This window comes from Phytohabitans maris (assembly GCF_031085175.1).
Taxonomy (GTDB): Bacteria; Actinomycetota; Actinomycetes; order Mycobacteriales; family Micromonosporaceae; genus Phytohabitans; species Phytohabitans maris.
Window position 1 is genome coordinate 1 of the sequence record NZ_JAVHUY010000059.1, and the last position, 56,844, is coordinate 56,844.

Annotated in this window: 54 protein-coding genes and 2 pseudogenes (1 of these 56 only partly in view); 30 read left to right on the forward strand and 26 right to left on the reverse strand. The window is 72.9% G+C overall.

Annotated features, from left to right (window positions below):
* On the reverse strand, window positions 1-533 hold a 533-nt coding region (locus RB614_RS39390; RefSeq protein WP_308717712.1), incomplete at its 3' end, for a hypothetical protein.
* 367 nt (window positions 534-900) lie between these two features.
* Between RB614_RS39390 and RB614_RS39395 the strand changes: the two genes are divergently transcribed.
* Complete coding sequence (locus RB614_RS39395) at window positions 901-3,888, forward strand: 3-keto-alpha-glucoside-1,2-lyase-like domain-containing protein (protein WP_308717825.1); 2,988 nt, start codon at window positions 901-903, stop codon at window positions 3,886-3,888.
* 47 nt (window positions 3,889-3,935) lie between these two features.
* Here RB614_RS39395 and RB614_RS39400 read toward each other — a convergent pair whose 3' ends face one another.
* On the reverse strand, window positions 3,936-4,523 hold the full coding sequence (locus tag RB614_RS39400; RefSeq protein WP_308717826.1) for a TMEM165/GDT1 family protein: 588 nt from the start codon (window positions 4,521-4,523) through the stop codon (window positions 3,936-3,938).
* A 328-nt stretch (window positions 4,524-4,851) separates the two neighbouring features.
* On the opposite strand from RB614_RS39400, the gene RB614_RS39405 reads away from it, so the two are divergent.
* A complete protein-coding gene (locus RB614_RS39405; protein WP_308717827.1) occupies window positions 4,852-5,097 on the forward strand; it encodes a monooxygenase in 246 nt (81 codons plus the stop codon).
* Between the two features lie 182 nt (window positions 5,098-5,279).
* A pseudogene (locus tag RB614_RS39410) lies at window positions 5,280-5,755 on the forward strand (nucleotidyl transferase AbiEii/AbiGii toxin family protein).
* Between the two features lie 203 nt (window positions 5,756-5,958).
* Here RB614_RS39410 and RB614_RS39415 read toward each other — a convergent pair.
* The 5 genes from RB614_RS39415 to RB614_RS39435 all read right to left on the reverse strand — a co-directional run bounded on the left by RB614_RS39415 (window position 5,959) and on the right by RB614_RS39435 (window position 12,064).
* Complete coding sequence (locus RB614_RS39415; RefSeq protein WP_308717828.1) at window positions 5,959-8,577, reverse strand: sensor histidine kinase; 2,619 nt, start codon at window positions 8,575-8,577, stop codon at window positions 5,959-5,961.
* Window positions 8,578-8,753: 176 nt separating this feature from the next.
* On the reverse strand, window positions 8,754-9,209 hold the full coding sequence (locus RB614_RS39420) for an iron chaperone (protein ID WP_308717829.1): 456 nt from the start codon (window positions 9,207-9,209) through the stop codon (window positions 8,754-8,756).
* 102 nt (window positions 9,210-9,311) lie between these two features.
* Window positions 9,312-10,448, reverse strand: coding sequence for a low temperature requirement protein A (locus RB614_RS39425; RefSeq protein ID WP_308717830.1), 1,137 nt, complete (start codon window positions 10,446-10,448; stop codon window positions 9,312-9,314).
* A gap of 158 nt (window positions 10,449-10,606) precedes the next feature.
* Entirely contained in the window at window positions 10,607-11,590 is a 984-nt protein-coding gene (locus RB614_RS39430) for a hypothetical protein (RefSeq protein ID WP_308717831.1), read from the reverse strand.
* Between the two features lie 192 nt (window positions 11,591-11,782).
* Window positions 11,783-12,064 (reverse strand): hypothetical protein, encoded by a 282-nt coding sequence (locus tag RB614_RS39435; protein ID WP_308717832.1) that lies wholly within the window; start codon window positions 12,062-12,064, stop codon window positions 11,783-11,785.
* A gap of 271 nt (window positions 12,065-12,335) precedes the next feature.
* Between RB614_RS39435 and RB614_RS39440 the strand changes: the two genes are divergently transcribed.
* From RB614_RS39440 to RB614_RS39455, 4 genes are all read left to right on the forward strand, one after another.
* Complete coding sequence (locus tag RB614_RS39440) at window positions 12,336-13,673, forward strand: cellulase family glycosylhydrolase (protein ID WP_308717833.1); 1,338 nt, start codon at window positions 12,336-12,338, stop codon at window positions 13,671-13,673.
* 160 nt (window positions 13,674-13,833) lie between these two features.
* On the forward strand, window positions 13,834-14,388 hold the full coding sequence (locus RB614_RS39445; protein ID WP_308717834.1) for a protein-tyrosine phosphatase family protein: 555 nt from the start codon (window positions 13,834-13,836) through the stop codon (window positions 14,386-14,388).
* Window positions 14,389-14,694: 306 nt separating this feature from the next.
* The gene (locus RB614_RS39450) at window positions 14,695-15,903 is read left to right on the forward strand and encodes an MFS transporter (protein WP_308717835.1); all 1,209 of its coding nucleotides are present in this window, start codon (window positions 14,695-14,697) and stop codon (window positions 15,901-15,903) included.
* Window positions 15,904-15,912: 9 nt separating this feature from the next.
* A complete protein-coding gene (locus RB614_RS39455) occupies window positions 15,913-16,284 on the forward strand; it encodes a VOC family protein (RefSeq protein WP_308717836.1) in 372 nt (123 codons plus the stop codon).
* 135 nt (window positions 16,285-16,419) lie between these two features.
* On the opposite strand, the gene RB614_RS39460 is transcribed toward RB614_RS39455, so the two are convergent.
* The 5 genes from RB614_RS39460 to RB614_RS39480 all read right to left on the reverse strand — a co-directional run bounded on the left by RB614_RS39460 (window position 16,420) and on the right by RB614_RS39480 (window position 20,382).
* Window positions 16,420-17,193, reverse strand: coding sequence for an alpha/beta fold hydrolase (locus RB614_RS39460; RefSeq protein ID WP_308717837.1), 774 nt, complete (start codon window positions 17,191-17,193; stop codon window positions 16,420-16,422).
* Between the two features lie 79 nt (window positions 17,194-17,272).
* On the reverse strand, window positions 17,273-18,343 hold the full coding sequence (locus tag RB614_RS39465; RefSeq protein ID WP_308717838.1) for an ABC transporter ATP-binding protein: 1,071 nt from the start codon (window positions 18,341-18,343) through the stop codon (window positions 17,273-17,275).
* On the reverse strand, window positions 18,340-19,152 hold the full coding sequence (locus RB614_RS39470; protein WP_308717839.1) for an ABC transporter permease: 813 nt from the start codon (window positions 19,150-19,152) through the stop codon (window positions 18,340-18,342). The genes RB614_RS39465 and RB614_RS39470 overlap by 4 nt, the downstream gene beginning before the upstream one ends.
* A 4-nt stretch (window positions 19,153-19,156) precedes the next feature.
* Window positions 19,157-19,960, reverse strand: a complete 804-nt coding sequence (gene modA, locus RB614_RS39475; RefSeq protein WP_308717840.1) for a molybdate ABC transporter substrate-binding protein — start codon at window positions 19,958-19,960, stop codon at window positions 19,157-19,159.
* Window positions 19,957-20,382, reverse strand: a complete 426-nt coding sequence (locus RB614_RS39480) for a TOBE domain-containing protein (RefSeq protein WP_308717841.1) — start codon at window positions 20,380-20,382, stop codon at window positions 19,957-19,959. Before RB614_RS39480 ends, modA begins: the two co-directional genes overlap by 4 nt.
* A gap of 103 nt (window positions 20,383-20,485) precedes the next feature.
* Between RB614_RS39480 and RB614_RS39485 the strand changes: the two genes are divergently transcribed.
* Window positions 20,486-21,508 carry a class I SAM-dependent methyltransferase gene (locus RB614_RS39485; RefSeq protein ID WP_308717842.1) on the forward strand — a complete coding sequence of 341 codons (1,023 nt, stop codon included), beginning with the start codon at window positions 20,486-20,488 and terminating at the stop codon, window positions 21,506-21,508.
* Between the two features lie 111 nt (window positions 21,509-21,619).
* On the forward strand, window positions 21,620-22,426 hold the full coding sequence (locus RB614_RS39490; protein WP_308717843.1) for an RNA polymerase sigma factor SigF: 807 nt from the start codon (window positions 21,620-21,622) through the stop codon (window positions 22,424-22,426).
* A gap of 4 nt (window positions 22,427-22,430) precedes the next feature.
* On the opposite strand, the gene RB614_RS39495 is transcribed toward RB614_RS39490, so the two are convergent.
* Together RB614_RS39495 and RB614_RS39500 are read right to left on the reverse strand one after the other, a co-directional pair.
* Window positions 22,431-23,087, reverse strand: a complete 657-nt coding sequence (locus RB614_RS39495; protein WP_308717844.1) for a response regulator — start codon at window positions 23,085-23,087, stop codon at window positions 22,431-22,433.
* Entirely contained in the window at window positions 23,084-24,043 is a 960-nt protein-coding gene (locus tag RB614_RS39500) for a sensor histidine kinase (protein ID WP_308717845.1), read from the reverse strand. The genes RB614_RS39495 and RB614_RS39500 overlap by 4 nt, the downstream gene beginning before the upstream one ends.
* Window positions 24,044-24,248: 205 nt before the next feature.
* Between RB614_RS39500 and RB614_RS39505 the strand changes: the two genes are divergently transcribed.
* The 5 genes from RB614_RS39505 (at window position 24,249) to RB614_RS39525 (ending at window position 27,690) form a co-directional block, all read left to right on the forward strand.
* Window positions 24,249-24,497 carry a DUF2637 domain-containing protein gene (locus RB614_RS39505; protein ID WP_308717846.1) on the forward strand — a complete coding sequence of 83 codons (249 nt, stop codon included), beginning with the start codon at window positions 24,249-24,251 and terminating at the stop codon, window positions 24,495-24,497.
* 114 nt (window positions 24,498-24,611) lie between these two features.
* Window positions 24,612-24,935: a hypothetical protein gene (locus RB614_RS39510; RefSeq protein ID WP_308717847.1), complete on the forward strand. Its 324-nt coding sequence runs from the start codon at window positions 24,612-24,614 to the stop codon at window positions 24,933-24,935.
* Window positions 24,936-25,178: 243 nt separating this feature from the next.
* Complete coding sequence (locus tag RB614_RS39515; RefSeq protein WP_308717848.1) at window positions 25,179-26,471, forward strand: ArsB/NhaD family transporter; 1,293 nt, start codon at window positions 25,179-25,181, stop codon at window positions 26,469-26,471.
* Between the two features lie 22 nt (window positions 26,472-26,493).
* A complete protein-coding gene (locus tag RB614_RS39520; RefSeq protein WP_308717849.1) occupies window positions 26,494-26,961 on the forward strand; it encodes a cation:proton antiporter regulatory subunit in 468 nt (155 codons plus the stop codon).
* A gap of 210 nt (window positions 26,962-27,171) precedes the next feature.
* The gene (locus tag RB614_RS39525; protein ID WP_308717850.1) at window positions 27,172-27,690 is read left to right on the forward strand and encodes a GMC family oxidoreductase; all 519 of its coding nucleotides are present in this window, start codon (window positions 27,172-27,174) and stop codon (window positions 27,688-27,690) included.
* 172 nt (window positions 27,691-27,862) lie between these two features.
* On the opposite strand, the gene RB614_RS39530 is transcribed toward RB614_RS39525, so the two are convergent.
* The gene (locus tag RB614_RS39530; RefSeq protein ID WP_308717851.1) at window positions 27,863-28,510 is read right to left on the reverse strand and encodes a TetR/AcrR family transcriptional regulator; all 648 of its coding nucleotides are present in this window, start codon (window positions 28,508-28,510) and stop codon (window positions 27,863-27,865) included.
* A 229-nt stretch (window positions 28,511-28,739) separates the two neighbouring features.
* Between RB614_RS39530 and RB614_RS39535 the strand changes: the two genes are divergently transcribed.
* The 3 genes from RB614_RS39535 to RB614_RS39545 all read left to right on the forward strand — a co-directional run bounded on the left by RB614_RS39535 (window position 28,740) and on the right by RB614_RS39545 (window position 31,528).
* On the forward strand, window positions 28,740-29,369 hold the full coding sequence (locus RB614_RS39535) for a DsbA family oxidoreductase (protein ID WP_308717852.1): 630 nt from the start codon (window positions 28,740-28,742) through the stop codon (window positions 29,367-29,369).
* A 157-nt stretch (window positions 29,370-29,526) separates the two neighbouring features.
* A complete protein-coding gene (locus RB614_RS39540) occupies window positions 29,527-29,790 on the forward strand; it encodes an amphi-Trp domain-containing protein (protein WP_308717853.1) in 264 nt (87 codons plus the stop codon).
* A gap of 256 nt (window positions 29,791-30,046) precedes the next feature.
* Complete coding sequence (locus RB614_RS39545; RefSeq protein WP_308717854.1) at window positions 30,047-31,528, forward strand: FAD-dependent monooxygenase; 1,482 nt, start codon at window positions 30,047-30,049, stop codon at window positions 31,526-31,528.
* Window positions 31,529-31,668: 140 nt separating this feature from the next.
* On the opposite strand, the gene RB614_RS39550 is transcribed toward RB614_RS39545, so the two are convergent.
* From RB614_RS39550 to RB614_RS39560, 3 genes are all read right to left on the reverse strand, one after another.
* The gene (locus tag RB614_RS39550) at window positions 31,669-31,956 is read right to left on the reverse strand and encodes a hypothetical protein (RefSeq protein WP_308717855.1); all 288 of its coding nucleotides are present in this window, start codon (window positions 31,954-31,956) and stop codon (window positions 31,669-31,671) included.
* A 101-nt stretch (window positions 31,957-32,057) separates the two neighbouring features.
* Window positions 32,058-32,183 (reverse strand): hypothetical protein, encoded by a 126-nt coding sequence (locus RB614_RS39555; RefSeq protein ID WP_308717856.1) that lies wholly within the window; start codon window positions 32,181-32,183, stop codon window positions 32,058-32,060.
* Window positions 32,184-32,598: 415 nt separating this feature from the next.
* On the reverse strand, window positions 32,599-33,363 hold the full coding sequence (locus RB614_RS39560) for a hypothetical protein (RefSeq protein WP_308717857.1): 765 nt from the start codon (window positions 33,361-33,363) through the stop codon (window positions 32,599-32,601).
* Window positions 33,364-33,720: 357 nt separating this feature from the next.
* Between RB614_RS39560 and RB614_RS39565 the strand changes: the two are divergent.
* A pseudogene (locus RB614_RS39565) lies at window positions 33,721-34,185 on the forward strand (SigE family RNA polymerase sigma factor); the annotation flags it as partial.
* A gap of 397 nt (window positions 34,186-34,582) precedes the next feature.
* Window positions 34,583-35,455, forward strand: coding sequence for a hypothetical protein (locus tag RB614_RS39570; protein ID WP_308717858.1), 873 nt, complete (start codon window positions 34,583-34,585; stop codon window positions 35,453-35,455).
* A 196-nt stretch (window positions 35,456-35,651) separates the two neighbouring features.
* On the opposite strand, the gene RB614_RS39575 is transcribed toward RB614_RS39570, so the two are convergent.
* Both RB614_RS39575 and RB614_RS39580 read right to left on the reverse strand, forming a co-directional pair.
* A complete protein-coding gene (locus RB614_RS39575; protein ID WP_308717859.1) occupies window positions 35,652-36,923 on the reverse strand; it encodes an aminotransferase class I/II-fold pyridoxal phosphate-dependent enzyme in 1,272 nt (423 codons plus the stop codon).
* The gene (locus tag RB614_RS39580; protein WP_308717860.1) at window positions 36,923-39,970 is read right to left on the reverse strand and encodes an EAL domain-containing protein; all 3,048 of its coding nucleotides are present in this window, start codon (window positions 39,968-39,970) and stop codon (window positions 36,923-36,925) included. Before RB614_RS39580 ends, RB614_RS39575 begins: the two co-directional genes overlap by 1 nt.
* 145 nt (window positions 39,971-40,115) lie before the next feature.
* Between RB614_RS39580 and RB614_RS39585 the strand changes: the two genes are divergently transcribed.
* Window positions 40,116-40,859, forward strand: coding sequence for an N-acetyltransferase (locus tag RB614_RS39585; protein WP_308717861.1), 744 nt, complete (start codon window positions 40,116-40,118; stop codon window positions 40,857-40,859).
* Here RB614_RS39585 and RB614_RS39590 read toward each other — a convergent pair.
* A complete protein-coding gene (locus RB614_RS39590; RefSeq protein ID WP_308717862.1) occupies window positions 40,856-41,596 on the reverse strand; it encodes a class I SAM-dependent methyltransferase in 741 nt (246 codons plus the stop codon). The two genes, RB614_RS39585 and RB614_RS39590, sit on opposite strands and share 4 nt — an antisense overlap.
* Window positions 41,597-41,739: 143 nt before the next feature.
* The gene (locus RB614_RS39595; RefSeq protein WP_308717863.1) at window positions 41,740-43,374 is read right to left on the reverse strand and encodes an aminotransferase class V-fold PLP-dependent enzyme; all 1,635 of its coding nucleotides are present in this window, start codon (window positions 43,372-43,374) and stop codon (window positions 41,740-41,742) included.
* Window positions 43,375-43,423: 49 nt separating this feature from the next.
* Here RB614_RS39595 and RB614_RS39600 point away from each other — a divergent pair, with 49 nt between their 5' ends.
* From RB614_RS39600 to rpmG, 4 genes are all read left to right on the forward strand, one after another.
* The gene (locus RB614_RS39600) at window positions 43,424-43,666 is read left to right on the forward strand and encodes a hypothetical protein (RefSeq protein WP_308717864.1); all 243 of its coding nucleotides are present in this window, start codon (window positions 43,424-43,426) and stop codon (window positions 43,664-43,666) included.
* Window positions 43,667-44,118: 452 nt separating this feature from the next.
* On the forward strand, window positions 44,119-44,325 hold the full coding sequence (locus RB614_RS39605) for a hypothetical protein (RefSeq protein WP_308717865.1): 207 nt from the start codon (window positions 44,119-44,121) through the stop codon (window positions 44,323-44,325).
* Window positions 44,322-45,842, forward strand: a complete 1,521-nt coding sequence (locus RB614_RS39610) for an amidase (protein WP_308717866.1) — start codon at window positions 44,322-44,324, stop codon at window positions 45,840-45,842. Before RB614_RS39605 ends, RB614_RS39610 begins: the two co-directional genes overlap by 4 nt.
* A gap of 211 nt (window positions 45,843-46,053) precedes the next feature.
* The gene (gene rpmG, locus RB614_RS39615) at window positions 46,054-46,221 is read left to right on the forward strand and encodes a 50S ribosomal protein L33 (RefSeq protein WP_308717867.1); all 168 of its coding nucleotides are present in this window, start codon (window positions 46,054-46,056) and stop codon (window positions 46,219-46,221) included.
* A gap of 137 nt (window positions 46,222-46,358) precedes the next feature.
* Here the strand turns inward: rpmG and RB614_RS39620 are convergent, their stop codons facing one another.
* Both RB614_RS39620 and RB614_RS39625 read right to left on the reverse strand, forming a co-directional pair.
* The gene (locus RB614_RS39620; protein WP_308717868.1) at window positions 46,359-46,643 is read right to left on the reverse strand and encodes a hypothetical protein; all 285 of its coding nucleotides are present in this window, start codon (window positions 46,641-46,643) and stop codon (window positions 46,359-46,361) included.
* 25 nt (window positions 46,644-46,668) lie between these two features.
* Window positions 46,669-47,847: an NAD(P)-dependent oxidoreductase gene (locus RB614_RS39625; RefSeq protein WP_308717869.1), complete on the reverse strand. Its 1,179-nt coding sequence runs from the start codon at window positions 47,845-47,847 to the stop codon at window positions 46,669-46,671.
* Between the two features lie 61 nt (window positions 47,848-47,908).
* Here RB614_RS39625 and RB614_RS39630 point away from each other — a divergent pair, with 61 nt between their 5' ends.
* The 6 genes from RB614_RS39630 (at window position 47,909) to yicI (ending at window position 54,956) form a co-directional block, all read left to right on the forward strand.
* Entirely contained in the window at window positions 47,909-48,277 is a 369-nt protein-coding gene (locus RB614_RS39630) for a winged helix-turn-helix transcriptional regulator (RefSeq protein ID WP_308717870.1), read from the forward strand.
* A complete protein-coding gene (locus RB614_RS39635) occupies window positions 48,274-48,816 on the forward strand; it encodes a GNAT family N-acetyltransferase (RefSeq protein WP_308717871.1) in 543 nt (180 codons plus the stop codon). The genes RB614_RS39630 and RB614_RS39635 overlap by 4 nt, the downstream gene beginning before the upstream one ends.
* Window positions 48,817-49,305: 489 nt before the next feature.
* Window positions 49,306-50,940: an ABC transporter substrate-binding protein gene (locus RB614_RS39640; RefSeq protein ID WP_308717872.1), complete on the forward strand. Its 1,635-nt coding sequence runs from the start codon at window positions 49,306-49,308 to the stop codon at window positions 50,938-50,940.
* A complete protein-coding gene (locus tag RB614_RS39645) occupies window positions 50,937-51,830 on the forward strand; it encodes a carbohydrate ABC transporter permease (protein WP_308717873.1) in 894 nt (297 codons plus the stop codon). The genes RB614_RS39640 and RB614_RS39645 overlap by 4 nt, the downstream gene beginning before the upstream one ends.
* Entirely contained in the window at window positions 51,827-52,648 is an 822-nt protein-coding gene (locus tag RB614_RS39650; protein ID WP_308717874.1) for a carbohydrate ABC transporter permease, read from the forward strand. Before RB614_RS39645 ends, RB614_RS39650 begins: the two co-directional genes overlap by 4 nt.
* A 76-nt stretch (window positions 52,649-52,724) precedes the next feature.
* Window positions 52,725-54,956, forward strand: coding sequence for an alpha-xylosidase (gene yicI, locus RB614_RS39655; RefSeq protein ID WP_308717875.1), 2,232 nt, complete (start codon window positions 52,725-52,727; stop codon window positions 54,954-54,956).
* Between the two features lie 76 nt (window positions 54,957-55,032).
* Here the strand turns inward: yicI and RB614_RS39660 are convergent, their stop codons facing one another.
* On the reverse strand, window positions 55,033-56,292 hold the full coding sequence (locus RB614_RS39660; RefSeq protein ID WP_308717876.1) for an exo-beta-N-acetylmuramidase NamZ family protein: 1,260 nt from the start codon (window positions 56,290-56,292) through the stop codon (window positions 55,033-55,035).
* 10 nt (window positions 56,293-56,302) lie between these two features.
* Window positions 56,303-56,844, reverse strand: the end of a protein-coding gene (locus RB614_RS39665; protein ID WP_308717877.1) for a glycoside hydrolase family 3 protein. 1,174 nt of this gene lie beyond the right edge of the window; 542 of the gene's 1,716 nt are visible here — the last part of the coding sequence; its start codon lies off the right edge, out of view; its stop codon occupies window positions 56,303-56,305.

The window sequence follows — 56,844 nt, forward strand, 5'->3', positions numbered from 1 at the left end:
GCGAGCACGACCAGCACGATGGCGTAGACCAGGTGGTAGTCCATGAACGGGTTGGTCGACCCGGACGCCTCACCAGCGGCGGTGTACCGGTCCGGGGGAAACTCCGCGGCCCACATCATCAACATGATCAGACCACCGGCGGCGGCCGAGACCCGCAGACCGATCCCCGCGATCAACGCCAACCCGACCGCGGCCATCCCGACCATGAACAGGGCATCCACCCACCACAGCCCGGCCAGATCATGCGAGACCGACTGGAACGGCCCCACCTGCACGTGGGACAGGAACCCGTTGGTCGGCGAGCCACCGTTGATCCAGGCCCGCTCACCCGGGGTGGAAAACCCCAGACCAAACGTCTTGTCCAAGAACGCCCACAGGAACACAAACCCGGTACCCACCCGCAACACCGCCAAAGCACGGGCAGCGGTCGTGGTGAGCATGTGCCCAGGAGCCTCAGCAGTCTCAAGAGCATGGGCCGGCACCTTCACCGGACCACTGTTGGTGGTGGTCATCGCCGCCTCCGGAAGCCTCATCGCGCCTTCGTTTCGTTGACACCCACAGCCTCACCCGAACCGAAGATCAGCACCTGAGCCGGAACTCCCCACCTCCACAGGACCAAAGTCCCCAGGTCGGAGGGACCTCCCACCCGGCGATCTCCAGGGCGGCGGCGGGCTCGGCGAGGATGGCGCGCCAGCTGGCGCACGCTGCCGTGGCATGCGTTTTGCTCACGAAGATAAAAGTTTGAAGATTTGCATCGAAAGATCTGGCGGCTCTGACGAATGTGGTCGATGATGTCCCCTGTCGCCATGATCGAGGTTCAGCTCTCCGCCACCGGGCAGGCACCCTCGGCGCGGTTCTCGACGGCGATCGCCACCCGAGCACCGTCGAAGGAGGACAGACATGCCCCCTCGCCCCCCACGAGCACGACGTCTCGTGGCGCTTCTCGGCGCCGCGCTGCTCGGCCCGCCGCTGGTCGCCGCCGCGCCGGCCGCCGCCCGGGCCGCCGACCTGCCCCCGCAGGAGCCCGGCGTCACGCTGCGCACGTACGACGTGCGGGTACCCCTCGAACAGATCTGCACCCTCAAGCCCGGGCAGACCCCGAACGTCGACAAGCTGATGCCGGTCGTCGACTGGACCAGCGCGGCCGACTTCGGCTTCGAGGACAACTTCCTCACCCACGTCACCGCGAACCTCGACGTGCCGTCGGCGGGCGCGTACACGTTCCGGCTGACCAGCGACGACGGCTCCCGCCTCAGCGTCGACGACGCGGTCGTGGTCGACCACGACGGGCTGCACGGGGCCACCTCGAAGGACGGCACCGTCGAGCTGACCGAGGGCTACCACGCGCTGCGGATCGAGCACTTCGAGGCCGGCGGCGGCCAGCAGCTCACCCTGTCGTGGCGGCCGCCGGGCGCGGAGGCGTTCACCGTCGTGCCCAACTCGGTGCTGAGCACGGACGCCGGCGTCGTCCGGGTGACCGCACCGGGGTACAAGGCGTGCCAGGGCGTCAGCGACTCGCCGGGAGACGGCCTCCCGCTGGACTCGACGAACCCCGGCTACACGCTGACCGACCTGCGCCCGGCCGGATTCGAGCCGCAGGTCACCGGGATGGCCTGGACCGCCGACGGCCGGCTGGTCGTGAGCACCTGGGGCGGCAGCGACCAGCTCCTCGGCGAGGTGTACATATTGGACGGTGTCACCGGCGCGACCGGCCCCGACCAGGTCACCTACAAGAAGGTCGCCGGCGGCCTCAAGGAGCCGCAGGGCGTCGCGGTCGTCGACGGCACCATCTACGTCTCGCAAAAGCACGAGCTCACCGAGCTGCGCGACACGAACGGTGACGACGTCGCCGACGAGCGCCGCACGGTGGCCACCTGGCCGTTCGGCGGCAACTTCCACGAGTTCGCGTTCGGCCTGCTCTACAAAGGCGGCAACTTCTACCTCAACCTCTCGGTCGCGATCGACCTGGGCGGCGCCACCACCAACCCGCAGCCCGCGCCGAGCCGGGGCACGAGCATCGTGGTCAACCGCCGCACCGGCAAGGTCAGCTTCGTCGCCGGCGGCCTGCGCACCCCGAACGGCATCGGCTGGGGCCCGGACGGCGACCTGCTCGTCACCGACAACCAGGGCGGCTGGCTGCCCGCCTCCAAGCTGGTGAAGATCGAGCAGGACGCGTTCTTCAACCACTACACCAACCCGGCCGGACCGTTCGACGCCAACCCGGTGAGCCGGCCGGTGCTGTGGCTGCCGCAGAACGACATCGCCAACTCCCCCAGCACCCCCGTGCTGCTCAAGAAGGGGCCGTACCGCGGCCAGCTGCTGATCGGCGACGTCACCTACGGCGGGCTGCAGCGCGCGTACCTGGAGAAGGTGCACGGCGTCGACCAGGGCGCGGTCTTCCGGCACACCCAGGGCCTGGAGGCCGGTGTCAACGAGGTCAGCCTCGGCCCGGACGGCGACGTCTACATCGGAGGGTTGGGCGCCGGCGGCAACTGGGGCCAGACCGGCAAGCTCACCTACGGGCTGCAGAAGCTGACCCCGAACGGCACCAACGTCTTCGACATGAAGTCGATGAGCGCCACCCGGAACGGCTTCACGATCGAGTACACCCGGCCGCTCTCCACCGACACGATCCAGAACATCACCGAGCGGTACGAGCTCGAGCAGTGGCGGTACGCGCCGACCCCGGCGTACGGCGGCCCGAAGGTCGACGAGGAGGCGCTCACCGTCACCGGCGCGAAGGTCTCCGCCGACCGCAAGAGCGTCACGCTGAGCGTGGACGGCCTCGAGCGCGACCGGGTCGTGCACCTGCGCTCGCCGCGCCCGTTCACCGCACAGAACGGCGAGGAGCTGTGGAGCACCGAGGCCTGGTACACGCTCAACGAGATCCCCGGCCCCCGGGCCGACCGGGTCTTCTACGAGGCCGAGGAGGGGCACCGCGAGGGCGGGGCCGCGCTCGCCACCGACCACCGCGGCTTCTCCGGCGTCGGCTTCGTCGCCGGGTACGGCGCGCTGAACGCCTCCACCACCATCCACGCCGAGGTGACCAAGGCCGGCGAGTACGAGGTCGGGCTCCGCTACAGCAACGGCCCCAACCCGTTCCAGGGCGACAAGACCGTCAGCGTGTACGTCAACGGCCGCAAGGTGAGGCAGACCGTCCTGCCCAGCACGGTCACCTGGGAGGAGTGGGCCACCAAGACCGAACGGCTGACCCTGCGCCGGGGCGTCAACGCCATCCAGTACCGGGTGGACGCCACCGACACCGGCCACGTCAACCTGGACCTGATCTCGGTGCGCGCGCCCGGCGAGCGGATCGTGCTGTTCGACGGCGGTGACCTGTCGCAGTGGCAGCACACCGACGGCCGGACGGCCTCGTGGCCGCGCCTGCCGGACGGCGTCATGCAGGTCCGCGGCGGCGACCTGCGCACCAAGCAGGCGTTCGGCGACTTCCGGCTGCACGTGGAGTTCAAGGTGCCGCTGCTGCCGCCGGAGGTCACCGGGCAGGACCGCGGCAACAGCGGCGTCTACCTGCAGGAGCGGTACGAGATCCAGGTCCTCGACTCGTACGGCGACCCGACGCTGGACAACAACGAGGCCGGCGCGATCTACCTGCAGAAACCGCCGGACGTCAACGCGGCGACCCCGCCGGAGACGTGGCAGACCTACGACATCGAGTACCGCGCCGCCCGGTACGGCAGCGACGGCACCAAGACCGAGAACGCCCGGGTGACCGTGGTCTGGAACGGCGTGGTGGTCCACGACGACGTCGCGATCACCGGACCGACCGGCGGCAGCATCCCGGAGGGTCCGGCGACCGGGTCGATCCGGCTGCAGGACCACGGAAACGCCGTGCAGTACCGCGACATCTGGATCGAACCGCTCACCTGACCCGGCGCGGCGGTGCGTGCCGGGTCGGGCGACCGGCCCGGCACGCGTCAGGTGAGCTGCCCGACGGCGCCGGCGACCAGCCACACCCCGAAGACCGCGAACAGGGCGGCGGCGCCGTACCTGACGGCCCGCTCCGGCAGGCGGCGGCCCAGCATCCGGCCGGCCAGGATGGCGAGGGCGTCCGCGGCCACCATGCCGACCGTCGAGCCGATCCAGGTACCCAGCCAGCCGTGCTGGGTGGCCAGCGTGATCGTCGCCAGCATCGTCTTGTCGCCCAGCTCGGCCAGGAAGAACGCCACCGACACCGCCACGATCGCCGACCGCTTGGTCCGTTCGGCCCGGCTCCGCTCCTCGTCGGTCAGGCTGTCGCCGCGCAGCGTCCAGGCGCCGAAGCCGAGGAACGCCACGCCGGCCGCGAGTGAGATCCACCCGGTCGGCAGGGCCGCGCCCAGCCCGTACCCGACGCCGACCGACACCGCGTGCACCACGGCCGTGGCGGCCGTGATCCCGACCAGCACCGGCCACGGCCGGAACCGGGTGGCGAAGGTCAACGCCATCAGCTGCGACTTGTCGCCCAGCTCCGCGACGAAAATGACCCCGAAACTCACCGCCAGCGCGGCCAGGAAACCTTCCACGACACCCTTCCCGGAACGGAGCCGGGACCAGGACACGGGCGACCTCGACCCGGCTTTTCAGCCAAGTCGAAGGTCTCGCCCGCCCCACGCGTGGATGGTGGGGCCGCGTGGCCGGGCACACGAGAACGCGCGCCAGCATGTCGACCACGACGTTGGGAGCTACTCCCCTTCGCGACGCCCACCCTATCCGCCCGCCGCGGTCCCGCGCACGCCGCCGCGACGAGGATCACCGCGGGTCGATCTTCCCTTCAGGGTTGATCCAGGGGCGAACCCGGATGTTTCCCGCACGAAGCCGGCACCGGGGGTCACCCAGCACTGCGACCACCCGATGGAGGGGCCGGCCACCGTGTACGCCACGGCCGGGCACATGCACCTGCTGGGACGGTCCATCAAGATCGAGCTCAACCCGGGTACCGCCGGCGCCAAGGTGCTGCTGGACGTCCCGGCGTACAACTTCGACGACCAGGCCATCCGGCCGCTGGACACGCCGGTCCAGGTCGAGAGGGGCGACGTCGTACGGGTCACCTGCACCCACGACGCCCAGCTGCGCCGGATGCTCCCCCAGCTCCAGTAGCTCCCGCCGCGCTACGTCGTGTGGGGCGACGGTACCGCCGACGAGATGTGCCTGGGCCTGCTCGTCGGCACCCGCTCGTAGGCTCGCTCCGGGTTCCGCCGCGCCGGCACGCCTCCCCGCCGGCGCGGCGCCCGCCGCCGCCAGGCCCGGGAGGCCCGCCACGCGCGACTACGTGCGGCGGCATGACATCCGGACAGCCCGACCCTTTCCACCTCGATGTCGCGCGCATCGCACTGGCCGCAGCCGGTAGCCACGGCTTCGTCCTCGGCGGCGGGCTCGCCTGGGTACTTCGGGGCCTGGTGCAGCGGCCCACCGAAGACGTCGACCTGTTCAGTACGTTCGGGGGGCTGCTGCCGCGGCGACCGGCGAGGTGCGCCGCGCGTTGCGCGGCGCTGGGTACACGGTCGAGGACGAGGACGCTGACGGCGATCTTGGCGACCTGTTCGCCGGCTTCGACGCCGACCAGAAGGAGTTTCTCGTCAGCGACGGGCAACGCATGATGGCCCGCCGCCAGGATCCCGGGCTCGATCCCGGCGACGTCCTGGACGTGGGCACCTACCTGGACCGGCTCAACGACGGACGGTTCGCCTACTACGGGCTTACCGCAGACGACGTCGCGGCCCTGCGGGTGCGGCTTGCCCATTGGCCCCGCCGGTAGGGTCCGACAGCTTCGGAGTCGGGCCCCCGATCCGGCGGGCCGTTGGGGTTGGCTGGAGGAGCGCGGAGGGTGAGGCCGCGGGAAAGCACCCCAAGAAAACGCTCCGCTGCGCTCCACGTTTCCCGGGGACCCCGCGCAACGGTCCGGACCACCGCGGACGTCGCGGCAGCTCGCATCTTCTCCCTTGGTTTCGAACGGATCCGTCAGGTGCTGCCGGCGTCGCGGGGGCGGCGCTGCATGCGTTCGACGATGGCCTTGTCGGCCAGGGCGGTCGCCTCCTCCTCGGTGGCGGCGACCGGCGGCTCGGCTGACGGGAGGCGCAGGATCATGGTGAGGCCGCCGCCGGGGGTGGTGTCCGGGGTGAGGGTGCCGCCCATCGCCTCGGCGAGGCCGCGGGACAGGGCCAGGCCGAGGCCGACGCCGCTGTGGTTGTCGCGGCGCTGGAACGGCAGGAACATCCCGCCCCGCTGCCCCTCCGGTATCCCCGGGCCGTGGTCGACCACCCGGAGCTCGACCTGGCCGTCCAGGTCGGCGGCGGTGACGGTGGGCGGGCGGTCCGGCGGGCTGTAGCGGAGCGCGTTGCCGATGACGTTGACCAGGACGCGTTCCAGGAGGGCGGGGTCGGCGCGGACGGCGGGCAGGTCGTCCGGGTACCGCATGCGGACCGCGCGCCCCTGGTCGCCGAGCTCGTCCAGGGCGCGCGGGACCGCGTCCTCGACGCCGACCTCGGTGAGCGTGAGACCGAGCGCGCCGGCCTGGAGGCGGCTCATGTCGAGCAGGTTGGCGACCAGGCGGCCGAGCCGGTCCAGCGACTCGTCGGCGGTGGCCAGCAGCTCCTCCCGGTCTTCGTCGGAGAAGGCGACGTCGTGGCCGCGGAGGCTGGTGACCGCGGCCTTGGCGGAGGCGAGCGGGGTACGCAGGTCGTGGCTGACCGCGGCGAGCAGCGCGGTGCGCATCCGGTCCGCCTCGGCGAGCGGCTCGGCCTCGGCGGCCTGGGCGGCGAGGCGTTCCTGGCGCAGCGCGAGCGCGGCCTGCGCGGCGAACGCCTCGACCACCCGCCGGTCCTCGGCGGCGAGCGGCCGGCCGCGGAGCACGAGGGCGAGGCCGCCGTCGACCGGTACGTCCGCGTCGCCCTCGCCCGGCGCCCCGCACGGTTCGCCGCCGACCCACGCCGCGACCTGCCAGGCGGCCGGGTCGTGCTGGCGGTCGGGGGCCTCGGGCGCGCCGGGGCGGCGTTCCAGGAGGGTCACGGAGTCGAGGCCGAAGAGCTCGCGGAGGCGTTCGAGCAGGGCCGGCAGCGGGCGGGTGCCGCGCAGCACGCTGCCGGCGACGGTGGCGAGGGTGGAGGCGTCCGCGCTGGCCGCGGCGGCTTCCCGGGTACGGCGGGCCGCCGTGTCGACCACGGCCGCGACCGGCACCGCGACGACGAGGAAGACCAGCAGCGCGAGCACGTTCTCCCGGTCGGCGATGTCGAGGGTGTGGTAGGGCTCGGTGAAGAAGAAGTTGAGCAGCAGGAACCCGGTCAGCGCGGCGGCCACCGCCGGCCACATGCCGCCGACCAGCGCGACGGCCACGACCGCGGCGAGTACCAGCAGCACGTCGCTGGCGAGGGAGAGCTCGTCGCGCAGTACGCGCAGGCCGAGCGTGAGCAGCGGCAGCCCGAGCAGGGCGAGCCCGAACCCGGTCAGCCGGCGGCCGCGCGAGAGCGGGTTCGCCCCGGCGGTGAGGTGGCGCCGGCCCCGGCCGATCTCCTCGTGGGTGACCAGGTGCACGTCGATCGGTCCGGACCGGGCCGTCGTGGTGACCCCGACGCCGGCGGAGAAGATCTGCGCGAGGCGACCGCGGCGGCTCGCACCGAGTACGAGCTGGGTGGCGTTGACGCCGCGGGCGAAGTCGAGCAGCGCCGTGGGAATGTCGCCGCCGGTGACCTGGTGGTAGGTGCCGCCGAGGCTCTCGATCAGCAGCCGCTGCTTGGCCAGCAGTGCCGGGTCGGCGCCGGCCAGCCCGTCCGAGCGGGCCACGTGTACGGCCATGAGGTCGGCGCCTTTGGTGCGGGCGGCGATCCGGGCGGCCCGGCGGATCAACGTGTCACCCTCCGGCCCGCCGGTCAACGCCACCACCACCCGCTCCCGGGTCTCCCAGGTACCCCCGATGTGATGCTGAGCCCGATACCGATCCAACTGCTCATCGACCTTGTCGGCCAACCACAACAACGCCAACTCCCGCAACGCGGTGAGATTGCCGACCCGAAAGTAGTTACCCAACGCCGCATCGATCCTGTCCGGCCGATAGATGTTGCCATGCGCCATCCGCCGCCGCAGCGCCTCCGGCGTCATGTCGACCAGCTCCACCTGCTCGGCCCGCCGGGCAATCTCGTCCGGCACCGTCTCCTGCTGCACCACACCGGTAATCTGCTGCACCACGTCGTTCAGCGACTCCAGATGCTGAATATTCACCGTCGACAGCACCGTAATACCGGCCTCCAGCAACTCCTGGATGTCCTGCCACCGCTTGGCATTGCGCGAGCCGGGCACATTCGTGTGCGCCAACTCGTCCACCACCGCCACCTGCGGACGCCGGGCCAGGATCGCCTCGACATCCATCTCCTCGAACGTGGTGCCGCGATACGAAACCCGCTTACGCGGCACCACCTCGAGATCACCGACCAGCGCCGCGGTGTGCTTACGGCCATGCGTCTCCACGAACCCGACCACCACGTCAGTGCCCCGCTCCTTACGCCGGTGCGCCTCCTGCAACATGGTGAACGTCTTACCCACCCCGGGCGCCGCACCGAGGTAGATACGCAGTTGACCGCGTGCCATGGCTAGATCTTCCCGCGCCACGGGCGGTGCCGGCGGATTGCTGTGCCGGTGCGCCTTACTTTGCCGGCCGCCTTACTTTTGCCGGCTTCACCGGGCGGCTTGCTTGGCCGCCCGGGGGTGGCCGCCGGATTCGCGGCACGGCACCTTGGTCGGTCCGCTCCGGCGCGAGCGCCCGGTCAGCTCACCGCTTTCCGGACGAGCGCGCCGATCCGCTCCTCCACGGCGGGGGTCAGCGCGGTCAGCGCGAAGGCGGTCGGCCACATGTCGCCGTCGTCGAGGTGGGCGTCCTCGTTGAAGCCGAACGTCGCGTACCTCGACTTGAACTTCGCCGCGTTCTGGAAGAAGCAGACGACCTTGCCGTCCCTGGCGTACGCCGGCATCCCGTACCAGAGCTTCGGCGAGAGGTCCGGCGCGTTGGCCTTGACGACGGCGTGGAGCCGCGCCGCCATGCTGCGGTCCGGCTCCGCCATCTCGGCGATCTTCGCGAGCACGTCGCTCTCCGCGTCCGTCTTGCCCCTACGCGCCGACTTCACCTCCTTGGCCCGCTCCTTCATGGCGGCCCGTTCCTCGGCGGTGAACCCCTCGGTCGTGCCGTCAGCGGCGGCGCGCTTGGCGGTCCTGGTCTCCTTCATCGCGGTTCCCTTCAGCCGTCGGTCCCAACGGGTTGATCCTGATGCTAGGAAGGGGCGGAGGGCGGCGGCTTCTTGAAACCTGACCGGGTGGAGATCGGCCAGTCACTCTTCTTCGAGTACCGGCTCGTGGATCCATCGGGCAAATCGCTTGCTGATCCTGGGCAACTGGACGACCGCGAGGACCGCCGTCGCCGCCACGCCGGTGAGGATCGGCGGGAGTACTCCAGCCAGTGGAGTAATCGCCAGCAGTCCGATCAGCGCGATCTCCCGGGATGGCGACAGTCGGCTCAGGACGAGCCGGCCGAACAGGATCCGGCCGAGCATGAACAGCGCGGGGCCAACGACGATGACCGCCGTCCAGAACCCGTGCGTGCGTTCGAGGGGGTGCCGGATGATCAGATCTATGCCGACCGAGGTGATCACGATGCCCAGCAACATGAGCAGGTGGAAATCGACCGCCAGCCGGGCGACGCGTACCTTGTTGCCGCTCTCGGCGATCATTTCGGCCAGTCGCTGACCGGCGACCCGAAAGTAGCTCTGGAACAGCAGCGTCGTATACAGAAAGGTCAGTACGATCGTCGCGCCGCGCAGCGGCGTCGAGGGCGTGTCGAGCCACGCGGCGCCCATGGTGAGGAACGCGTCGCCCAGACCCATGAGCAGGAGCTGGCGGTACCGTTCGGCGAGGTGTTCACCGCCAACCTGCCACAGTCCCCGGCGCCCGCCCAGCAGTGGCACAGGCCGGCGGGCCCCGATGCTCTCGTAGTCGACGACGATCCCGACGGTCCACAGCCACAACTGCCACCCGCCGTGCAACGCGGCGCCGACGAACCACAGGGGCGCGCTGACCAGCGGCCACAGCAGCATCCGCAGCGACGGGAGGTTCAGCGCCTTGCCGCGCCCGACGACCAGCACCGCGATATTGCGGATGAGGTGTACTCCCACGTAAGCGGCGGCGAATATCATCCCGTGCCCGTCGAACGCGCCCTGGATCGCGACCGCCATAACGATCACACCGAAGGTGAGGACGGTAACCAGCAGCTGGAGAGCCGGATCTTCGGAGTCGTACATGTCGGTGACCCACGTGACCACCGTCCATATCCACCAGAGGGCCGCGGTCGTCACCACCGTCTCGAACAGGCCCCGCCAGGACAGATGGTTCGCCAAGTGGTGCGACAACTGGGACAGGACCAACACGAACGCGAGGTCGAAGAACAGTTCCAATACCGTGGCGCGGTTCAACCCGGCTCCGCCGCGCGGCCACGGCTGGGTGTCTCCTCCCGCCATCCGCCGGTAGTACCACCAGGCAATCCGGTCAAACGCCACCAAGCCCGACGAACGCGGCCGTCGGTGCGCGCGTCAGGTATGCGGCTTTCGGCGCCGCCACCGCGGTGGCCCCGTTACTGCATCGCGGTCTGGACCGGATGCCCGAACGAGCGCGGACAGTAGAAGATCCACAGTGAGTAGCCGCGGCCGATCTCCACGGCCGTCGGGTCGCGCGGGCCGTGCAGCGCCATGAACTCCGGCTCCTCGGCGTCCTCGACCGGGCGCCAGCTGCCGGTGCCGCCGTCCCACTCGCCGCTCGCCGCGGTCAGCAGGAGCTCCATCGGGGCGCCGCACTCCTCGCAGTCCACCGGGTACGGGTCGGTGAGGTGCCAGGAGGCGAAGCCGCCGAGCTTCCAGCCGGGCGCGATCGACAGGTCGTACTGGTAGGCGCCGGAGAAGCGTTCCTCGACCTCGTCGGCGAGGGCCTCCGGGAGCAGGTCGCCGTACCGGTACTCGACCACCCGCTCGGGGTGCACCACGCACGGCTCGGGCAGGTAGTTGCCGTCGACGGCCACCGGTTCGGGCGGGGTGTCGAGCGTGGTCGTGACGTCGGCCGCGCGGCGCCAGCGGGCGGTGACGCGCGGGCAGTACTCGCGGTCGGCGTGGTCGAGCGGGCACCACAGCGCCTGGAGCAGGTCGGCGCCGTCCGGGCCGATGAATCCGGGCGTGTCCCGCCGGTACAGCTGGGCGACCGGCACCATCGCGACCGGTTTCCCGTCCAGGCCGGCCGCCGGCTCCAGGGCCTCGACCTCGGCCCGCTCCGCCTCGGTGATCCGCAGCCGTTCGCCACGGGGCGTGCGCGCCCAGGCCGCGCCGAGGACGGCACGGCGCCGCCGTACCGCCGCCGGGGGCGACAGCTCGCCCAGGTCGTCGTGCGGGTCGTCGCAGTGCGGCCACGGCTCGCCCGCCGGCCAGCGCAGCGGCCCGCCGATCGAGCTCTCCGCAGCGGTCGGCGCGCCCGGGCGCGGGTGCAGGCGGGTGGTCGGGCGGGCGTGCGCGGCCAGCGCGGGAACGAGCGACGCCACGTCGACCGGGCGGGGTGGGGTTGTCCGGACCACGGACCAGATCAAACCACGGCTCCGGCGGGTGGACGGCTGGGGGCGTCGGGCAAAACTCTCCGCCATTGAGGTGGAAACCGGACGGCGGACGCTTGGTCGCGGTCCGGAGCCAGGCCACCCCGAGGGCGGCCAGGGTGGTCGCGGCCCGGAAAGCAGTTCGGAAAGCAGTTCGGAAGCCGTTAGGAAACCTGCCTATTCCGGGGGCAGGAAAGGGTGCGCCGCGACCGCGCCGGAAAGGGCGCGGCGCAGGAGGCTGGCCGAGCCGTCGGTGAGGTGCCCGTAGGTGACCACGCCCCGCTCGCCGTCACGCTCGACGGCGATTCTCCGCTCCGCCAGCGCGACCGGGCCGCCCACGATCGCGGCGATGGTGGACTGGAATTCCTGCCAGGTCAGGAGGCCGTCGATGGCGGCCAGCGGGCCATCGGTCTGGACCCGCACGCCGAGCCTCTCGACGAACAATATGCCCTGCGACATCGCCGCCCCGCGATCGCGCCGACTGTTCCTTCACCGAACGTGAACCAAGAGCATTCGAACGTGAAACCAAGTGCATTCGAGTGCCGACAGCCGAAATCTATCGATCTTCCGGGCGGCGGGCAACGAGCAAATCCGTTGGCCGCCGGGGGGCCGTTGCGCGCCGCGAGCGCATTGACCTACGCTGATTGCCGCTGTGAGCCGGGCAGAGATCAGCGGGTCCTTCGCGGATCCTTCCTGCCCCGGGCTCCGGGGCCTTCCCCTGAGGTAGGTCATGAAAAGACAGCTCACCGTCCTCGGCGTCGCCCTGGTGGCCGCCGCGGCATCCGTCCTGATGTTCGTGCGGCCGGCGGACGCGGCCGTGGGCCTGCACGTCAGCGGCACGAACATCGTCGAGGCGAACGGACAGCGGTTCGTGATGCGGGGGGTCAACCACCCGCACGTCTGGTTCACCGGCCAGACGAGCTCGTTCGCGAACATCAAGGCGCTCGGCGCCAACACGGTGCGCGTTGTGCTGGGCAGCGGCAAGCGTTGGGGTCCCTCCACCGATGTCGCCAACGTGATCAGCCTGTGCAAGCAGAACCGGATGATCTGCGTCCTGGAGGTGCACGACACCACCGGGTACGGCGAGGAGGGCGCGGCCGCCAGCCTCGACGAGGCGGTCGACTACTGGATCAGCCAGAAGAGCGCGCTGGCCGGCCAGGAGAACTACGTCGTGATCAACATCGGCAACGAGCCGATCGGCAACACGAACGCGGCACAGTGGACGGCCGCCACCACGGCCGCGATCCAGAAGATGCGCGCCAACGGCTTCGAGCACCTGCTGATGGTCGACGCCCCGAACTGGGGCCAGGACTGGCAGTACGTCATGCGGGACAACGCGCAGACGATCCTGGACGCCGATTCCCAGCACAACACCGTGCTCTCCATCCACATGTACGCGGTGTTCAACACGGCCGCGAGCATCACCGACTACCTCGACCGGTTCCAGGCGAACGGGTGGCCGCTGGTCGTCGGCGAGTTCGGCTGGCGGTTCAACTCCGGCGAGGTGGACCACGACACGATCCTGGCCGAGGCGCAGGCCCGCGGCATCGGGTACCTCGGCTGGTCGTGGAGCGGCAACAGCGACCCGATCCTCGACATGGCCACCAACTTCGACCCCGGCCAGCTCACCACGTGGGGGCAGCGGATCTTCAACGGCGCCGACGGCATCAAGGCGACCGCGAAGCAGGCGACGATCTTCGGGGACGCCCCGCCCACCACCACACCACCGGTGACCACGCCGCCGGTCACCACCCCGCCGCCCGGGGCGAAGGCCTGCACGGCCGTGTACTCCCTGGCGGGTCAGTGGCCGGGCGGCTTCCAGGGTGACGTGCGGGTCACCGCCGGCGGCAGCGCGATCAGCGGCTGGACCGTCACCCTCACCTTCCCGAACGGGCAGGGCGTCACCCAGGCCTGGAACGCGACCGTGACCACCAGCGGCGCCACCGCGACCGCCCGCAACGTCGGCTACAACGGCGCCCTCGGCGCGGGAGCCAGCACCACCTTCGGCTTCCTCGGCTCGTGGAACGGCGGCAACGGCGCGCCCACCCTCACCTGCGCGGCCACCTAGCGCCGCGACGGGCTGTGATCGAAGCTCCCGTCAAGCCGTTGGAAGGACTTGACGGGAGCTTCGACCACGGACGTTGGCGGGCATCACGGACGGGCCGGCGCCCGCCGCGTGCCTGCTCAACCCGGCCTCGCCCGGTGCGCGGCCCGCCTAGTCTGGATCCATGGCGGAATGGCGGGAGCGGTACTACCACTACAGCACCCGGTTCTACCGGCCGGACCGGCTCGCCCCGCCGCTGAGCTGGATCGGCGACGAGCGCGTGGCGGTCGGCGGCCTGCCGCTCGCCACCGCCCTCCCCGGCCTGCCCGCGCAGGGCGTCACCCACGTGGTCAACTGCCGGTCCCGGGCGCAGATCCTGCTGTCGCAGGAACTCGCGGCCGAGCGGGCGGTCTTCGGGCCGGGCCGGGTGGTGCACGTGCCGCTGCTCGACTTCGGCCAGCGCCAGCGGCCGCGGCTCTGGTCGGCCGCCGCCCACTTCGCCGCCGGCGTGCTCGACCGCGACCCCGACGCGCGCGTGCTCATCCACTGCCACCAGGGGCGCCGCCGCTCGGTGATGCTGGCCTACGCGGTACTGCGCCTGCGCGGCCACTCCGCCACCGGCGCCGCCGACCTGATCACCGGCCACCGCGCCGAGGCGGTGATGGTCGAGGCGTACGCGCGTAGCGTCGAGGGCTGGCTCGCCGCCGGCGGCCTCCCGCTCGGATCACTGCGCGTCTAGAGACCTCGCACGGCCGTGATCGAAGCTCCCCTCATGTCGCTAGAACGACGTGAGGGGAGCTTCGATCACAGACCATCGCCCGGGCCAGCGGGCGAGATCCGGAAACGCGGACGCCGGCGGCGGCCGGCCGCCGCGGCACGGTACGGTGACGCGGTGATCTCGCGCAGCGCCTACCGCCAGTGGATCACGCCTGACCTCCCGCTCTACGGCCTCGACCACGAGCGCGGCGACTTCGCTCCCTGAGCGGCCCGGCCGTCTCCGGCCCTCCGCCGCCGTCCAGTCGCCAGAAACGCGGGAGCGTTCGTCATGTCCGACTCAGGGGTCCTCGCCGTGCTGCGCGCCGCCCAGGTGGCCCGCGTGCTCGCCGCCAGCACCGTCGGCCGTATCCCCCTCGCCTCCGCACCGGTCGCGCTGCTGCTCTTCGCCCGGGAACGCTGGTCGATCGGGGTCGCCGGGCTGCTCGTCGCCGCGTACACGATCGGGCTGGCCGGCGGTGGTCCGATGCTCGCCCGGGTCGCCGACCGGTGGCGCCAGCCGCCGGTGATGCTGGCCGGGGTGGCGGTCTCGACCTCGGCGTTCCTCGCGCTCGCCGCGGGCGGCCCGCCGCTCGGCGTGGCGGTGCCGGCGGCGCTGCTGGCCGGGGCGGGCGCCCCACCGTTCGAGTCCGGGCTTCGGGTGCTCTGGCGGGACCTGCTGCCGCGGTCCCGGGTGCACACCGCGTACTCGCTGGACATCGCCGTCCAGGAGCTGATCTTCATCGTCGGCCCGCTGGTGTCGGTCGCGGCGATCGGGGCGGGTGGCCCGGCCGCCGGCCTGTATGCGACCGCGGCGCTGCAGCTGGCCGGTACCGCCTGGTTCGTCTCCGCGCCCGCGGTGCGGGCGTGGCGCGGCGTGGCCGCCGAACGGCACTGGGCCGGCCCGCTCCGCTCCACCCCGCTGCGCCTGCTGCTGGTCGCGACCGTGCTGGTCGGCGCCGGCGTCGGCTCGCTGCCGGTCGCGGTGACCCGGCTGGCGGAGGAGGCCGGCGACCGCTCGTGGGCCGGCTGGCTGCTCGCCGCCCAGGCGACCGGCGCGCTGGCCGGCGGGCTCGCCAACACCAGGCTCAAGCTCCCGGAACGGCACGCGCCGTGGATCGCCGCCGGGCTGGCCGCCGGGTACCTGCCGCTGCTGCTCGCCGCCGCTCCCCCGGTGATGCTGCCGCTCGCGGTGCTCAGCGGGCTGGCGCTGCCGGCGCTGCTGACCGCCACGTTCGTCGCGGTGGACCGGATCGCGCCGAGCGGCACGGCGGCGGAGGCGTTCGCCTGGGTGGCGACCGCGTTCACCAGCGGGGCGGCCCTCGGCGCCGCGCTCGACGGCGCCATCCTGGAGCGGACCGCGAGCGTCGCCGCCGGCTTCGCGCTGGCCCCGGTGGTGATCGCGGCGAGCGCCGCCCTCTACCGGCCGCTGGCCCGCCGCCTCCCCGCCCCGGAGCCCGGCCCGGCCCGGTCCGCGCCGGGTGTCACACCCTCGCCCTAGGGTGAGGTCATGGACTGGAAGATCGAGCTCATCCCGGTCCCGGTCACCGACGTCGACCGGGCGAAGGACTTCTACGTCAAGGTGGGCTTCCACGCCGACCACGACCACAAGGTGCGCGAGGGCCTGCGTTTCGTGCAGCTCACGCCGCCCGGTTCGGCCTGCTCCATCGTGCTCGGCGAGGGCATCACCGACAAGACGCCCGGCACCCAGGAGATCCAGGTCGTGGTCGCCGACGCCGCGGCGGCCCGCGAGCGGCTGCTGGAGGTGGGCGTGGCGGCGAGCGACGTCGACCCGCAGCCGTGGGGCGACTTCGTCTACTTCCGCGACCCCGACGGCAACAGCTGGGCGCTGCAGGCGATCGCCTCCCGCCCGAACGGCTGATCCTCCCCCGCGACGGCGGCCCGCTCCTCCGCGCGCGGCAGCGGCATCGCCACCGGGTCGGCGAAGCGGCCGGGCACGATCCGCCCGTGCGCGACCGCCCGTCCCTGCCACACCAGCACCGCCGTGCGGCTCGCCTCAGGCATCGCGGCCCGGCGGGAAGTCGGCGTGGAGGAAGTCGAGCAGCAGCGGGTTGAACGCCTCGGGCCGTTCCAGGCTGGGCAGGTGCCCGGCCCAGTCGAGCGCGATGTGGCGGGCGCGGGGCAGGCGGCCGGCGAGCGTGGCCGCGATCCGGGTGAAGTCGGGCAGGTCGTGCGCGCCGGAGACCAGCAGCGTCGGCGCGGTGATCGCGGAGGCGTCGAACTCCACCCGGATCGGCTCGGCCCCGGCGTCGCCGGCGAGCTGCGTCTCGAACGCGTGGCGCTGCATCTCCCGCACCTCGGCTCGGGCCGGCTCGCCGGCGTACGGGCCGAGCCAGGTGGTCACGTTGAGCTCGGTGGCCCCGCCGACGTCGCCCGCCGCGAGCAGTGCCTCCTCCCGCTCGCCGAACGCGCGCAGCTCGGCCCCCGGCTCGTGCCCGCCCAGCGCGGTGCTGACCAGCATCAGCGCGCCCACCCGTCCGGGCCAGCGGGCCGCGACCTCCTGCCCGACCCGGCCGCCACCGGACGCGGCGACCACCGCCACCCGCTCGGCGCCGAGGAGGTCGAGCAGGTCGAGCACGTCCCGCGCGTCGCTGTACGGCCCGTCCGGCACCGGGGTCTCGCCGAAGCCCCGGAAGTCGGCGCGGACCGCCCGGTATCCGGCGTCGACCAGGGCCGGCACCTGGGGATCCCACATCCGCCGGTCGCAGACGGTGGAGTGCAGCAGGACGACGGTGGGGCCGTCGCCGGCCACGTCATGCGCGATAGTCATCGGCCTAGACACTAGGCCAGCTACATCTCCGGCGCGGTCACCGGCGGCAAGCCGATCCTCTGACCGCCGGCCGCCCGGGTCACGGGCCGGCGGGGTACGCGCGGGTCTCGGCCGCCTTGACCGCGGCCCAGACCGGCTGCCCGGGGATGAGCCGCAGGTGGGCGGCGGCGGCCGGGGTGACGTCGGCGGCGACCCGGATCGGGCCGTCGAGCTGGACCCGCAGGTTGTCGCCGTGCCGCTGGATGCCGCTGATGGTGGCCGCCCAGACGTTGCGCGGGCTGCCGTCGGGGCGCCGGGGGTGCAGCGCGACCGCGGCGGGTGGGAACGCGACGAACGCGTCGCCGTCGAGCCGGTCGGCGCTGGTGAGGGCAAACCCGTCGGCGACCCGTACGGTGTGCCCGTCGGCGGTGCCGCGGTAGAGGTTGAGGCCGACGAGGCGGGCCACGTAGTCGGTGCGCGGCTGGGCGGTGATGGTGGCGGCGTCGCCTTCCTGCACGACCCGGCCGTGCTCGACGATGACCAGCCGGTCGGCCAGGACGAGGGCGTCGAGCGGGTCGTGGGTGACCAGGAGCGTGGCGCCGGGGTGCTCGGCGAGGTGCCGGTGCAGCTCGGCGCGGGTGTCGAGGCGGGTACGGGCGTCGAGGGCGGCGAGCGGCTCGTCGAGCAGCAGCAGGGCGGGGTCGACGGCGAGCGCCCGGGCCAGCGCGACCCGCTGCGCCTGCCCGCCGGAGAGGTGGCGCGGCTTGCGGGCGGCGTGGTCGGCCAGCCCCACCCGGTCCAGCCAGGTGGCGGCGCGGGCGCGGGCGGCCTCCCGGCGTACCCCGTGGCGGCGCGGCCCGAACGCCACGTTGTCCAATGCGGACAGATGCGGGAAGAGCAGGTAGTCCTGGAATACCACGCCGATCGGCCGGTGCTCGGTGGGTGTCCACACCCGACGGTCGGGGCGGTCGAGGTCTCGCCCGTCGAGCGTCACGTACCCGGCGGTGAGCGGCCGCAGGCCGGCGAGGGCGCGCAGGGCGGTGGTCTTGCCGGCGCCGTTGGGGCCGAGCAGCGCGACGACCTCGCCCTTGTCGATGGTCAGGCGCAGGTCCAGGCGGAAGTCGCCGTGCTCGACGACGAGCCGCGCGTCCAGCAGGGGGGCCGCGGTCATGGGCTGGCGATCCACTTGTCGCGCAGGCTGGCCAGGATGGTCACGGAGACGGCGAGCAGGATGAGGCTGAGCACGATGGCCGCCTGCAGGTCGGTCTCCAGCGCGAGGTAGACGGCCAGGGGCATGGTCTGGGTGCGGCCGGGGAAGTTGCCGGCGAACGTAATGGTGGCGCCGAACTCCCCCAGCGCCCGCGCCCAGCACAGCACCGCCCCGGCGGCGATGCCGGGGGCGACCAGCGGGAGCGTGACGTGGGTGAACGTCGTCCACCGGCCGGCGCCGAGCGTGGCGGCCGCCTCCTCGTAGCGGGTGTCGGCGCCGCGCAGCGCCCCCTCGACGGCGATGACCAGAAACGGCATCGCCACGAACGCCTCGGCGAGGACCACCCCGGTCGTGGTGAACGGCAGCGTGATCCCGAACGCCGAGTCGAGCCAGCCGCCGACGATGCCGCGGCGGCCGAAGACCAGCAACAGCGCCACGCCGCCGACCACCGGCGGCAGCACCAGCGGCACGGTGACCAGCGCCCGGACCACCCGCCGCCCCGGAAACGGGACCCGGGCCAGCAGCCACGCGAGGGGTACGCCGAGGATCAGGCAGAGCAGCGTGGCGAGGGTGGCGGTCTGCAGCGACAGCCGCAGGGCGGTGAGCACGCCGGGCTCGGTCAGCCGCTGCGGCAGCGTGGTCCAGGGCGCCCGGACCAGCAGCCCGGCCAGCGGCAGCACCAGAAACAGCAGGCCGAGGGCGGCCGGCACGACGAGCGGCAGTGGGACGCTGCCCCCGCGGCGCCGGACCGTCGTGCCCCTGGTGCCCATCCGCCTACGGGGCCTGGAACCCGGCCGCGGTCAGCACGGCGATGCCCTTGTCGGAGCGCACGTAGGTGGCGAACGCCTGCGCGGCGGCCTTGTTCGGGGCGTCCTTCAGCACGACGAGCGGGTAGTCGTTGACCGCGCCGGCCGACTCGGGAAACTCGACACCGTCCACATCGGAGGGCGCGGCCTTGGCGTCGGTGCGGTAGACCAGTGCGGCGTCCACCTCGCCGAGCTTCACTTTGGACAGTGCCGCCTTCACGTCCTGCTCCAGGGTCACCGGCGTGAGCTTCACCCCGGCGGCGTCGAGCGCCTTCGCGGCGGCGGCGCCGCAGGGCACCTGCTCCGCGCAGAGCGCGACCTTCACCCCCGGCTTGGCAAGGTCCGCGAGACCGGTCACCCCTTTCGGGTTCCCCTTTGGTACGGCGATGACGAGCTGGTTCCGCACGAAGGTGACCGGGGTGCCGTCGCCATTGCCGGCGTCGGTGACCGTCTTCATGGTGGCCGGGGAGGCGGCGGCGAAGACGTCGGCCGGGGCGCCCTGGTTGATCTGGGTGGCGAGCTGTGAGCTGCCGGCGAAGTTGAACGTCACCGTCGTCCCCGGGTTGGCCGCCTCGAAGTCCTCGCCGATCCGGGTGAACGACTCGGTCAGCGACGCCGCCGCGAAGACCGTCACCTGCCCGGTCACGCCCGAGCCGGCGGCGCTGGCCCCGGGCGCGGCGGCGCCGTCGCCGTCGTCGCCGCAACCGGCCAGGCCGACGAGCGCCACCGCGAGGAGCGCGGCGAAGCGTACCCGGATCCCACCTGTGCTCACGGACTGGTCCTCCCTCTACTGAGGACGGTCGGGGCGGCGCGCTCCACCACGACCGTGGTCGACTTGATCACCGCCACGGCCACCGAACCGACCTCGAGGTCGAGGGCGTCGACCGCCTCGCGGCTCATGAGCGACACCACCCGGAACGGCCCGGCCTGGATGTCCACCTGCGCCATCACCGTGTCCTTGACCACGGCGGTGACGATGCCGCGCAGCCGGTTGCGCGCCGAGGAGGCGTCCGAGCGCTCGTCCGCCTCACCCGCCTGGGAGCGCGCGAAGGCGGCGAGGTCGGCGCCGTCGATGACCCGGTGGCCGTGCTCGTCCCGGCCCGCGGCGAGCCGGCCGGCGTCCACCCACCGGCGCACCGTGTCCGCGCTCACCCCGAGAAGCTCGGCGGCCTCACCGATCCGGAACACCGTCACACCGAGCACCCTAGCCGCCAGCACGTGCGATGCAAAGAGGCGGTTGAGGCTCGCATCCTCCCAGAGACTGGCCTTCCCGATGCCGCAACTGCATGATGGTTCCATGCCCGGTCCGCCGCCGCCACCGGCCGAGGAGCAGGCCCGCCGCTGGTCCGAGGTCCTGGCCAATCTCGCCGCCGCCATCCCGGACGGCACCCCGTCGGTCGTCGTGGACGGCCGCGGGTACACCGGGATGGTCGCCGACCGCCTCGCCGCCGCCTTGCGCGCGGCCGGACGTCCCTGCGCCCGCCTCAGCCCGGACGACGGCCGGGCGGCCGGGCACGAGATCGCGCTCGCCGACGGGCCGGGATGGCGCGGCCGCCCGCCGGCCGGACGGTGGGACGTGGTGATCTGGCTGCGCACCCCGCCCGCCGGCGCCACCGACCGGCACCAGGACGCCGACATCGTGGTCGACCTGCACGACCCGGGCTGGCCGGTGATCCGGCACCTGACCGCCCGGCTCGCCCGGCACGGCCGCTGGTACATCACCGAGTCCCGGGCGTTCTTCGCCACCCGGGCGCACACCTGGGACACCAAGTTCGGCGACGACCTGCCGGCGTACGCGGCCGCGGTCAGCGAGGCCGGCATCGCCACCGGCGGCGTGGTCGTCGACGTCGGCTGCGGCACCGGCCGGGCGCTGCCCGCGCTGCGCGCCGCCACCGGTCCCGGCGGTACGGTCGTCGGCGTCGACCTGACCCCGCAGATGCTGGCCGTCGCCCGGCCGCGGGCCGAGGCGGCCGGCGCCACCCTGCTGCTCGGCGACGCCCACCACCTGCCGATCGCCGGCGGGGCCGCCGACGCCGTCTTCGCCGCCGGGCTGATCACCCACCTGGCCGACCCGCGGGTCGGGCTGGCCGAGCTCGCCCGGATCACCCGTCCCGGCGGCCGGCTCGTGCTCTTCCACCCCTCCGGCCGGATCGCGCTCGCCGCCCGCCACGGTCACGCCCCGCGCCCCGACGACCCGCTCGCCGAGGGGCCGCTGCGGGCGGCCACCGGGCGCACCGGGTGGCGGCTGCGGGTGTACGACGACCCGCCGCATCGCTTCTTCGCCGTCGCCGACCGCCAGGAGCCCGGAGTCGATACGTAGGCAAGTTACTCATACAAACGGCTAGCGCTTTCATGACCGATCGACTATGGTCTGTCTAGCTGTTCGTCTGACTGCGCGCCCTCGCGGCGACCGACTCGGGGAGGGGTCACCATGACGGTCACATCGACACACCAGCCATCGTCCGCGCCGGCGCCGTCCGCCCGGATGGACGACGTCGCCACCGACCTGCTCGCCGCGCTCGCCCGGCTGCCGCGGGACCATCCGCGCCGGGCGGCCCTCCGCGAGCGCGCGATCGAGCGGCTGCTGCCGCTGGCTCAACATCTGGCCCGCCGGTTCCGCGACCGCGGCGAGCCCTTCGACGACCTGGTGCAGACGGCGACCCTCGGGCTGATCAAGGCGGTGGACCGGTTCGATCCCGGCCGCGGCACCGACTTCGTCGGCTTCGCGGTCCCCACGGTCATCGGCGAGATCAAGCGGCACTTCCGGGACCGCACCTGGGCCGTCCGGGTGCCGCGCCGCCTGCAGGAGCTCCGCCTGATGATCAACGACGCGAACGCCACGCTCACCCAGCGGCTGGGCCGCTCGCCGACGGTCGCCCAGGTCGCCGGCCACCTGGGAGTCAGCGAGGAGGACGTGCTGGAGGGCATGGAGGGCGCCCGCGCCTACAACGCCACCTCGCTGTCCGCCCCGGTCGCGGGCGACCCCGCCGGCACCGCCCTGGGCGACCTGCTCGGCGCCGACGACCCCGGCTACACGACCGTGGAGGCCCGGACCACCCTGGCCAAGGCGCTGCGCACGCTGCCGGAGCGCGAGCGCCAGATCATCCTGATGCGCTTCTGCGGCGGCCTGACCCAGCAGCAGATCGCCGACCGGATCGGCATCTCCCAGATGCACGTGTCCCGCCTGCTCTCCAGGACGCTCACCCGCTTGCGAGACGAGCTCTCCACCGCCATCTGAGAGCTCAGGGCTCGATGAGGCCGGCGCGGATGGCGTAGCGGGTCAGCTCCAGCCGGTCCTTCAGGCCGAGCTTCTGCAGCATGTTGGCGCGGTGCCGCTCCACCGTCTTGACGCTGATCACCAGGATTTCGGCGATCTGCTTCGAGGAGTGGCCCTCGGCGACGAGCTTGAGCACCTCCTCCTCGCGGTCGGTGATGGCCTTGGCGGGCACGGGCTCGCCGTGGCGGGCGCGGTCGAGGTAGTTGCGGATGAGCGCGTTGACCGCTCCCGGGTAGAGGAACGGCTCGTCGCGCATCGCGGCCCGGCAGGCCTGGAGCAGGTCGCGGTCGGCGACGGACTTCAGCACGTACCCGCTGGCGCCGGCGCGCAGGGCCTCGAAGAAGAACTGCTCGTTGTCGTACATGGTCAGGATCAGGATGCGCAGCTCGGGCTGGAGCCGGGTCAGCTCGCGGGCGGCCTGCAGCCCGGTCAGGCGGGGCATGGCGATGTCGAGGATGGCGAGGTCGGGGCGGGTGGCGCGGGCCTTCTCGACGGCTTCGGCGCCGTCGCCCGCCTCGGCCACCACGGCGAGGTCCGGCTCGCCGTCGAGGATGAGGCGCACACCCCGGCGTACCAGGGCGTGGTCGTCGGCGAGCAGGATCCGGGTCGGCGTCGGTGTCATGGTCGCCGGCTCCCGTCCGCGGCCGGCAGGCAAAGCCGTACCTCGGTGCCGCCCTCCCGGCTCGGCCCGAGCGTGAGCGTGGCGCCGACGAGCAGCGCCCGCTCGCGCATACCCCGGATGCCGGCGCCCTCGGGGGCGGCGCCCAGCCCCTTGCCGTTGTCGGCGACGCGCAGCTCGGTCCCGCCCGCGGTGCGGCGCAGCGTGATGTCGAGGCGGGTGGCGCCGGCGTGCCGGGCGGTGTTGGTCATCGCCTCCTGGGCGACCCGGTACACGACCAGCTCGACCTGGTCGTCGAGGCCGGTCAGGTCGCCCTCGAAGTGCTGCCGTACCGCCGCGCCGCTGTGCTGGGAGATCTCGGTGGCCAGCGAGCGCAGCGCGCTGACCAGGCCGAGCTCCTCCAGTACGCCGGGGCGGAGCCGGCGGGCGATGCGGCGGATCTCGTCCAGGCCGTCGCGGGTCGTCTCCTGTACCTGGTGCAGCTCGCCGCGAAGCGGCTCGGGCGCCCGGTCGGCGACCCGCTTGAGCTCCAGGATCACCGCGGTGAGCGTCTGGCCGACCTCGTCGTGCAGCTCCTGGGCGATGCGCCGCCGCTCCCCCTCCTGCGCGGAGAGGGCCCGCGCGGTGCTGGCGGCGCGCTCGGCCTCCAGGCGGTCGAGCATCGCGTTGAACGTGCGGATCAGGTCGGCGATCCCGGCGTGTCCGGTGACGGCCGGGCGCGGGCCGGGGCGGAGCAGGTCGATCGTGGCCATCGCCCGGGTCAGGCGCTGCAGGGGGGCCAGGCCGATGCGCAGCAGCACCGCGTTGGCCAGCAGCATCGCGGCCAGGCCGGCGGTGAGGATCACCACCTCCGTGAACAGCACCGGCGTGGAGACCGTGACCGGCCCGAACAGCAGGAGGGTCACCGCGACGGTCAGCACGGCGGCGTTGAGCAGGAAGATCCGCCAGAACAGGGACATCGCGGTACTCCTTCCTCGGCGGCCCTCCCTACTATGCCGGGTTTGCCCGCTTTTTTCGTGCCGGGGGAACGGGCAGTCGCCAGAGCCAGCCTGCCCGGGGCAGCCGGCGGCCGTCCATCCGTGGCGGCACCCATACCGGCGGCGGGCGCGGTTTGCCGGCCGGAGCGGATGGTCCCGCGGCCCGGTCGCGCCGACGCTGGGACCGATGGACGACCACCTCCGCCGCGCCGCCGGTTGGCTGCTCATGGCGGCCGGGCTCGCCGGCGCCGGCGCCGGGATCGCCACCGGCCGGGGCCTGCCGCTCGCCGCCGGGCTGGTCCTGGCCGCGGTCGCCGCGCACCTGCTCGCCCCGGCCGAGGCGCGGCGTGGAGAGCGCCGGCGCCGCGGCGACGGTCGGGCCGATACCCGTCCCGACGAGCCCCGCCGGCCGCGGAGCCCGGGAGACGACCGGTGACGTCCACTGTGGATGCCCGCGGGAAAGATGGGTGCCGGCACCGATTGCCGGGCGGCGGGCCGCGGCGCGACGGTCGGGCTGTCGCTGCCCCCTGCACACCCCGAGGAGCCGTCGATGACCTTCCCCCACGATCTGGTCGGTCGCGCTCTGCACGCCCGTGACGGCCGGCCGGTCGGCCGCGTCGCAGCCGTCTACCAGTACCCGGACGACCTGCGTGCCCCGGCCGGAGCCGCCGCGATCGGTGGCGGGCTGCTGCGCCGCGCTCACCTGGTCGACCTGCAGGACGCGGCGGTGGTCGAGGGCGTCCTGACCGTGCCGCACGACCGGCACACCATCAACAGCGCCCCGCACTTCGCCCCGCTGATCGGCGACACGCTGTCGGAGCGGGACGCGGTGAAGGTGCGCGAGCACTACTGGGGCGCCGCCCAGCCCGCCTGAACAGGGTGGCGGGCCGCGCGGTTGGAGGATCCGACGCCACCCGACGTGGGAATCCCAGGGGACTCGGCGTCATAGGGACCGGTACCGCGCGGCCTCCCCTACAGCCCATCGCATCCGGCGGGACGCCGGCTATCCGTGCTGGCACCCATCTTCGGCGGGTGCGTCACCGTGCATGGCGCGGCCGCGCGGATATGGGTGGCGGCACCGATGGTTGGTGCCACCCGGCCCGGGCGAGCATGGCGCATGAACGGAGTCGGCGCCATCCTGGCGGTCGTCATCTTCTCGGTGGCGTTCTTCCTCATCGCCACCGAGCGGGTGCACCGCGTGGCGGTGGTGCTCGGCGCGGCCGGCCTGATGGTCGCGCTCCGACTGGTACCGGGCGACGACGTCTTCTACAACGAGCACGCCGGCATCGACTGGGGCGTCGTCTTCCTCCTGCTCGGCATGATGATCATCGTCGGCGTGATCAAGCAGACCGGGGTCTTCGAGTTCCTCGGCATCTGGGCGGGCAAGCGGTCGCGCGGCCGGCCGTACCGGCTGCTCGTGCTCCTGATGGTCATCACCGCCGTGGCGTCGCCCTTCCTGGACAACGTCACCACGGTGATGCTGGTCGCCCCGGTGACCATCGCGGTCTGCCAGAAGCTCGACCTGCCCGCCGCCCCGTACCTGATCGCGGAGGCGCTCGCCTCGAACATCGGTGGCGCCGCCACGCTCATCGGTGACCCGCCGAACATCATCATCGGTGCTCGCGCAGGCCTGTCGTTCAACGACTTCGTCGTCCACATGACGCCGATCGTGGTGGTGCTCTTCGTGCTCTTCGTGCTGATGGCGCGGGTGATGTTCCGCAAGGCGTTCGTCCACAGGCCGGAGCGGGTCGAGGCGGTCATGCGCCTGGACGGCCGCGACGCCATCACCGACAAGCCGCTGCTGGCCCGCTGCCTGGCCGTGCTCGCGCTGGTGATGGTCGGCTTCGCGCTGCACCACGCGCTGCACCTCGAACCGTCGGTCATCGCGCTGCTCGGCGCCGGCCTGATGGTCCTCGTCTCCGGCGTGCGGGCGGCGGAGTACCTGGCCGAGGTCGAGTGGGGCACGCTGGTGTTCTTCATGGGGCTGTTCGTGATGGTGGGCGGCCTGGTGGAGACCGGCGTGATCGACCGGCTCGGCGAGTGGGCGGTCGGCGCGGTCGGCGACGACTACTTCCTGGCCGCCTCCGCCCTGCTGTTCGGCTCGGCCGTGCTCGGCGCGTTCTTCGACAACATCCCGTACGTGGCAACGATGGCGCCGGTCGTCGAGGAGCTCGTCGGCCAGGCGCCGGACCCGCGGACCGGGCAGGCGCTGTGGTGGGCGTTCTCGCTCGGCGCCGACCTGGGCGGCAACGGTACGGCGGTCGCCGCCAGCGCCAACGTGGTGGTGCTCGGCATCGCCGCGCAGCACGGGGAGCCGATCTCGTTCTGGCAGTTCACGAAGTACGGCGCCGTCACCACGCTGGTGACGGTGACGGTCGCGTGGGGCTACGTGTGGCTGCGCTACTTCTGACCGTCCACAGGGGAGGTACGACATGCGGATCGACCGGCAGGAGGTTCCGGGCATCGGGACGCTGCACGCCTTCACCACCCGCGCCGGGCAGCGGGTGGGCGTGATCCAGCGTCGCGACGGGTTGCGCACGCTCGCGCTGTACCGGGACGACGACCCGCAGGCGGTGCAGCGGGCCGCGACGTTCGACGCGGACGAGGCGCACCACCTGGTCGACCTGCTCCACCCGGCGATGACGGTGGAGCACGTCGACCCGGTGCCGGACGGCCCGTGCCTGGCCCGGCTGGCGGTGGTCACCGGCTCGCCCGCCGCCGGCCGGCCGCTCGGCAGGCTGGACGCCCGCGCCGCACGGGTACTCGCCCTGGTCCGCGACGGCCGCCTGGTCGGCTGGCCGGACGCCCGCACCGAGCTGCGCGGCGGCGACACGCTCGTGGTCGCCGGCACCCCGGAGGGCGTCGACGCCCTCGCCGCGATGCTCGAACCTCGGGACTGACCGGGGTCCGGCGCGCGCCCCGCCTCGTCGCCGCGGGGCTCGCCGGCCGCGTCACGGCCCGACTCCGCACCCGTTCGGTGCGGTGAAACTGGCACCATTCAAGAAATTGAGAACGACGTCGGTGGATGAATCAGACCCGCCTGCGATATGTCCAGGTAAAGAAGACAATTCCATCGAGCCTCCACCACACCGGGTGAACGGATTCGACGTGTGGCCGATTACCGGATGCGGCCCGCGGAGCGGATGGCTAGCGGCGTCTTCGGCTACGCGGCCGTACCCGACGGCGTCGACCGGCGCACGGTCACCGACCTGGTGTGGTTCAGCACGTGCGACGTGCGGCGGGACAACGCGGTGACGTTCTCCGAGCGGGTCACCGACCCGTACGGCCTGCCGCAGCCGGCGTTCCACTTCGGACCGAGCATCGCCGACCGGGCCCGCGCCGACGACATGGTGACCGACATGGCGAAGGCGGCGACGGCGCTCGGCAAGTTCCTGCCCGGGGCGGAGCCCGCGTTCCTGGAGGCCGGTTTCGCGCTGCACATCACCGGTACCACGCGGATGGGCGCGCACGCGCGGGAGAGCGTGGTCGACCCGTGCTCGAAGGTGTGGGGTCTGGACAACCTGTACCTCGGCGGCGGTGGCGTGATCCCGGCGGGCATCGCCTGCAACACGACGCTCACCAGCATGGCCCTCGCGGTACGCGCGGCGGAGGCGATCGCGGCCGGCTGAGGTGCCCCGACCGGCCACCGGCCCAGCGACGCCGCGCCGGGTCCACGGTGGACACACGGGTCGACTCCGGCCGCGGGAACGCACCCGAAACGCTTCACGTTTCCCCGGGAGCCCGCGCGACGGTCCGGACCACCGCCGACGCCGCGGTAGCTCGAATGTCCTGATTGGAGCGTTACAGCGGCCCGCCCTCGCCGAGCCGAAACATCACTTCCTCCACCTGGTCGGGGGTGAGCGGCTCGGCCGGCAGCGGGTGCGCCGCCTCGGCGCGCAGCCCGTCGAGGAGGAAGCCGACGGCGCGGCGCCACCCCTCCGGCGCGGCGCCCGAGGTGTGGCGCACGAGCGTGGCCGTGGACCAGAAGACGAAGAACAGGTCTTCGCGGGTGAAGTCGGCGCGGAGCAGGCCCTCGCGCTGGGCGCGCTCGATGATGTAGCGCTCGCGCTCCTCGGTCGCCCGGCAGATGGCGGTGAGCTGCTCGGAGGCGTAGCGCCGGGAGATCACGTCGTTGAGCGCGGGGCAGCTGGCCTGGAGCTCGCAGACGCCCATCACGTAGCTCGCGAACCCCTCCCACGGGTCGCGCTCGGCGATCGCCCGCCGGGCCACCGCGCGGAGGCTGTCGGCGGCGAGTTCGGGCGCGACCGCGTCGATCAGGGCCTCGCGGCTGCCGAACCGGTTGTACAGCGTGCCGGAGCTCACCCCGGCCCGCCGGGCGATCTCGTCGAGGGGCGCGTGCAGCCCTTTCTCCCGGAACACCCCGAGGGCGGCGTCGCGGAGCTTGTCGAGGTTGCGGCGCGCGTCCGCCCGCAGCGTCGCCTTCGCCATGTCCCCTCCCCACCTAAGTTGACGGTGGCCCCAAGTTTAGTGCTACGGTTCGAGACGTAAGTTGAGGCATGCGTCAAGATACCGGGGAGCGGCGTCGTGGAGGACCCCGAACTGGAGACCGTGGAGGCTCCGGAGGACGAGGAGGCGCCGGTCGCCCTCGTCATGGTAGAGGCGGACGGCGCCGAGGTGTGCGCCGCCGACGGCACCTGCTGGTAGCGAGGAGAAGCCCGTGAAGATCGAGGTCTGGTCCGACGTCGTCTGCCCGTGGTGCTACATCGGGAAGCGGCGCCTGCAGAACGCGCTGGCCCGGTTCGACCACGCCGGCGACGTCGAGGTCACCTGGCGCAGCTTCCAGCTCGACCCGTCCCAGCCGCGCGGCGAGAACCAGCCGACGACCGACATGATCTCCGGCAAGTACGGTGTGCCGCCCGCGCAGGCGAAGGCGATGCAGGACCGGGTCACCGGGCTCGCGGCCGAGGAGGGCCTGACCTACCACCTCGACCGGTCGCTGACCGCCAACACGTTCGACGCGCACCGGCTGACCCACTTCGCCGCCTCGCGCGACCTGGCCGACGGGATCCACGAGCGGCTCTTCCAGGCCGCGCTGGTCGAGGGCGAGGCGGTCGACGACACCGAGACGCTGGTGCGGATCGGCACCGGGGCGGGGCTGCCGGCCGACGAGGTGCGCAAGGTGCTCGACAGCGACGCGTACGCCGACGAGGTCCGCGACGACATCCGCCAGGCCCGCGCGCTCGGCGCCAACGGTGTGCCGTTCTTCGTCTTCGACCGCACGTACGGCATCTCCGGCGCGCAGCCGATCGAGGTCTTCCTGGCCACGCTGGAGAAGGCCGCGTCCTAGAGGCCGGCGCGTACCGCGCCGGCCTCTACCTGTCGCCAAGCACTGTGGACGGTGGCGCTCGCCGCGGGCCGTCCGGCGGCGGCCGCCGCGCAGAGGGCTGGTTGAATGTCCCGCGCAGGCGCGCCCACACGGGGGCCGCCCCGATATCGGAGGTCACGTGACCGACACGACGCGAGACGTCGAACGCATCTACTCCACCCCCGAGGTCGTCGCGAAGCTGCGGCGCCTCGCGGACGCGCTGGAGTCGGAGACGCCGTTCCGGATCCAGATCGCCGGCGAGCGGATCCGCGTTCCCGCCCGCGCCCAGTTCTCGATCGAGCACGAGCGGGGCGAGGACGAAGAGGAGATCGAGTTTCAGCTCAAGTGGTCCCTCGACGAGGACGACGAGGACGAGGACGGCGACGAGGAGTCGGACGTCTAAAGAGCTTTCGGAGTCGGGGGGGGGGGGGGGGGGGGGGGGCCCCCCCGCGGCGCCAGGCGGGGGGGGGGGCGGGGGGGGGGCCGCCCCCCCCCCGCCTTCCCCATGGCTGTGAGAGCTCGGTGCCGGGCGCCCCGTTCCGGGCGCCGGCCGCTGGTCGAGATGCTCGACACCGTTTCGGACCGGCGCGCGTGGCGGGATCTCGGGCGGGCTCGCATTTCCGGGGCCGCGCCGGACCCGGCCCCGGTACCCTGGACGGGTGAGCGCCGACGTGCTCGTGGTCGGCGCCGGGCCGACCGGCCTGGCGCTGGCGGCCCACCTCGCCGCCTTCGACGTCTCCGTCATGATCGTCGACCGGGCCGCCGACCGGGCACACGAGTCACGGGCCCTGGCGATCCAGCCACGCACGCTCGAGGTGCTCGCCGGCCTCCGCGACGGCGCCGGCCCGGGTCCTGACCGCTCGGTCAGTCAGCGGCTCGTCTCGGCCGGCAACCGGATGGCGCGGCTCCAGGTGCACGCGGGCGGGCGGGTGACGACCGTGCCGATGTTCGACCTCGCCATGTTCGACACCGCATACCCGTACCTGCTCGTCCTCTCCCAGGCGCAGACCGAGCGGATCCTCGCCGAGCACCTCGCCGCGGTCGGCGTCGAGGTGCGGCGCCAGGTGACCCTCACCGACCTCACCCAGGCGCCGGACGGCGTGGAGTGCGCGCTGCGCGGCCCCGACGGGCGGGTGGAGACGGCGCACGCGCGGTACGTGGTCGGCTGCGACGGCGCGCAGAGCACGGTGCGGCGGCACGCCGGGATCGAGTTCGCCGGGAGCACGTACCCGCAGGTGTTCGCGCTGGCCGACCTGGAGGCGGACGGCCTGGAGCGGGGCACGGCGCACGCCTACCTGTCGGCGGGCGGGCCGCTGTTCTTCTTCCCCCTCGAACGGCCGGCCACCTGGCGCCTCCTGGTGATGCTGCCACGATCCACTTCGGACACACCCGGCCTCGACGCGTTGCAGGCGCTCACCGACGGCTACACCGGTGGCACGGTGCGGCTGCGCGACCCGGTGTGGATGACGACCTTCCGGCTGCACCTGCGCGCCGCCACCGCGTACCGCTCCGGGCGGCTCTTCCTCGCCGGCGACGCCGCGCACATCCACAGCCCGGCCGGCGCGCAGGGCATGAACACCGGCATCCAGGACGCCACCAACCTGGCCTGGAAGCTGGCGGCCGTGCTCCGGGGCGGGCCGGCCGAGCTGCTGGACACGTACGAGGCGGAGCGCGCGCCGGTCGGGCGGTGGGTGATGCGCCTGTCCGACCGCGCGTTCACCGCCGCGACCTCGACCAGCGCGCCGGTACGCTTCGCCCGGACCCGTGTCGTGCCGCTGTTGCTGCCGCTGGCGTCCCGGCTGCGCCGTGCCCGGTCCACTGTGCTCCGTGCCACGTCCCAACTGGACATCCGGTACCGCCACAGTCCACTCTCGACGGAGGGACCGGGCGCGCCCCGCCGTGGCCCGCGAGCCGGCGACCGGCTGCCCGAGCCGCCCGGCACCGCCATGCCCGGCTGGCAGTTGCTCTGGCCGTCGGACGCCCCCGCGCCGGAGCACGGGACCGCGCAACGCCTGACGGTGCACCGCCGCCCGGGAAAGGCGATCCTGCTCGTGCGGCCGGACGGGCACATCGGCTACCGCTCCGGGCCGGAGGGGGTCGACGGCTTGAATGCCTACATCGGACGGTGGTTCGCCGGCTGATCCCGCGGCCCCGGCACCCCTGCCTGGGCGAGGCCCGCGTACTCCCGGCTCCGCCGTACGCCAGACCCGGCGGGTGTCCGCGGCCCGCGGCCGCCTCGCGCCGCGGTTGGGGAAGCCCTTCCTGCGGACCGCACGGCCGGTCAAGGTCCGCGACCGGTGCCGGCACCATCACGGCGAGTCCGACGCTCGCGCGACTCCAGGCCGCGGCGGGCGAGCGCCAGCAGGTGGCGGGCGTGGGCGGCGTCCGTGCCACTCAGGGCCGCGCCGGAGGCGAGGGCCAGCGCCCGTTTGCTCGCCACGTGCTCGACGAAGTCGTCCAGCCACGCGAAGAGCGCGTCCACCGGGGCGGTCGCCGAGTCGCCGATCAGCAGGGCCGCGCCGCGCCGGCAGAGCGCGTCGACGTCCTCGGCGTACACCGCGACGAGCACGTCACCTCGGGTCGGAAAGTGCCGGTAGAGCGTGGCATTGCCGACCCGGCCCGACGCGCGACCTCGTCCATCGCGAACTCGGGCCCGGACTCCCCCACCTGTCAGGGGCGGACCGCGTCGCCATCACCGACCCGACCAACCGGCACGGCGACCTCGGCGTGGTCCGCGGCCTCGACGCCCTGCGCGAGGCGGCGCCGGCGCTCGGTGCCGGCAACCCGGTCGCCCACCACGTCACCACATCGTGCTCACCCCTGCTGGCGAGGCGAACCCGGCGAGGGCGGCGGCGAGGTGCTCGCGGGGCGCGGCGAGGTGCGGGCGCTCTCGAAGGGCCTCGGCGTGATGGCCGACGGGACGGCCGGCAGCGTGACGTACGAGGACACGCTGGTCCGGGTGGACAGCGGATCAGCCACCGCGTGGTGCGGGGCGCCGGGTGCCGCTGTCCCGCTGAGGGGGTCCGCGCCGGGTGCCGCTGAGCGGTCCGCGGCGGCACCGCTCACCCGCTGGGCGCTCTGCGGCCGGTCTTGCTGGTCCGCCGCGCGGGCCGGGCGCCGCTCAGCCGCCAAGTGGTCTGCGCCGGGCCCTGCTGTCCCACCGCGCGGGCCGGGCGCTCAAAATCGCTGAGGGGCCCGGCCGGCGCGCGGGTCAGGACGGGCGGCCGGCGATGAGCGAGCTGAGCCGGTCACCCAGCCGCGCCACCGGCTCGTGGAAGCGTTTCTCCCGCCGCTGCGCGCGTTCCAGCCGGCGGGCCCAGCGGTCACCCGGCCGGTGGTAGAACCAGCGTGCCCACGGGGCCCTCGGCCGGGCCAGCCGGACCGCGCCGACGTAGAGCAGGATCGGGAAGAACAGTCCGATGAGGCCGGTCCACAGCTTTCCCTTGAGGACGGTCACGGTGGCCAGGCTGAGGTTGAGCGCGGCCAGCGCGATGCCGGCCGCCCACCCGGCGATGCCACCCTGGTCGTCGGCGTGGATGAGGTCGATGAGGTTTTCCGGGAGTATGCCGAGGACGAGCAGCCCGGTCACCGCGCACGCGACGAACACGGCGGTGACCGACTCGCGGCCCTCCTGCGACCAGTACACGTCCTCCAGGCGCAGGATCATCGCGAACTCGTCCAGCACCAGTGCGGCGCCCACCCCGAAGACCGCGGCCGCGATCGCCCGCCAGGCGGCCAGTTCCGGGGAGAGCGCGAAGCCGACGATCCCGCCGAGCAGCATGAACCCGATCCCGAACACCGAGTGGTGGATGTGCAGCCCGCCCGGCGTGACGTTGCCCGGCCACCACCGCACGCCGGCCCGGATCATCCGGGTGGAGAAGCGGATGAACAGGAAGCCGACCACCATCGCGGCGAAGAAGCAGAACAGCGGCAGCCGTCCGGTGTCGATGACGGTACGCCTGAACCAATCCCCCATGATGCCCCATTTGGGAGGATATCAGCAGAACGGCGCGGTGGTGGCCAGGTCGGGAGGCCGCGCCGGAAGCGACCCCGGCACCACGGCGTCCCGCCGCGCTGGTTCCGGCGGGCTGGATCCGGCAGGCGAGTCCCGGCGGCGAGTCCCGGCGGCGCGTTCCGGCGGGCACGTTCCGGCGGGCGCGTTCCGGCGGGCGAAAAAGTTGACCCCGGCCGCAACATGGTGGGTGCGCCGTTCGTCTACGTCTCAACCGCGCGGCAAGGAGGCGTGCGCATGTGGACAGCGGCACGGCGGGGGCGGTTGTGGAAAGCGAGCGCACGGCCAGGGCGGCGGTACGGGGCGAGACGAGGGCAGTGGATGCGGGACGCCGACAGCTTCGACGAGTTCTACCGCGGCACGTCCGCGCGGCTGATGCGGTACGGGTACGCCCTCGTGGGCGACCTGACCGAGGCGCAGGACGTGGTGCAGGAGGCGTACACGCGGGCGTGGCAGCGGTGGCGGACGGTCGCCGCCCATCCACACCCGGAGGCCTGGGTACGGCTGGTCGTCGCCCGGCTGGCCACGGACCGCTGGCGGCGACTGGCCCGCTGGCGCGCGGTCCTGCACCGCTCGGGGCCACCCGAGAACGTCCATCCACCCGGCGAGGACACCGTCGTCGTGGTCGCCGCGCTGCGCCGGCTGCCGGTCCCGCAGCGGCAGGCGCTGGCGCTGCACTACCTGTTCGACCTGCCGGTCGCGCAGATCGCGGACGAGACCGGCGCGCCGGTCGGCACCGTCACGTCCTGGCTGTCCCGCGGGCGTGCCGGCCTGGCCGAGGCGCTCGAAACCCCGCCAGCGCCGGCGACGAGCCGGACCAGCCGCATGACGCACCAGGCCAGCCCGACGAACCGCACCAGCCCGACCACCAGCCAGGCCAGCCCACCGAACCACACCAGCCCGACCACCAGCCAGGCCAGCCCACCGAACCACACCAGCCCGACCACCAGCCAGGCCAGCCCACCGAACCCGACCAGCCAGGGGAGCCCGCCCAGGCAGGCCGGCCCGACCGGCCACGCCAGTGCAAAAGCTGGGCGCACCAGCCCGGCCACACCGCCACAACAGGCCGCATCGAAGCGACAGCCGCCCGACCAGGCCGCGACGGGGAAGCGAGCCACGACGGGGAAGCGAGCCGTGGCACCGGCCAAGCCGGGCCAGGGCGGCGTCTGGGAGGGGAACGACGATGAGTGAGCTCGACCGGGCGTTCCGCGCGCTGTCGCAGCGGGCCGACACGGTGCGGCTGGCGGGGCCCTCCGCGCTGCGGGCGCGCGCCGACCGGCGTACCCGGGTCAGGGTCACGGCCGTGACGGTCGCGGCGGCGGTCGCGGTGGGCGGTGCTGTCGTCGGTACCCAGTGGGTGTTTCGGGCGGGCGGGTCGTCGCCGGCTCCGCTGCCCCCGGCGGCGACGCCGTCGTGGACGCCCCCGGCGCCGTCCGCGTCACCCACGCCGCGGACGAGCGCGCCGGCGCCGCCGCCGACCACACCGTCCCGCCCGGCGGCGCCGAAGAGCATCCCGAACAGCGCGTTCCTGCAGGTGGCCGACACCAACGGCCGGGAGCCGGTGGTGGACACGCCGAGCGAGGAGATCGTGCCCGCGCTCTGCGACGCGAGGTTCGCCAGCGATCGGGACGTGGACCTGCGGCGCAGCCGCCGGGTCACCTACTGGAACGCGCCGAACCGGGAGGGCTACGTGCCCGACGGGACGTTCCGGCAGACCATCAGCGTATACGAGGCGGGCCGCGCGAGCCGGTTCCTCGACGAGCTGCGGGCCGCGGTCGCGGACTGCCCGACCGACGGCGACCGCCGCCACCGCCTGGTATCCGCCACGGAGCGCGGGGACGAGTCGCTGGCGTTCGAGGTGCGGTATCCCACGCTGGACGTGGAGGGCCGGTCGACCGGGGGGCAGGACGTGCGGCTGGTCTCGGTGGTGCGGATCGGCGACGTGGTGACGATCCTCTACGAGACCGGCTGGGAGGCGGGTTGGTCGGCCGAGCCGGCGGTGGTGGACGGGTTCACCGGCAAGGCGGTCGACCGGATCCGGTCCTGGTTGGACTGACCCGCGGATCAGGCGCGCCGAGCGCGGGCACGCCACGCCCGAAGCACGCGAGCCCAGAGCCACGGTCGAAGCACGCCAGGAGCACCACCAGGTCCGGAACGTCGCCAGGCCCGGAGCACCACCAGGGCCCGGAGCACCGCCAGATCCGAAGCACCCCGGGCCCAGAGCCGAGCCCGGAGCAGCGCCCGCGGACCGGTCAGGACTCCGGGCCCGGACCGGGCTGCCGGGGTGTGGCCGGGCCGGCCGCCGCGCGCAGGTCGCCGCGTGCGGCCAGTACGTCCAGCGCGTCCAGGAGCCGGTCGATGTCGGCGTCGGTGTGCGCGGCGGTCAGCTGCACGCGCAGCCCCACGTCGGCGCGGGACACCAGCGGGTACGCGGCCAGCGTCACGTAGATCCCCCGCCGCCACAGCTCGGACGCCACCGCGGACAGGTCCCGCCCGGCGGCCAGCGGCAGCTCGACGATGGGCGTGCCGCTGGTGTTCGGCGTGGCGACGCCCAGTGCCCGCACCCGGTCCAGCACCCGGGCGGTGAGCCCGTACAGCCGGCCGCGCAGCCGGTCGCCGCGCGCGTCGTTCACGTCGAAGCCGGCCAGGACCGTGGCGAGCGACGCGGTCGGTGATGGTCCACTGTAGAGGTACGGCGGGGCGGCCACCTTGAGGTGCTGCTTGACCTCGGTGGGCACCGCGATGAACGCGAGCAGCGACGAGTACGCCTTGGAGAAGCCGCCGACGAGCACGATGTTGTCGTAGCTCTCGCCCCGCCACCGGACGACCGCGTTGCCGCGCGCGCCGTACGGGGAGGTCTCGTCCGGGCGCCTCTCGCCGACCAGGCCGAAGCCGTGCGCGTCGTCCACATAGAGCAGTGCGCCGTACTCGCGGCAGAGCCGGGCGTACGCGCCGAGGTCCGGCGGGTTGCCGGTCATGCTGTTGACCCCGTCGACGCAGACCAGCCGCGGGGCGCCGGTCGGGGCGGCGCGCAGCAGCCGCTCCAGCTCGGTGACGTCGCCGCCCCGGAAGCGGTGTGTGGTGGCGCCGAGCCCGCGGGCGTACTGGCAGGCGTCGTAGATCGTGCGGTGGGCGTTGTGCTCGTAGATGACCGTGCCCGTGCCGGCGAGGACCGGCACGACCGCCATGTGGATGAGCGTGACGGTGGGCAGGACGAGCGCGTCCGGCGCGCCGAGCAGGTCGGCGAGGCGTTCCTCGATCTGTGGATAGAGGGCCGGGCTGCCCAGCATGCGGGACCAGCTCGGGTGGGTGCCCCACTTTTCCACAGCCGGCGCGATCGCCGCCTGGATCTCCGGGTCGAGGTCGAAGCCGAGGTAGTTGCAGGAGGCGAAGTCGACGAGCCAGTGGTCGCCGACCCGGATCTCACGGCCACGCACCTCGTCGATGACGGCGTCCATCATCGGGTTGGTGGCGAGCAGCCGCTCCAGGTCCGACCAGCGCGCCACGTAGGTCGAGGTCCCCATCAGGCCGCCACCTGCACATCCGCGAGCCAGGTGAGCACGTCTGGATGGTCCATCGGGCGATGGAAGAGGAAGCCCTGGCCGTACCGGCAGCCGGCGGCGATCAGCGTCGAGCGGTCCGCCTCCTCCTCGATCCCCTCGGCGACCACGGTCAGCCCGAGGGTGTGCGCGAGCCGCAGGATCCCCTCGACCAAGGCCCGCTGCTGCGGCTGTGTGGAGACGGCGTCGATGAACGACTTCTCTATCTTGAGGATGTCCGCGGGTACCTTGCGCAGGTAGCTGAGTGACGAGTAGCCGGTGCCGAAGTCGTCGATCGCCACCCGGATGCCGGCCTGGCGCAGCCGGGCCAGGTCGTGCCGGACCCGTTCGTCGTCGCGCAGCAGCAGCGTCTCGGTGATCTCCAGGACGAGCCGGTCGGCGGGGAGCCCGGCCGCGGCCAGCCGCCGCAGCGCCCGGTCGACGAAGCCGGGGTCGCTGAACTGGCGGGCGGAGACGTTGATGCTGACGTACGGCCCGTCTTCGTGCGGCCCGCTGCCGCCCCAGGCGACCGCGTCGGTGAGCGCCTGCTCGATCACCCAGTCGCCGATCGGCACGATCAGCCCGCTCTCCTCGGCCACGTCGATGAAGCGGTCCGGACCGAGCAGCCCGCGGGTCGGGTGCTGCCACCGCACCAGCGCCTCCAGGCCGGAGGCGGCGCCGGTGCGCAGGTCGACGATCGGCTGGTACTGCAGCACGAACGACCGTTCCGCGATCGCCTGGTCCAGCTCCGCGCGGAGCTCGAGTCGGTCGAGCACCTGGTTGTGCAGGGCGGACTGGTACCGCCGCCACTGCCCCTTGCCGGCCCCCTTCGCGACGTACAGCGCGAGGTCGGCCTGGCGCAGCAGGTCGTCGCCGTCGATCGCCTCGGCCGTGGTGGCGATGCCGATGCTCGCCGGTCCGTTCACCACGCTGTCGCCGATCAGGTACGGCTTGCCGAACGCCGCGACCACGCGCTGGGCCACGAGCTCCACCTCCTCCGGGTCGTGGGCATCCTCGACCAGCGCGGCGAACTCGTCGCCACCCAGCCGCGCGGCGGTGTCGCCGGCGGCCAGTTCGGCGGTGAGCCGCTGGCTGGCCGCGACGAGCAGCTCGTCGCCGCAGGCGTGCCCCATCGTGTCGTTGATCACCTTGAAGTCGTCGAGGTCGATGAAGAGGACGCCGACCATCGTCCCGTTGCGGGCGGCCCGGCCCAGGGCGTGTTGGAGCCGGTCGTGGAAGAGCACCCGGTTGGCCAGGCCGGTGAGCGAGTCGTGGAACGCGCGGTGCTCCAGCTCCCGTTCCAGCCGCCGCCGCTCGGTCACGTCGCGCAGCGTGAGGACCAGCCCGGCCACCGTCGGCTCGGCGCGCAGGTCGCGGCCGGAGGGCTCCACCTGCACCCGGGTGTCGTCCGGGCCGAGCGCCACCCAGTCGTCCTGGGTCATGCCGCGCTCCCCGGTGCGCAGCACGTTGAGCATCCGCCGGGCGACCAGCCGGGACGCCGGGTCGAGCAGGTCGAGCAGGGGCGTACCGGGCAGCGGGTCGATGCCGAACATGGCGACCGCGGAGGGGCTCGCGTACCGGATGCGGTCGCCGGCGTCCAGGATGAGGATGACGTCGGAGTTGTTCTGCACGAGCGTCCGGAAGTACTCCTGGCTGCGCCGCCGGGTGATCTCCCAGGAGAGCCCGATGCGGTCGAGGGCGAGCGCGGCCTGCGAGGCCAGCACCTCGATGGCCTCGCGCAGCGCGGCGAGCGTGGCCTCGTCGGCGGCGACGAGAAGGGTGCCGACGTAGGGGTCGCCGGCCGCCCGGTGGGTAACCAGCAGGGGGCACTTCGCGGCGACCTCGATGTGGCCGAGCCGGCGGGCCAGGTCCGGGCCGAGCGACGCCGTGTACACGAACTGGATGGCGGACCCGGCCGTGACGGTCCCGGTGCCCGGCTCGAGCTCGTCGAGCGCGAGCACCACCCGGTGCGCGAGGCCGGCCGGCAGCAGGCGGCGCACCGCGGCCTGTACCGCCGCGGTCACCTCGGCCACGTCGCTGGCCGAGACCAGCGCGGCGCCCGCGGTCCGCAGCGCCCGCTCCCGGGAGACGACGCCGCGGTAGCCGCTGACCGCCCCGTACAGGCGGGCCAGCACCAGCAGGAACATGACGGCCGCGACCAGGGCGCTGACCCCGACGTACCGGCCGTCGTCGCGGACCGCCTGGACGATCATGACGGCCGGGGCGACGAGGGTGGAGAGCGCCAGCAGCACGACCCGCCGCACGGTCAGGCCGGACCGGGCCGGCACCCGCGGGTCGGTGAGCGCGACCATCGACGGGTGCAGCGCGGCGAGCCCCCAGGCCGCGTAGAAGACGATCCAGCCGAGGTCGATCGGGCCGCCCATCAGCCACGACGCGCCGATGCCGAGCCGGGAGAAGCCGTACAGGACGTCCGCGACGAGCAGGCCGAGGCCGCCGATCGCCATCAGCATGACCGACGCGGTCAGCCGCATCGAGATCACGAACCGGGCCAGGACGGCCAGGACCAGGACGTCGAAGAGGGGGTACGCGATGGAGATCGCCTTCTGCACCCAGGTGAGGTCGTCGGCGTGCACGTACGGGTCGATGAGGAACAGCCAGGCCAGCAGCCCGAACCCGACGGTGAGCGCGAGCGCGTCCAGCAGGCTGGCCCGGTCCCGCCCGGCGGCGCTCGTGCGGGCCAGGCCGATCATGCCGGCCGTGGCCAGCGGGAAGAACAACCCCAGGTAGATGACGTCGGCCAGGGACGGGAACGGCTGCTCCTGGCCGAGGACGTCGGTGAGGAAGAGGTACGTGGTGTCGCCCATCGCGAACGCGAAGATCCCGACCGAGAGCAGCAGCCAGGGCAGCTTCCGCCGCGGGCGGTTGCGGGCCACGCCGACCGCGATCGCGACCGCGCTGGCCGTGCCGATCGCGGTCCAGACGGCCATGTGCCAGCCGGGCCGCGCGTAGTACACGGCCGTCAGCACGATCATCACCGCGCTGAAGGCGGCGATGGTCCGGCGGCTGGACATGATCACCTCCCCGCGCGCGCTACGACCCGGCGACCCGGCCACCGGGGCGTTCCCGCTGGCAGGCCTTACCGCTGGCCCGCTTCGAGGCCAATATCCGTAGGCTAACCCCCAGATGATCTGTTCAAGCAGCGTTCGGGGGCGGCGTGTGGACCTTCAGGTAACGAGCGTCGCCGAACGTCCGGATCTCGCTCCCCTTCTTGACGATCTCCTTGGCACCTGGCCGCGCTTCCTGCACCACCACCCGCTTTCGACCCTCTTCTACACTTCCGTCGCACCCCGGCACCCCGGCTTCTGCCTGGTCGCGGTCGACCGGTCGGCGCCGGACCGGCCGGTCGCCAAGGCGTACAGCTTCCCGGTCTCGTGGCGGCCGGGCAGCCTACCCCCCGACGGGCACGACGCGGCGATCATGACGGCCGCCGGCGACCTCCTGGAGGGCCGGGTGGGCCACCTGGTCGTCGGGGTGGAGGTCACGGTCGCGGCCGAGTGGCAGGGGCGCGGCGTGTCGCGGGTGATGGTCGACGCGATGCGGGCCAACGCCGCCCGCCACGGCTTCGGCACCCTGCTCATCCCGGTGCGCCCCACCCACAAACACGCGGAACCTGAGGTCTCCCTCGCCTCGTACGCCGCCCGCACCCGCCCGGACGGGCTCCCCGCCGACCCGTGGCTGCGCACGCACGCCCGCGCCGGTGGCGAGATCGTCGGCGTCGCGCCGACCTCGATGACGCTGGCCGCCCCGCTCGCCGACTGGCGGGAGTGGACCGGCCTGCCGTTCGACGCGCCGGGTCCGGTGCGGGTCCCCGAGGCGCTCGTGCCGGTCCACTGCGACCCCGAGCACGACAGCGCCGTCTACGTCGAGCCGAACGTCTGGGTCCGGCACGTGCTCCGCTAGGGCTGGCCTTCGGGCGCCCTGCGGGCGGAGAGCAGGACCATTCCCGTGTACCCCCAGTCGGGCAGGTCCGGGTCCGCGTCGATGCGGCGCACGTCCAGATCCACCGTGTACGGCGCGAACACCTCGCCGACCCGTTCGGCGTCCACCGGCACGCCCGGCCACTCCCGGCCGCCGGAAATTGAGTACCGTCCCATGTTTTCCATGAACGAGGCGACCAGGTGCCCACCCGGCCGGACCGTGTGGACGAACGCCCGGCAGAACGCGGCGAACTCCGCCCGGTCCTCGGTGACGCTCTCGGCGACGAAGTTCATCGAGGCGAGCGCGTACCGCCCGGGCGGCAGCGCGAACGCGTCGGCGCGGGTCACGCGTACCCGGGAAAGGGCCTGGACCAGCGACGGCGGCAGCGCCGGATTGCGCAGCCGGCACCGCGCGTAGAACGGGTCCCAGCTCGGGTCCGGGCCGTCCCGGAGCTGGCGGCGCAGGTAGCCGACGGAGGCCGCGCTCGGCTCGACCGCGTGCACGAGCCGGCTCGCGGCGGCGGCCAGGGCGAGCGGGTACAAGTTGGGACCGGCCCCACATTCGACGGTGCGGTCGAGCGAGTCGGGCGCGATGCGCGCGTAGACGGCGCTGTGGTGGTCGATGACCGCCTCGTCGGCGCGGTGCAGCCGGCGGTAGTTCTCCGCGAGGTAGTCCTCCACCGGCCACGCGTCCCAGTCGGCGTCCTGGTTGCGCAGCATGGTGTGGATCTTAGGGCCTGTGTTGTGATGGACACACCGCGAAGGCCGCGCCATCAGACGGCCGTTGTTTGCGGCCTTACGCCCGGCGCCGCATGGCGGCGCCTGGGCCCGGCGCAGCCCGGCAAGGAACTTTGATACAGGCCCTAGCCGGCGGGCCGGTCCGGTCCCCTGTGGTCGCCGCCGTCGTCCAGGCACCCGGGCGGCAGGTGGAACCAGCGCAGCGCCTCGAAGTCCGGCGCCAGCCCGGTCGGCCCCTCGTCGAGGGCGGCGGGGTGTCCGGCCAGCAGCCGCCGCGCCTGGTCCAGGTATCCGGCGAGCGCCTCCTCCCCCGCCTTGCGCGGGCGGGCCGGGCGCGCGATCGTGCCGTCCGCCGCGTACCCGAGGTCGCGCAGCCGCGGCGGCGGCCGCCGGGTGCCGGCGCGGTGCCGCCACAGCCCGGTCCGGGGGTCGAAGCGGTAGTCGCCGAGGAGCCGGTAGCCCTGGCGGGCGACGAGGCCGACCGCGTCCACGAGGTAGTCGGCGACGGTGTCGGAGATGAAGTAGTTGAAGTTGATCCGGGTCCAGCCCGGTTTGATCCCGTCGCAGCCCTGGCTGACCTCGTCCTGGAACCGGTGCGAGTGGACGGTGTCGATCGCGAGCAGGCGGTGCCCGTACGGCCCGGCGCAGGAGCAGCCGCCCCGGGCCTGGATGCCGAACAGGTCGTTGAGCAGCGCCACGACGAAGTTGTGGTGCAGGTAGCGGTCGCCGTGCCGGATCCGCAGGGAGACGATGGAGAGCCGCCGGGCTTCCGGGTTGCCCAGCAGTTCGATCTCCGGGTTGGCCGACCAGCGGCGCAGCGCCCTTTTCCACAGGCGCTCCTCGCTGGCCTGGATCGCGCCGGTGCCGACCGCTTCCTTGAGCGCGAAGACCAGGCCGGCCCGGATCGACTCGACGATCGCCGGGGTGCCGCCCTCCTCGCGGGCGACCGGGTCGTCCAGGTAGCGGTGCGAGGTCGGGTCGACGAACGCGACCGTGCCTCCGCCCGGGACGGTGGGGACCGCGTTGCGGACCAGGTCGCGGCGGACGACCAGCACGCCGGGGGTCTGCGGGCCGCCGACGAACTTGTGCGGCGACAGGAACACCGCGTCCTTGTGGTCGCCGGCGCCGGGTGCGGACTCGCCGACCCGGATCGGCACGTACGGCCCGGCCGCGGCGTAGTCCCAGAAGGAGAGCGCGCCGTGCGCGTGCAGCAGCGCGGCGACCCGGTCGGCGTCGGAGAGGATGCCGGTGACGTTGGAGGCGGCGGAGAAGCTGCCTATCTTGAGGGGCCGGTCAACATACTCGTCCAGCCGCGCGGCGAGCTCGTCCAGGTCGATGTGGCCGTCGCGGTCGGCGCCGATCGGCACCACGTCGGCGACGCTCTCCCGCCAGGGCAGCTCGTTGGAGTGGTGCTCGTACGGCCCGACGAAGACGACCGGCCGGCGGTCCGGACGCGGGTAGCCGGCGGGCAGGCGGAGCTCGAGGATCCCGACGAGCTTGTCGACCGCGCCGGTCGCCCCCGATCCACAGAAGATGACCAGGTCGTCGTCGGTGCCGCCGACCGCGTCGTGGATGATCTGGCGGGCCTCCTCGCGCAGCCGCCCGGTGGCCAGGCCGGTGCCGGAGCTCTCGGTGTGCGTGTTGGCGTAGCGCGGCAGCACGTGCGCGCGGATCGCGTCCTCAATGAAGTCGAGCGAGCGTCCGGAGGCGGTGTAGTCGGCGTACGTGATGCGGCGCGGCCCGTACGGCCCGTCGAGCACGGCGCCCTCGCCGATGATGCCGGCCCGGATCCGCTCCAGGAGCGCCGCTTTGGCTTTTCTCTGCGCGGCCTTGGTCGCGGCCGCTTTGGCTTTTCTCCGCCCTGCTCTGGTCTCGGCTGCTCCGGCCGCGGCTGCTTTGTTCGGTGCGGCCTTGCTCGGCGCGGTTGTGGTCGGCGCCGCCTTGCTCGGCGCGGTTGTGGTCGCCGTGGCATTGGCCGGCGCGGTTGTGGCCGGCGCGGCCTTGCTCGGCGCCGCCGCTCGCGCCGTCGCGATCACGCCGGTCATAAGTTGAGAGTGCGCTCAAGGTCGCGACCGCACCAGGGCCTTTCGGGTAACCGGGCCGCCCGTCGGGTGATCCGGGCCGCCCGAACCGGACACGACGGGCGGACGGGTACAGGCGTGTAAACACCCCGAGGCGAAGCTGTTTCGCCCGTTGATCTTCACGCGGATGGATCGCACGCTCGATCCACATCGACCCAGGCCAGTGCCCGGGTCTGTCTCCCCGATCCTCGCCTGTCGCCGCCGTCGCCGGCCGTCCGCCGGCCGTCGCGGTGGTCGCCGGGCCCGACGCGGCCCGGCTAGGCCTGGCCGGCCTGGCCCGGTCCGACACGGCTCGGCTCGGCTCGGCCGGCGACGGTCCGGCCTCGCCCGGGACGGCTCGGGACGGCCCGCTCGGCCGGCAACGGCCCGAAGCGGCGCGGCCTGGCGAAGGCACGGGAGGCAGACCCCGGGGAAGGGAGTGTCATGCCGCCCCCGTACACCGATGAGACCGCGCTGGAACTCGCCCGCCAGCTCGCGCCGCTGCTGGGCCTCTCCGACATCCACCTGCCGACCGCGATCGCCGCCGACGTCCTCAACGGGGCGGCCGAGTGCGACGCCCTCCTCGCCGGGATCCCGCAGGAGCGGACCCCGGCGCCGCTGACCCAGCTCGTACCGGAGTGGCTCCCGTGACCGCCACGGTCAGCCGGCGGACGCTCGTCGCGGGAGCGGCCGTCGCCGGGGCCGCCACCGCGCTCGCCGGATCACCGGCGCAGGCGTCACCTTTCGGCGGCCGGGTGCCCGACGTCCCCCTGTACGACCTGGAGGTGTGGCAGGCGGCGCAGCTGATCCGCACCCGCAAGCTCTCTCCCGTGCGCCTCGCCGAGGCCACGCTCGCCCGCATCGCGGCCGTCGACCCCAAAGTTGAGGCGTTCGTCAACTTGTACCCGGCCGCGGAGATCCTCGCCGCGGCGCGGGAGGCGGAGCGCGACGTCCGCCGCGGCCACTACCGCGGCCCGCTGCACGGCATCACCGTCGGCCTCAAGGACATCTACTTCACGAAGGGGAAGGTGACCGAGGGGAACTCGCGCCTCTACACCGGCTTCGTGCCGGACTTCGACGCGACCGCGGTGGCCCGGCTCAAGGCCGCCGGCGCGGTCATCCTCGGCAAGGTCGGCACCAGCGAGCTGGCCACGTCGACCGTGAGCGCGGCCAACAACCCCTGGGACCTGGCCCGCACCCCCGGCGGCTCCAGCTCCGGCTCCGCGGCGGGCGTCGGCGCCTCGGAGTTCATGATCGGCATGGGTACCTGCACCGGCGGCTCGATCCGCGGGCCGGCGGCCAACTGTGGACTGACCGGCTTCAAGCCGACGTACGGCACGATCAGCCTGCACGGCATCTTCCCGCTCGCCTGGTCGATGGACCACCCCGGCCCGCTCGTCCACAGCGCCCGCGACGCCGCGCTGCTGGTGGACGCGATCGGCGGCGAGGACCCGCTCGACCCGCTCACCCGCAAGGTCAAGCGGTACCGCCTCGCCGACGAGGTGGCCCGCAACGAGGGCCGCAAGCCGCTGCGCGGGATCGTGGTCGGCGTACCCGTGCCCGACGACTTCCTCAGCGGCGTGCCGAACGACGAGGAGGTCGCCGCGTTCGAGGAGGCGGTCGGCGTGATCCGGGCGCTCGGCGCCACCATCCGGCCGGTGCGCAGCCAGGTACGCCTGCCCGGGCTGACCAGCGTCAGCTCGTTCTACGACCCGATCCGCAGCGGCGAGGTGGCCGCCTTCCAGCACCGCAACCTCTTCACCCAGCCGCAGAACATGTCCCAGGACTACCGCAACAAAGTTGTCGCCGGTCTCATGTTGCCCGGCACCGCGTACCTGCAGGCCCAGCGGGTACGGCGGCTGTGGCGGGACGGCTTCCTGTCCATGTTCGACGACATCGACGTCGTCATCCACGCCGCGGACAACATCGCCGGTCTGAAGGCCGGTGGCAACCCGCCGCTGCCGCGCCCGTCGAGCGGCAGCAAGACGAACATCTGGAACCTCAGCGGCGCCCCCGCGGTCGCGATCCCGACCGGCTTCTCCCGCGCCGAACGGATGCCCCTGTCCATGCAGGTCGCCGCCAAGCCCGGTGACGACGGCGTGGCGCTGCGGGTCGCCGACGCCTTCCAGTCCGTGACCGCCCATCACAAGAAGCGGCCGCCCCTCTGACGCACGTCCCGCGCATCCTGACGGTGCGGTCAGGATGCGCGGGCTGCCGCTTTCGCGGCCCCGCCCTCACGGCGGGCGTTGCGTCCCGCGGCGCCGCTGCCGCCGCGTGCGGCGACAGCGGCGTTTCGGGCGGTTCGGGGAAGGGGCGCGGGCATGAACCACCCCTCCGCGTTGTTGAGAACGATTGTCAACAGCGAAGGAGGAGCGGACCATGGCTCGCCGCACCGACAACCGGCCGGTGATCTCCATCCGGAGCACCGCTGGCACCGGCTACACCTACGTGACCAGGAAGAACCGCCGAAACGACCCGGACCGCCTCGTGCTACGCAAGTACGACCCGGCCGTCCGGCGGCATGTCGAGTTTCGCGAGACGCGATAACACGTCACACCCCCGAGCCGCCCGTCGCGTCCCCGCGGCGGGCGGCTCGCTGTGATGGCGGGCATGGCTGCCCGCGCCCCCTCCCTGCCGGTGCACAGCAGCGGCTCCCGCGGGCCACCTGACCCGTGCCGACCGGATCAGTCCATGCCCACGGGTGTGTGCCAGCCACCCTCCGGCGGCTTGCGGACCAGCTTGAGCACGTCACGCCACCGGCCCGCGCGGGGCGGCGAGGCCGCGACGAGCCGGTCGACCCAGGCCCGGGCCACCCACTCGTCGCCGAACGCCGGCCAGGTCAGCTCGCGCCCACCCGGCCCGCCGTCGCGGGCGCGCACGAGCCACCGGCCGTCCTCCTGGTGCAGCCAGATGTCGCGCCGATCGGACCCGCGGGAGACCCCGTTCCACCAGCGGCCGGCCAGTTCCATGCCGCCACGCTATCGAACGCGTGTTCTATTCCGCAAGCACCGGCACGACCAGTGCCCGCGCCCTGTGGACGGTCGGCTCGGCGAGCTCGGCGGCGACGGCGGCGGCGTAGGTCGCGTGGGACAGCGACGCGGTGGCCTGGCTCAGCGTCACCGGCTCGCTCACCAGCGCGTACCGCCGTTCGGCCGCCCCACTCGCCGCCGACGCGGCCCGCCCGCTTCGGTCCGCGGCAGCACTCGCCCCGCCGTCGGCTGTGGACTCGTCGGCTGTGGATACGGGCGGCTCGGGCAGGCCGAAACCTGAGGGCGGTACCAGGATCGCCCAGTCCGGTCCGGCCGCGCCCGCGCCGGCTGGCGCCTCCGCCCCCGGTGAGCGCGCCACCGCCGGCCGACCGGGTGCCGCACCCTGGCGGGCGAGCGCCGCGGCTTCACCCGACGGCGCCCCTGCCGGCGCGGCGAGCGCCTCGGCCTGCCGGGCGTGGGCCTCCGCCTCCCCGGAAGGCACCTCCGGCCGCAGCGCGACGGCCGCAGCGAGCCGGGCGTGGCCCTCCGCCTCCCCGGAGGGCGCCTCCGGCCGGGTGTGGGCCTCCGACTCTCCGGAAGGCACCTCCGGCCGCGCGGCGATTGCCCCGGCCTGCCGGGCGTAGGCCCCCGAAGGCACCTCCGGCCGCGCGGCGATTGCCCCGGCCTGCCGGGCGTAGGCCCCCGAAGGCACCGCCGGCCGCGGGGCGAGTGCCTCGGCCTGCCGGGCGTGGGCCTCCGCGAACGGGCGCAGGAACGGCGGGAACAGCGCCGGGTCGTCCATGACCAGTCCGCCGGAGTCCAGGCGCAGGGTCGCCGCCAGGCCGACCGCGACCAGGCGCCGGCGCGGTGCCCGCCAGTGCTCGACCAGCCCGCCGACAATCTTGAGGTAGTAGTCAGGATCGAACCCCTCGAACGACTCCGGCGGTCCGGTGAACGGGGTGACCGCCAGCACCGCCGCCTCCACGGTGGCCAGCAGCGGCGCCAGCCGTTCCGGATGCTGCGCGTCACCGCGGGCGATGCTCAGCCGTGGATGGTGCGGCAGGTCGTGGCGGCCGGGTTCGCGGAGCACGGCGGTGACGTCCCAGGCGTCGCGCAGGAGGGCGGCCGTGACGGCGCGACCCACCCGCCCGCCGGCACCGATGACGGCGACGCGGCGGGGCGTACCGGAAGGGGTGGCTGGCATGGGCGCGAGGCTAGATCCCGGGCCCCCGGTCACCGCAACGTAACCGGGTAGCGTGGAGCCGGTGAACGCGACCGGGACCAGTGCACCGCTGCCGCCGTTCGACCCGATCTGTCCCAGCAGCGTCGTACCGGTCCAGATCGGCGGCAAGTGGACCGCGATGATCGTGCTCTGCCTGGAGGCGGGACCGCGCCGCTTCGGGGAGCTCCGCCGGCATCTACGGCCGATCAGCGCCAAGGTCCTCGCCGAGACCCTCGACGCGATGGAGCGCGACGGCCTGACCCACCGCCGGCCTGTGGACGACGGTGTCGAGTACCACCTCACGCCGCTCGGCCGTACGCTCCTCGGCCTCATCGAGCACGTCCGTACGTGGGCGCGGGCCAACCTCGACGAGCTCTCGCGCGCCCGCGCCCGTGGCACCATGGCCGGGTGACGCTCGTGGAGATCTCGTTCGAACCGCCGGGGGCGGCCGCCGACGCCGGGTTCCTGGCGCAGGCCACCGACCTCGTCAACCGGGTGTACGCCGATGCGGAGAAGGGCATCTGGCACGAGGGCGCCGAGCGCACCAGCCCGGAGGAGCTGGCTGGCATCGTGCGCGCCGGCGAGCTCGCCACGGCCCGCCTCGGCGGCCAGCTGGTCGGCGCGGTACGGGTGCGGCGGCTGGCGAGCGGCGAGGGCGAGTTCGGCATGCTCGTGGCCAGCCCGGATCACCGCGGGACCGGGCTGGGGCGGCGGCTGGTCGAGTTCGCCGAGGGCTGGGCGCTGGACCGTGGGCTGGCGACGATGCAGCTCGAGCTGCTCGTGCCGCGGGAGTGGACCCATCCGGTCAAGCAGTTCCTGCACGAGTGGTACACCCGGATCGGCTACCGGCCGGTCCGCGGCGGGAGCCTCGCCGACGACTACCCGGCGCTGGCGCCGCTGCTGGCCACGCCCTGCGACTTCGTCATCTACCACAAGCCACTGTCGCGTTAGGACCCGGCAGCGAACGGGCACCTTTGCGCGCGGTCCACATCGGACCGCTCTGCGGTCGAGGGGCGGTCGTAGGGAAGCTCGCCCCGACCGCGGTGGCCCAGGGCTAGGTCCCGGCGCTCGATGGTGGCGCGCGGCATCCCCACCCCGCCGCCCGGGGGCCGGGCGGCGGCGCGGAACGCACAGGCCGACGCCCGGGACCGCACCACGAAGCCGTCGATAGTTTAGCTACCATACGAACTATCGTGACGGGCAGGGTTGCCGAAACCGTTACGAAATCATCGGTTGACCCCGTTGACACGGCACCCGGCGGTCGAGTTAGCTTGCGAACGGACAGTCGAAGCGCTTCGACTCCGTCGTTCGACACGTCGCCCCACCGGGGCGCGGGCCCGTTGACGCCGGGCCGGCGAGCCGCACCCCGCGCCCACCCCCTGTCTCGCTACGCGGACCGCCAGGCCGGCCCGCTCACCGCCCACCCACGAGGAGGCAGCCGTGAGACTTCTTGACCTACCCCTCAACTTCCGCCGCCGGCACGCACCCGCGGCCACCGCGAACAACACCGCACCACGACGCGCACCCGCCGGCACCGCGAACGAAACCGGACCGCACCACGCACCCGCGGCCACCGCGAACAACACCCCGCCACGACGCGCACCCGCCGGCACCGCGAACGAAACCGCATCGCGCACACCGGCAGGCTCCGTCGCGGCGCAGACCGCAGTACCGCAGCGCACACGCACGGCCACGACGAGCAGGGCCGCATCGCGACGCGCGCGCACGGCCACCGCGAGCAACACCGCACCGCGACGCGCACGCGCGGACAAGGCCGGATCGCGCGCACGCGCGGGCGCCGTCGCCGCCCTCGCCGCTCTGTCGCTGGTCCTGGCCGGATGCGGCGCCGACTCCGACGACGGCGCCGGCGGCGGTGACGGCAAGACCCTCAGGCTGTGGCACTACGAGTCCGCGACCAGCGCCATGGGCATCGCCTGGACGGAGGCGATCAAGCAGTTCGAGGCGTCCCACCCGGGTGTCAAGGTGCAGTTCGAGCCGAAGGGTTTCGAGCAGATCCGGCAGAGCGCCAACATGATCCTCAACTCGGACGAGGCGCCCGACCTCATGGAGTACAACAAGGGGAACGCGAGCGCCGGCCTGCTGTCGAAGCAGGGGCTGCTCACCGACCTCACCGAGGAGGCGGGCAAGCGGGGCTGGGACAAGATCGGCCCGAGCCTGCAGACGACCTCGAAGTACGACGCCGAGGGCATCATGGGCGGCGGCAAGTGGTACGGCGTCCCCAACTACGCCGAGTATGTGATGGTCTACTACAACAAGGACCTCTTCGCGAAGCACAACGTGCGGGTGCCCACGACGCTCGCCGAGTTCGAGGCCGCGATGGACACGTTCGTGAAGGCCGGCGTGACCCCGCTGTCCGTGGGCGGCGCGGAGTACCCGGCGCAGCAGATCCTCTACGAGCTCGCCCTCGCCAAGGCCAATCGCTCCTTTGTGGACAACTTCCAGCTGTACAAGGGAAAGGTGGACTTCAAAGGCCCGGAGCTCACGTATGCGGCCACGACGTTCGCCGACTGGGTGAAGAAGGGCTACATCGACAAGAACTCCGCCGGTATCAAGGCCGAGGGCATGGGCGTCGCGTTCACCCAGGGCAAGTTTCCGATGGTCGTCTCCGGCAGCTGGTGGTACGGGCGCTTCGTCTCCGAGGCGAAGTTCGAGTGGAGCACGTTCCTCTTCCCCGGCAACACGCTGCACCCCGGGTCCGGCGGCAACATCTGGGTCGTCCCCAAGAACGCGAAGAACGCCAGCCTCGCGTACGACTTCATCGACATCACCATGAAGCCGGAGATCCAGAACCTGCTCGGCAACTCCGGCGGCGTACCGGTGCTGGCCGACCCGGGCGCGATCACCGACCCGAAGAGCAAGGAGCTCATCGACAACTTCGACAAGGTGACCTCGACGGACGGGCTGGCGTTCTACCCCGACTGGCCGGCGCCCGGCTACTACGACGTGCTCGTGGCCGGCGTACAGCATCTCATCAACGGGACGAAAAGCCCGGAGGCGGTCCTCGACGAGATCGCCAAGCCGTACGACGACAACCTCGCCAGCCTCGGCAAATGAGGTCCAACCGGGGGTACGCCGCCTTCCTGGTCCCCGGCGCGCTCCTCTCGCTGGTGGTCATCGTGGTGCCACTCGTCATGAACGTGGGCATCAGCTTCACCCGGTGGCAGGGGGTAGGTACCCCCGAGTGGATCGGCCTGGACAACTACACGCGGTTGCTGGAGGACGACAACTTCTGGGCGTCCTTCCGCAACATCATCTTCCTGATCGTCGCGATGGCGGTCGTGCCCACGCTGATCGGCCTGGTCCTCGCGGCCGTGCTCTTCGACTACGTGGCCAAGGCGATCGGCCCGCGCACCGCCAGCGCGCTCCGCTCCGGCTTCTACCTTCCACAGGTGCTTCCCGTCGCGGTGACGGGAATCGTGTGGGGCTGGATCCTCAACCCCAGCTTCGGCGCGCTCAACGCGATCCTCACCAACGCGCATCTTGACGGCCTCGCCAAGAACTGGCTGGGCGACCCGGCGTACGCGCTGTACAGCGTCATGGTCGTCATGGTCTGGTTCCAGGTCGGCTACCCGGTCGTGATGTTCATGTCCGGCTTGCGGCGGGTCGACCCGGAGCTCTACGAGGCGGCCGCGATCGACGGCGCCGGCTGGTGGCGGCGCTTCACCCGGATCGCCGTCCACCACATCAAACCCGAGATCTACGTGGTGCTCGTGACGACCACCATCGCCGCGTTGAAGATCTTCGGGCAGATCTTCGTGCTCACCCGCGGCGGTCCGGGCAACGCCACGCTCGTGCCGTCGTACTTCGCGTACCAGAACTTCTTCGAGAAGGCCCAGGCCGGGTACGGCTCGGCGATCGCCACCGTGCTCGCGCTCATCATCGTGGTGCTGTCGGTGGTCTTCCTGCGCATCCAGGCCCGCGACGAGAAGAGGGCCGAGACGTGATCCGGGCGCTGCGGCCGGCGGTGCTGGCCACGCTGACCGTGCTGGTGCTGCTGGTACTGTCGCCCTTCGCGCTGGTCGCGGTCAACGCCGTCAAGAGCCCCGACGAGTACGGCACGGACGGGCCGCTCTCCCTCCCGAACGGCTTGTACCTCAAGGGGATCGCCGATTTCTGGATCCGGGTCGACTTCGGCGAGAAGCTCGTCAACAGCTTCGTCATCGCCTTCGCGGTCGCGGTGCTGGCGGTCGCCGTCTCGGTGCTCAACGCGTACGCGCTGGGCATCGGGCGGGTCCGCGGCCGCTCCGCCTTCCTGGTCTTCTTCCTGCTGGCCAACCTCCTGCCCCAGGAGGCGCTGGTCTACCCGCTCTACTACATGTCCAAAGAGGTCGGTCTCTACAACACGCGGCTCGCCGTCGTCATCGTCTTCACGGCGATCCAGAGCGCGTTCGGCACCTACCTGCTCACCTCCGTCTTCACCACGTTTCCCCGGGAGATGCTGGAGGCGGCCGCCATCGACGGCGCCGGCAAGCTACGGACACTGTGGAGGGTGGTGGTGCCGATCAGCCGGCCGAGTCTGTCGGTGCTGTTCACCTTCTTCTTCATCTGGACCTGGAACGAGTTCTTCCTCCCCCTGGTCTTCCTCATCTCCAACGACAAGCAGACCGTGCCGGTGGCGCTCGGCGTCCTGCAGGGCGACCGGATGATGGACGCCACCACGACGAGCGCGTCTGCGCTGCTCGGCATCCTGCCGGCGATCCTGTTCTTCCTCGTCTTCCAGCGGACCCTGTCCCGGGGCGTCATGTCCGGGGCGATCAAGTAGTGCGAGTGAGCATCGCGGGGAGCGGCAGCGACCGGGGAGCGCAGCGAGCACGAAGCAACCTGATTGTGAGGCAGCGTTGAAGTTCTCCGACGGCTACTGGCACATGCGCGAGGGCGTCCACCCCCTGTACCCGGCGCAGGTGCACGACCACACGGCCGACCGCGACTGGCTCACCGTGTACGCGCCGACGAAGCGCCTGGAGCACCGTGGCGACACGCTCAACCGTCCACTGGTGACGGTGCGGGCGGAGTCGCCGATGCCGGACGTGGTCGGCCTCACCGTGTCGCACTTCTCCGGTGGGGTGTCCCGCGGTCCGCGGTTCGCGCTGTCGTCGGTGGCCGGGGCGGCTTCCGTCCAGGACCTGAGCCTGACGTCGGGGTCGCTGTCGGTCCGGTTCCAGCGCGACCCGTGGCGGGTGGAGTTCGTGGCCGGCGGCCGGGTGCTGACCGCCAGCGGGTACAAGGCGATGGCGCTCGTCGAGGACGCCGGGCGGCACTACGTGCGGGAGCAGCTGACGCTCGGCGTCGGGACGTACGTGTACGGGCTCGGCGAGCGCTTCGGCGCGTTCGTGAAGAACGGGCAGACCGTCGACATCTGGAACGCGGACGGCGGCACCAGCAGCGAGCAGGCGTACAAGAACGTGCCGTTCTTCCTGACCAACGCGGGCTACGGCGTCTTCGTCGACCACCCCGGCCACGTCTCGTACGAGGTGGGGTCGGAGACGGTTTCCCGGGTGCAGTTCAGTGTGGAGGGTCAGTCGCTGCGGTACTTCGTGATCTACGGGCCGACGCCGAAGGAGATCCTGCGCAAGTACACGGCGCTCACCGGCCGCCCCGCGCTGCCGCCGCCGTGGTCGTTCGGGCTGTGGTTGACGACGTCGTTCACCACCTCGTACGACGAGGCGACCGTGACGTCCTTCGTGGACGGCATGTCGGCCCGCGACCTGCCGCTGTCGGTGTTCCACTTCGACACGTTCTGGATGCGCGAGTTCCACTGGTGCGACTTCGAGTGGGACCCGCGCACGTTCCCGGACCCGCGCGGCATGCTCAAGCGGCTGCGTGAACGCGGGCTGCGGATCAGCCTCTGGATCAACCCGTACATCGCCCAGCGGTCGGCGCTGTTCGCCGAGGGCGCGGCGGCCGGCTTCCTGGTGCGCACGCCGGACGGCGGGGTGTGGCAGACCGACATGTGGCAGGCCGGGATGGGGCTCGTCGACTTCACCAACCCGGCCGCCCGCCGGTGGTACGCGGACAAGCTCCGCGCCCAGCTCGACCTCGGCGTCGACTGCTTCAAGTCCGACTTCGGCGAGCGCGTCCCCACCGACGTGGTGTGGCACGACGGCTCGGACCCGGAACGGATGCACAACTACTACACACACCTGTACAACGAGACGGTCTTCGACCTGCTGCGCGAGCACCGCGGCGAGGGCGAGGCGGTGCTGTTCGCCCGGTCGGCGACCGCCGGCGGGCAGAAGTTCCCGGTGCACTGGGGCGGCGACAGCGAGTCCACACTGGAGTCGATGGCCGAGAGCCTGCGCGGCGGGCTGTCGCTGGCGATGTCCGGCTTCGGCTTCTGGAGCCACGACATCGGCGGCTTCGAGGGGCGGCCCGACCCGGCCGTCTTCAAGCGGTGGATCCCGTTCGGGCTGCTGTCGTCGCACAGCCGGCTGCACGGCAACCAGAGCTACCGGGTGCCGTGGCTCTTCGACGACGAGGCGGTCGACGTGCTGCGCGCCTTCACCCGCCTCAAGTACCGGCTGATGCCCTACCTCTACGCCGCCGCGGTCACCGCCCACCGCGAGGGCGTGCCGGTGATGCGCCCGATGGTCGCCGAGTTTCCGGACGACCCGGCCTGCACCCACCTGGACCGCCAGTACATGCTCGGCGACAGCCTGATGGTGGCCCCGGTCTTCACGGCGTCCGGCGAGACGGCGTACTACGTGCCCGCCGGCCGGTGGACGCACCTGCTGACCGGCGAGGTGGTGGAGGGGCCGCGCTGGGTACGCGAGGTCTGCGGCTTCGACCAGGTGCCGGTGTACGTGCGGCCGGGTACGGCGCTGGCCTGGGGCGCCCGCGACGACCGCCCGGACTACGACTACGCCGACGGGGTGACGCTGCGACTGTTCGAGGTGGACGGTGAGACGGCGGTCCGGATCCCCGGCCCGGACGGTGAGACGGTGGCGACGTTCACGGTGAGCCCGGCCGGTGTGCGCCGTAGCGGGCCGGCCGCCCCGTGGCGCGTCGAGGTGGCCGGGCGGTCGCCGGTCGAGATGGCGGCCGGCACGCGGGAGTGGACACTCACGACCTGACCACCACGTGCGGCCGGGACAGCCGGCGACGCGCGGGAGAGAGCCGGCAACGAGCGAAGCGAGCCGGACGATCGGCTCAGCGGGGATAGAGCAGGTACGGGCGGCGGCGGGCGGCGAAGGCGGCCAGTTCGGCACGCCACGCCGCGGTCGCCTCGTCGGCGGTGGCGCCGGCGTCGAGCATCGTGCGGAGCCGGGGCGAGCCGGTCAGCTTGTCGATCCAATATGGACGCTGCGGGTCCCAGGAGTCGGCGCGCCAGGCGAACGACGGGTACCTTCGGGCCTCGGCGAGCATCGCGACGCCGGTGCGCACCGGGTCGTACGCGTAGCGGTCGGTGACCTTGACCTCGACGCCGGCGCAGAGCACCCCGGTGAACTTGTTGAACGTCGGCGTGAAGTACGCCTCGCGGAACTCCACGCCGGGCAGGTCGAGCGCGGCCAGCCGGTCACCCCAGTGATGGTCCATCTCGGGGCCGCCGACCAGCTCGAACGGGCGGGTGGTGCCGCGGCCCTCCGATATGGACGCCACACCTTCGAACATCCCGGTGCCCGGGTACACCAGTGCGGTGTCCGGGGTGGGCATGTTGGGGCTGGGGAGCACCCACGGCAGCTCGGTGTCGGCGGCCATGAGGCGGCCGTGCCAGCCGCGGCAGGCGATCACGTCCAGGTCGACCGGCGCGCCGGCCTCGCCGGGCAGGAACTCTCCATTGTAGAAGCGGGCCAGCTCCCCCACCGTCATGCCGTGCTGCTGGACGATCTCCTTCTTGCCGACGCCGGAGGTGAACCCGGCGGTCATCATCGGCCCGTAGGCGGTGCCGCCGATGGGGTTCGGCCGGTCGAGCACCACGAACCGGAGGCCGGCGCGGGCCGCGGCGGCCATGGCGTCGTAGAGCGTCCAGATGTAGGTGTAGAAGCGGGCGCCGGCGTCCTGGATGTCGAAGACCACCGTCTCCACCCCGGCGGCGGCGTAGAGCCGCTCCCAGGTGGCCTGGCTCGCGCCGTACGCGTCGTACACGGTGAGGCCGGTGCGGGCGTCGACGCCGGTGCCCTCGCTGCCGCCGGCCTGGGCCGACCCGCGAAAGCCGTGCTCCGGCCCGAACACACCGCCGATGTCCACCCGCCCGCTGCCGTGCATGAGGTCGACCAGGTGCCGGTAGCGCCGGTCGACGCCGGTGGGGTTGGAGATCACGCCGACCCGCTGCCCGCAGAGCGCGGCCCAGCGGCTCTCCACGAGCCGGTCGAGCCCGGTGCGGACCCGGCCGCCCGCCGCCGCGGGTGAGGCGACCGCGAGCGAGCCGGCGAGGGCACCGGCGCCGGCGAGGAGGTGACGACGTCGCATGTGGACGCTCCTACCAGGACAGTCCGTGGCCGTACGGATAGGCGGGCGGGACGGCGACCGGGAGCCGGCCGCGCGGCGGCACCTCGCCGGTGATCACCTTGGCCAGGGCGACCATGGCGGCCGGCACCGCGCTGAACGTGGCGAGCTGGGCCGGCACCTCGGTCAGCTGGGCCAGCTCGTACGGGTCGCGCACGGCCACCACGACGACCGGCGTGCCGGTGGCCGCGAGCGCGCGGACCAGCCGCAGCTGGGGGCCGGCCGGGTCGGTGAGCGCGTTGCTCGTCTGCACGACGACCAGGTCGTGGCTCGCGGCGGCGGTCACCGCCTGGGCGGTCACCGCGTCGCTCGGCTGCTGCCCGGTCGGCAGCGCGGTCGCCGACGCGCCGCGCGCGGTGAGGGTTGCGGCCAGCCCGGCGGGGTCGCCGGCACCGGTCGAGAGCACCCGCCGGCTCCGCACCGCCGCGGGCAGCAGGCCGCCGTCGTTGCGGACGGCGGTGACGGTGCGGTCGGTCACGGACTGGAGGATCCGCCGGTGCTCCGCCCGGCCGACCG

Coding starts and splice junctions, on each gene's coding strand:
- RB614_RS39395 (WP_308717825.1), top strand. CDS start 901: ATGCCCCCTCGCCCCCCACGAGCACGACGTCTCGTGGCGCTTCTCGGC.
- RB614_RS39405 (WP_308717827.1), top strand. CDS start 4,852: ATGGAGGGGCCGGCCACCGTGTACGCCACGGCCGGGCACATGCACCTG.
- RB614_RS39415 (WP_308717828.1), bottom strand. CDS start 8,577: ATGGCACGCGGTCAACTGCGTATCTACCTCGGTGCGGCGCCCGGGGTG.
- RB614_RS39420 (WP_308717829.1), bottom strand. CDS start 9,209: ATGAAGGAGACCAGGACCGCCAAGCGCGCCGCCGCTGACGGCACGACC.
- RB614_RS39435 (WP_308717832.1), bottom strand. CDS start 12,064: ATGTCGCAGGGCATATTGTTCGTCGAGAGGCTCGGCGTGCGGGTCCAG.
- RB614_RS39440 (WP_308717833.1), top strand. CDS start 12,336: ATGAAAAGACAGCTCACCGTCCTCGGCGTCGCCCTGGTGGCCGCCGCG.
- RB614_RS39445 (WP_308717834.1), top strand. CDS start 13,834: ATGGCGGAATGGCGGGAGCGGTACTACCACTACAGCACCCGGTTCTAC.
- RB614_RS39450 (WP_308717835.1), top strand. CDS start 14,695: ATGTCCGACTCAGGGGTCCTCGCCGTGCTGCGCGCCGCCCAGGTGGCC.
- RB614_RS39455 (WP_308717836.1), top strand. CDS start 15,913: ATGGACTGGAAGATCGAGCTCATCCCGGTCCCGGTCACCGACGTCGAC.
- RB614_RS39460 (WP_308717837.1), bottom strand. CDS start 17,193: ATGACTATCGCGCATGACGTGGCCGGCGACGGCCCCACCGTCGTCCTG.
- RB614_RS39465 (WP_308717838.1), bottom strand. CDS start 18,343: ATGACCGCGGCCCCCCTGCTGGACGCGCGGCTCGTCGTCGAGCACGGC.
- RB614_RS39470 (WP_308717839.1), bottom strand. CDS start 19,152: ATGGGCACCAGGGGCACGACGGTCCGGCGCCGCGGGGGCAGCGTCCCA.
- RB614_RS39485 (WP_308717842.1), top strand. CDS start 20,486: ATGCCCGGTCCGCCGCCGCCACCGGCCGAGGAGCAGGCCCGCCGCTGG.
- RB614_RS39490 (WP_308717843.1), top strand. CDS start 21,620: ATGACGGTCACATCGACACACCAGCCATCGTCCGCGCCGGCGCCGTCC.
- RB614_RS39495 (WP_308717844.1), bottom strand. CDS start 23,087: ATGACACCGACGCCGACCCGGATCCTGCTCGCCGACGACCACGCCCTG.
- RB614_RS39500 (WP_308717845.1), bottom strand. CDS start 24,043: ATGTCCCTGTTCTGGCGGATCTTCCTGCTCAACGCCGCCGTGCTGACC.
- RB614_RS39505 (WP_308717846.1), top strand. CDS start 24,249: ATGGACGACCACCTCCGCCGCGCCGCCGGTTGGCTGCTCATGGCGGCC.
- RB614_RS39510 (WP_308717847.1), top strand. CDS start 24,612: ATGACCTTCCCCCACGATCTGGTCGGTCGCGCTCTGCACGCCCGTGAC.
- RB614_RS39515 (WP_308717848.1), top strand. CDS start 25,179: ATGAACGGAGTCGGCGCCATCCTGGCGGTCGTCATCTTCTCGGTGGCG.
- RB614_RS39520 (WP_308717849.1), top strand. CDS start 26,494: ATGCGGATCGACCGGCAGGAGGTTCCGGGCATCGGGACGCTGCACGCC.
- RB614_RS39530 (WP_308717851.1), bottom strand. CDS start 28,510: ATGGCGAAGGCGACGCTGCGGGCGGACGCGCGCCGCAACCTCGACAAG.
- RB614_RS39560 (WP_308717857.1), bottom strand. CDS start 33,363: ATGGGGGATTGGTTCAGGCGTACCGTCATCGACACCGGACGGCTGCCG.
- RB614_RS39570 (WP_308717858.1), top strand. CDS start 34,583: ATGAGTGAGCTCGACCGGGCGTTCCGCGCGCTGTCGCAGCGGGCCGAC.
- RB614_RS39575 (WP_308717859.1), bottom strand. CDS start 36,923: ATGGGGACCTCGACCTACGTGGCGCGCTGGTCGGACCTGGAGCGGCTG.
- RB614_RS39580 (WP_308717860.1), bottom strand. CDS start 39,970: ATGTCCAGCCGCCGGACCATCGCCGCCTTCAGCGCGGTGATGATCGTG.
- RB614_RS39590 (WP_308717862.1), bottom strand. CDS start 41,596: ATGCTGCGCAACCAGGACGCCGACTGGGACGCGTGGCCGGTGGAGGAC.
- RB614_RS39605 (WP_308717865.1), top strand. CDS start 44,119: ATGCCGCCCCCGTACACCGATGAGACCGCGCTGGAACTCGCCCGCCAG.
- rpmG (WP_308717867.1), top strand. CDS start 46,054: ATGGCTCGCCGCACCGACAACCGGCCGGTGATCTCCATCCGGAGCACC.
- RB614_RS39620 (WP_308717868.1), bottom strand. CDS start 46,643: ATGGAACTGGCCGGCCGCTGGTGGAACGGGGTCTCCCGCGGGTCCGAT.
- RB614_RS39625 (WP_308717869.1), bottom strand. CDS start 47,847: ATGCCAGCCACCCCTTCCGGTACGCCCCGCCGCGTCGCCGTCATCGGT.
- RB614_RS39645 (WP_308717873.1), top strand. CDS start 50,937: ATGAGGTCCAACCGGGGGTACGCCGCCTTCCTGGTCCCCGGCGCGCTC.
- RB614_RS39660 (WP_308717876.1), bottom strand. CDS start 56,292: ATGCGACGTCGTCACCTCCTCGCCGGCGCCGGTGCCCTCGCCGGCTCG.